The following is a 56,899-nucleotide window of genomic DNA, read 5'->3' as shown; positions in this document are numbered from 1 at the left end:
GCTCGGCGGCGGGCTGCCGCGGGTGCGCCGGGCCGAGGCGTACGAGGCGCTGCGCGACCGCTCGGACGCCGTCCTCGCGGCGACGGGCGAACGGCCCAAGCTGTTCCTCGCCTCGATCGGCACCGCCGCCGCGCACACCGCGCGCACCACCTTCGCGGCCAACCTGTTCCAGGCCGGCGGCATCGCGACCGTCGCCGCCGAGGGCACCGACCCGGCCGCGTTCGCCGCGGCGTTCCGGGAGTCCGGCGCGACCGTCGCCTGCCTGTGCTCCAGCGACGCCCTGTACGGCGAGCACGCCGCGTCGATCGCCGAGGCGCTGAAGGCGGCCGGCGCGCGGCGCGTCCTGCTGGCCGGCCGGCTCGGCGAAGTCCCCGCAGGGGTGGACGAGTTCATCTTCGCGGGCGGCGACGCCGTCGCCGTCCTCGGCTCCCTGCTCGACCAGATCACCGGCGCGGACGGCGCCGACGAGAACGCCGACGACACCGAGGTGGCGCGATGATCCCCGACTTCACCGGAATCGGGCTGACCGGCGACGCCCCCTCGGACGTCACCGAGGCCCAGTGGCGGGCCGCCTGGCGCGAGTCCACCGGCAAGGACGCCGACGAGCAGGTCTGGGAGACCCCCGAGGGCATCGGTGTCAAGCCGCTGTACACGCCCGCCGACCTGGCCGGCCTGGACTTCCTGGAGACCTACCCCGGCGTCGCCCCGTACCTGCGCGGGCCGTACCCGACCATGTACGTCAACCAGCCGTGGACCGTCCGCCAGTACGCGGGCTTCTCCACCGCCGAGGAGTCCAACGCCTTCTACCGCCGCAACCTCGCGGCCGGCCAGAAGGGCCTGTCGGTCGCCTTCGACCTGCCGACCCACCGCGGCTACGACAGCGACCACCCGCGCGTCACCGGCGACGTCGGCATGGCGGGCGTCGCCATCGACTCGATCTACGACATGCGCCAGCTGTTCGACGGCATCCCGCTGGACCGGATGTCGGTGTCGATGACCATGAACGGCGCGGTGCTGCCCGTCCTGGCGCTGTACATCGTCGCGGCCGAGGAGCAGGGGGTGCCGCCGGAGAAGCTGGCGGGGACCATCCAGAACGACATCCTCAAGGAGTTCATGGTCCGCAACACCTACATCTACCCGCCGCAGCCGTCGATGCGGATCATCTCGGACATCTTCGCGTACACCTCGCAGAAGATGCCCCGGTACAACTCGATCTCCATCTCCGGCTACCACATCCAGGAGGCCGGCGCGACGGCCGACCTGGAGCTGGCCTACACCCTGGCGGACGGGGTGGAGTACCTGCGCGCGGGCCTGGACGTGGGCCTGGACGTGGACGCCTTCGCGCCGCGGCTGTCGTTCTTCTGGGCGATCGGCATGAACTTCTTCATGGAGGTCGCCAAGCTGCGCGCGGCCCGCCTGCTGTGGGCCAAGCTGGTCAAGCAGTTCGACCCGAAGAACCCCAAGTCCCTGTCGCTGCGCACCCATTCGCAGACTTCCGGCTGGTCGCTGACCGCGCAGGACGTGTTCAACAACGTCACCCGCACCTGCGTGGAGGCGATGGCCGCGACCCAGGGCCACACCCAGTCGCTGCACACCAACGCGCTCGACGAGGCGCTGGCGCTGCCCACCGACTTCTCCGCCCGCATCGCCCGCAACACCCAGCTGCTGCTGCAGCAGGAGTCGGGCACCTGCCGGGTCATCGACCCGTGGGGCGGCTCGGCGTACGTCGAGAAGCTGACCAACGACCTCGCGGCCCGCGCCTGGCAGCACATCCAGGAGGTCGAGGCGGCCGGCGGCATGGCCAAGGCCATCGACGCGGGCATCCCGAAGATGCGCGTCGAGGAGGCGGCCGCCCGCACCCAGGCGCGGATCGACTCCGGCCGCCAGCCGGTGATCGGCGTCAACAAGTACCGGGTGGAGAGCGACGAGCAGATCGACGTGCTCAAGGTCGACAACTCCTCGGTGCGCGCCCGGCAGATCGAGAAGCTGCGCCGGCTGCGCGCGGAGCGCGACGAGGCCGCGTGCCAGGACGCCCTGCACGCGCTGACCCGCGCCGCCGAGGCCGGCCCGCAGCGCGGCGGCTCGCTGGACGGCAACCTGCTGCACCTGGCCGTCAACGCGGCCCGGGCGAAGGCCACCGTCGGCGAGATCTCGGACGCCCTCGAAAAGGTGTACGGCCGCCACTCCGGCCAGATCCGTACCATTTCCGGTGTGTACCGAGACGAAGCGGGACCCTCCGTCCCCCTCCAGCGCACCCGCGACCTGGTCGAGCGGTTCGAGCAGGCCGAGGGCCGCCGCCCGCGCATCCTGGTCGCCAAGATGGGCCAGGACGGCCACGACCGCGGCCAGAAGGTGATCGCCACCGCCTTCGCCGACCTCGGCTTCACCGTCGACGTCGGCCCGCTGTTCCAGACCCCGGCCGAGGTCGCCCGGCAGGCCGTCGAGGCGGACGTGCACATCGTCGGCGTCTCCTCGCTGGCCGCCGGACACCTCACCCTGGTGCCCGCGCTGCGCGCCGAGCTCGCCGAGGCGGGCCGCGAGGACATCACCATCGTGGTCGGCGGCGTCATCCCGCCGCAGGACTTCGACGCCCTGTACGAGGCGGGCGCGGCCGCGGTCTTCCCGCCCGGCACGGTGATCCCGGAGGCGGCCTACGACCTGCTGAAGTCGCTGGCGGCCGGCCTCGGCCACGAGCTGTGAGCCGGAGTCTCTAGGGCATGCCACCGCGGACGATAGACCTCGACAGCTACGTGACGGGTGTCCTCGACGGCTCGCGCGCCTGGATCGCGCGGGCCGTCACCCTCGTCGAGTCCACCCGGCCCGACCACCGCGCGCTCGCGCAGCAGCTGCTCGTCCGGCTGCTGCCGCACGCGGGCGGGGCGGTCCGGGTGGGCATCACCGGGGTGCCCGGTGTCGGCAAGTCGACCTTCATCGACTCCTTCGGCACCATGCTGACGGGCCTCGGGCACCGGGTCGCGGTGCTCGCCGTCGACCCGACGTCCAGCCGGACGGGCGGGTCGATCCTCGGCGACAAGACCCGGATGGAGCGGCTGGCCGTCGACCCGGCCGCGTTCGTCCGGCCGTCCCCGACCTCGGGGACGCTGGGCGGGGTCGCCAAGGCCACCCGGGAGTCGATGGTGGTGATGGAGGCCGCCGGGTACGACGTGGTGCTCATCGAGACGGTCGGCGTCGGGCAGTCCGAGACGACCGTCGCCGGGATGGTCGACACCTTCCTGCTGCTCAGCCTGGCGCGCACCGGCGACCAGCTGCAGGGCATCAAGAAGGGCGTGCTGGAGCTCGCCGACGTCATCGCCGTCAACAAGGCGGACGGCCCGCACGAGCGCGACGCCAAGGCGGCCGCCCGTGAACTCGCGGGCGCGCTGCGGCTGTTGCAGGCGCCGGACGCGGCCTGGACGCCGCCGGTGCTGACCTGCAGCGGGCGCGACGGCGCCGGGCTGGACGTGCTGTGGGAGCGGCTGCAGCAGCACCGCAAGGTGCTGGACGCCACCGGCGCGCTGGCGGCGAAGCGGCGCGACCAGCAGGTGGAGTGGACCTGGTCGATGGTCCACGACCAGCTGTACGCGCGGCTGCACGAGCACCCCGAAGTGCGGCGGCTGGCACCCGAGTTGGAGGCCCAGGTGCGGGCCGGCACGCTGCCGGCCGGGCTGGCGGCGCAGCAGCTGCTGGACGGGTTCTTCGGGGCGGGCTGAGCGCGCGCCCCGGCGGGCGGTTCGGGTGCGGCTGCGCGCCCGAACCGCCCTTTTCGGCTACCACCACGCGGAGGACACCATCGCCACCATCGTGCAGGACGTCGTGATCGAGGCCGACGCGGACGAGGTGTGGGCGGCCGTACGGGACGTCGGGGCGGTGCACGAGCGGCTGATCCCCGGATACGTGCTGGACACCCGGATGGACGGCGACGTCCGTTACCTGACCGTCCCCGGCGGGGCCGTCATCCGGGAGCTGATCGTCGGCGTCGACGGCGGGCTGCGGCGGCTCGCGTACTCGGCCGTCGAGGGGTTCAGGCTCCCGCTCACCCACCACCACGCCGCGTTCCAGGTCGTGCCCGAGGGCCCGGGCCGCTGCCGGCTGGTGTGGACCACCGACGTGCTGCCGCACGCGATGGCGGAGCAGGTGCGGTTGCGGGTCGAGCGGGGTGCGCAGGTGATGAAGGAGACGCTGGAGCGGGCGGCGCGCCGGGACTCTACGGCGTGAGACCGTCGAGGATCGCGAGGGCGTCCTCGACCGAGCCCGCCGGGTCGGTGACCGGGTAGAGGACGCCCCGGACGGTGCGGCCGGCGTCGAGGACGAGGGTGAGCCGCTTGAGGCGCTCGGCGCCCGCCGCCCGGAAGGTGGGCAGCCGCAGGGCCGCCGCCAGCTGCAACTCGGCGTCCGACAGCAGCGGGAACGGGATCCGCGCGTGCTCGCCGAACGCCGCGAGCTGGTCCGGGCGTTGGGTGCTGACGCCGTACACGGCCGCGTCCCGGGCGGTGAACTCCCCCATCCGGTCGCGGTAGGTGCAGGACTCCAGCGTGCAGCCGACCGCGCCGGGGATCTCGCCCCAGCCGGGCGGGTGGCCCATGGCGCCCGGGGCGTAGGCGCCGGGGTAGCAGTAGAGCACCGTCCAGGCGCGGCCCGCCGCGACCGGATCAGCCCGGCCGCCGGAGGCGGCGGCGAGGTCGAGCTCCGGCAGCCGGTGGCCGACCAGGGCCGACACCCGGCGGGTCTCGGCGGAGTCGGCGGTGCTGGTGGCCGAGAGCGTGCCGTCGCCGAGCACGTACCGGCCGCCCCAGTCCTGCAGGGCGACCAGGACGGGCAGCAGCGCGCGCCCGCGCTCGGTGAGGTGGTACTCGTAGCGCGGCGGGTGCGGGTGGTAGAGCCGCTTCTCCAGCACCTCGTCGGCGACCAGGGCCTTCAGGCGTTCGGTGAGCACCTTGCGGCTGATGCCGAGCGCGTTCTGCAGCTCGTCGAAGCGGTGCATGCCGCCGGCGACGTCCCTGATCAGGAGCAGGGTCCAGGCGTCCCCGACGACGGCCAGGGCCTGGGAGATGGCGCAGTCCGGGTCCGCCGCTTGATTGTGCCGCATGGGTATCGATTATAGTGAGTTCCCTAAAGGAACTCACTCGGGAGTTCGCTGACATGGGGGTGGACGTGGCAGACGTGGCGACCAGACCAAGGGCGGAAGCGGTACGGCCGGACGGCGCCGGGCTGTTCTGGCGCTACTGGACGGCCTCGACGATCAGCCGGCTCGGCAGCCAGGTGACGACCGTCGCCCTGCCGCTGATCGCCGTGGTCGTCCTGCACGCCTCGGCGTTCGAGGTCGGCCTGCTCACCGGCGCCTCCTTCGTCGCCTGGCTGCTGATCGGCCTGCCGGCCGGCGTCCTGGTCCAGCGGCTGCCGCTGCGCGGCCTCCAGGTCGCGATGGACCTGCTCCGCGCCGCCGCCGTCGCCTCGGTGCCGCTCGCGGCCGCGTTCGGCGCGCTGCGCATGCCGCAGCTCGTGGCGGTGGCGCTGGTCGTCGGCCTCGCCAACGTCGTCTTCGACGTCGGCAACTCCGCCTTCCTGCCCGCCGTCGTCCCCAAGGAACAGCTCACCTCCCGCAACAGCCTGGACTCCGCCAGCCACGCGGCGACCGACCTCGCCGGGCCGTCCCTGGGCGGCGTGCTCGTCCAACTCCTCGGCGGCGCCGCCGCGATGCTGCTGGACGTGGTCAGCTACCTGGCCTCGGCCGCCCTGCTGCGCAGCCTGCCGCGCGGCGAACGCACCCCCGGCCCGCGCGCGGGCGGCGCCGGCATGCGCGAACAGATCCGCGAGGGCTGGCGGTTCGTCGCCCGACACCCGCTGATCCGGCCGTGCGTCGCCTCCGCCACCGCCGTCAACTTCGTCTGCGGCGCGCAGATGGCCCTCACCCCGGTGTTCCTGGTCCGCACCCTCGACGCGCCCGCCGCCGCGGTCGGCGCCCTGATGGCCACCAGCGGCCTCGGCAGCCTGCTCGGCGCCGCCCTCACCCCGCGCGTCGTCTCCCGGCTCGGCGGCGCCGGCGCGGTCCGCTGGGGCGCCGCGGCCGCCGCCGCCTTCGCCGTCCTGCTCCCGCTGGCCGGATCCGGCTGGGCGACGCTGGTCTTCGCGGTCGGCAACGCCGGGTTCTCCGGCGGCGTCGTGATCTTCAGCATCGTCACCCGCACCCACCGCCAGACCCACACCCCGCCGGAGCTGCTGCCCCGGGTGATGGCCACCGTCCGCTTCGTCTCCTGGGGCGCCATCCCGGTCGGCGCCCTCGCCGCCGGCGCCGCCGCCTCGGCCTGGGGCACGCGCACCGCCCTGCTGGCCTTCGCGCTCGCCTGCGTGGCAGCTCCCGCGATCCTGCTCGCGAGCCCGGTCCGCCGGGTGCGCGAGCTCGCCTGACGGCTGCCGGACCGGCCCGCACGGGGGGCGGGCCGGCCCGGCAGCCAAAGGCTCGCGCGGGGTGGTGGGCCGTCACCCACCACCCCGCGCGTGGGCTTGCCCCGTCGCCAATTCGCCACCTTGACCGTCCAGTTGTTCGAGCCCGGTGGAGTGCCGCTGTTAGCCTGCGTGACATGATCAGGATGCGATCCAGCCAACGGGCGCGCGGTGGGCCGGACTTCGGGCCGCAACGGGCGCTGATCGCCGCCAGTTTCGTCAGCCGGGTCGGGAACGGGCTGTTCAACACCGCGGCCGCCCTCTACTTCACGCTCGTGGTGCACCTGCCCGCCACCCAGGTGGGGGTGGGGCTGACGATCGCCGGCCTGTGCGGGCTGGCGGCCGGCATCCCGGCGGGGAACCTGGCCGACCGGTACGGGCCGCGGCCGGTCTGGCTGACGGCGCTCGCCGTCCAGACCGTCGCCATGGCGACGTTCGTCCTCATCGACAGCTGGCTCGCGTTCACGCTCGTCGCCACCCTGGACCGGCTGGCCGGCACGGCGGCCGGCGCGGCGGGCGGGGCGATCGTCTCGCGGATCGGCGGTGAACGGCCGGCCGCGTTCCGGGCCAGGCTGCGGACCTACGTCAACCTCGGCGTCGTCCTGGGCACCCTGGGCGCGGCCTTCGCCGTCCAGATCGACACCCGGCCCGCCTACACCGCGCTGATCCTCGCCAACGCCGCCAGCTTCGCCTTCGCCGCACTGATCGGGCTCCTCCGCATCCCCGCCTACCGGCCGCTGCCCCGGCCCCCGGGCCACGGCCGGCTGGCCGTCCTGGCCGACCGGCCGTACGTCGCCTTCGTCGCGCTCTACAGCGCCATGGGCCTGCAGTACCAGACGGTTTCGCTGCTGCTGCCGATCTGGCTCAGCGCCCACACCGACGCGCCGCGCTGGACGGTGGCCGCCGTCTACGCGATCAACAGCGGCGTCTGCGCGCTGCTGCAGAGCCGGCTCGGTTCACGGGTGGAGACCCCGCGCCAGGGCGGCCGCGCGTTCCGGATCGCCGGGCTGCTGTTCCTGCTCAGCTGCCCGCTGATGGCCCTGACCGCCGACGTTCCGGCGTGGGTCGCTCCGGCGATCGCCGCCGCCGCGGTGTGCGTCCACAGCGTCGGCGAGGTGTGGGAGTCCTCGGGCGGCTACGCGCTCGCGTTCGGCCTCGCGCCCGACCACGCCCAGGGGCAGTACCAGGGCCTCTTCGGCATCGGCTTCGACGCGGGCCAGGCGCTGGCGCCGGTCGTCCTGACGGGCCTGGTCCTCGGGCTCGGGCACGCGGGCTGGCTGCTCCTCGGCGTCTTCTTCGCGACCGTGGGCGCGGCGGGGCCTCCGGTCGCCGCCTGGGCCGAGCGGACCAGGCCGGCGCGAACTCCCGCGCAGGAGCGGCCGGATGAGTCCCCGCCGCTGGAGACGACTACGGACGGCGTACCGGAACACCGGTAGCGCCGTACGCCTCGGCCATCGCGCGGAAGGACCGCTTGGGGGCGAGCTCGCCGTCCGGCATCACCTTGCACACCCCGTAGGAGGCCAGGTCGAGGTCGAAGCGCGGGTCGGCGTGGTGCGGGTACTCGTAGCCGGCGAAGGTGAACCAGAAGGCGGTGTCCACGCCTTCCTCGTCGAAGACCGCGAGCATCTCGCGCAGATAGCGGGCCTGTTCCTCCTCATCGCGGACGTAGTCGCCGTTGATGCGGGGCGGATCGGCGTCGTGATCGACGACGTCCACCCATCCCATGCCGCCGCGCTCGGCCGCGCCCCGGTAGGTGCAGCAACCGAACTCGGTCGCCGCGAGCGGCTTGCCGTACCGGAAGTACTCGCGCAGGCCCTGCCGGAAGGCGTCGCTGGAATCGCCGTACGCGTCCGCACTCACGATGTCGAAGGGCGCCCAGTCGACCTGCTCCCACGTTCCGGAGGCGTAGGTGATCCGTCCGCGGAACCGTGCGCGCACCGTCGCCGCGATGTCGGCCAGCAGGGGGTTCAGCCGGGCGGGCACCTCGGCGAGCCCGGCCAGCGCCTCGGGGTCGCCGCCGGCCAGGGCGTCGATCCTGGCGAGGCTGTCGGCTCCGGGGAGGATGCCGGCGGCGAACAGGCTCAGTTCGCAGCCGGTGACGAAGACCTCCGCGCCCACCTCCTGGGCGTGGTCGGCACAGGTGGCGAAGTAGGGCAGCAGCTCCTCGGCGGACAGCTCGCACGGGAACGGGGAGAACCACACCTCCAGCCCGGCATCGGCGGCGTGCCGGGCCGCGAGGGCCAGTCGCCCGGGGTCGCCGCCGGTGATCCGCACGGCGTCGCAGTGCAGCTCGTCCGCGATGACGCGGATCTCGCGTCGCACCGCGTCGGCGTCGAAGACGGGCCGCGAACTCCTCCCGCCGGGAGTGAAGCCCGTGTCGTAGGTGATGCCTCTGGCTCGCATGGGATGCTCCCGACAGTCGTGTTCGGCGATAGTCGTGTTCGGCGACAGTCGTGTTCGGCGACAGTCGTGTTCGCCGATCGGAGCCGAACGTTAGGCACGAGTCGAAATGCCGGTCAACGGCCAGCTCCTCGGAACCGCACTCTTTGCCCTGGTCAGCCACGCAACCGTCGAGTGCAATGACAGTGATGGTCAACGCACGCCGGAGGAACGGGTGTTGCAACGATCGGCGACCAGTGCGCACACTGGGTGCCGAGACGACCGAGTCAGAGGACCGACCCGATGCCAGGACGCAGGCTGACCAGAGCCGACCGGCAACAGATCGCCGCGGGGCTGGCGCAGCGCCTGAGCTACGCCGACATCGCCAGACGCCTGAAGCGCCCCGCCTCGACGGTGAGCCGCGAGGTCACGCGCAACGGCGGACCCGCCCGGTACCGCGCGGAACTGGCACAGCTCGCGACCACCCGCCGAGCCCGGCGCCGGCCACAGCCCCCCGCCCCGGTGCGGCGGACCGTCGAGCAACTCGGCCCCGACCCCGCCGCAACGGCCGCGTTCGTCACCGACCTCACCACAGCGCTCGTCGAAACCGGCCTCCCGCGCACCGCCGCCCGCGTGATGGCCTGCCTCTTCACCTCCGAGACCGGCAGTCGCACCGCCACCGAGATGGCGCAGCACCTGCGAGTCAGCGCGGCGACCGTCTCGCACGCGGTTCGCCTGCTGGAGGGGCAGGAACTGATCCGCCGCGGTCGCGACGACGGCGGCCGCCGCCACCGGTACGTCCTCGACGACAAGGCGGGCCTGCGGACGGTCGCGGCCAGCGTCGCCGCCAACCAGCGGTTCGCCGCCACCGCGCTGCGCGGCGCCGAACTCTTCGGAGCCGAGACCGCCGCCGGATCCCGGCTCGCCCTGGCAGGCCGATTCCTCGAACGCCTCGGCGACGACCTCATCCGGTCCGCCGAGAAGCACTGGCGTGACGTGGTCGGTGACACCTCCGCGCACCCACCGGGCGGCGGCCGTCCTCCGGCCAGCGCGGGCCTGGACCGCGATTCTGACACCCCGTAGGGTTCCGGTACCGACGACCCGGGGAGAGGCGCGCATGAGCACGTACAGGGAGAAGGTCGAAAGCCGACTCGCGGGAGAACTCCTGCCCGGCGAGGTCGTGCGCGAGGCCGTGCCCGCCTTCCGCATCGGCGGGGTGCGCAAGGTGATGACCGTCGGCGCGGCCGGGATCGGCGGGCTCGCCGCGGCGGCGGGGTTCGCGCTCGCCACACGGCAGGGCCGGCCCGAGGCGCCGTCCGTCCCGATCGGCACGCCGAGCCGCTTCTTCCTCGCGTCGAGCTCCCGGCGGGTCGCCGTGTTCACCCTCGGCGGGATCGTGAAGGCCGCACCGGGGAAGCTGGTGCACTCGTGGCCGCTGGACCGGATCGCCTGGATCAGCGAGCCCGAGCTCGTCCCCGGCATGGCGCAGGCGCTCCGGGTCCGGATCGGCATAGCCGACGAGGGCGTCCTCGGCGTCGAGTTCCCCAGGCTCAACGTCGAGGCCGGGCGCTACCTGGTCAAGCGGCTGCTGCGCGACCTGGAGGAACTCGACCAAGACGGCGGGGACGCCACCTGACGTTCCCTCACGGCCGCCGGGCCGCCGCGACCGCATCGGTGTACAGCTCGGCGGTCAATTCCTCCTCACCGATGCCGAGTTCACGCAGAACGGCCCGGACCGAGGCGAGCGCCGGCGCGACCTCGACCTCGGTGTCGGCCACCGTCTCCACCTCGATGAACGTCTCGTCCCCCAGCTCCGGAACACGGACGAGCGTGGCCAGCATGCGCCGCCCGTCGCGCTCGAAGGAGTAGTTGCGGCACCGCTTCTCGAACGCGAGGCGCGGGACGAAACCCAGGCCCCGGACGATCTCGTGCATCGCCTCGGCGTCCTCCACCCGGGTCTCGGCCTCCGGCTTCGAGCCGGAGGCCGCATCCACCCGGGCGCCCTTGTAGGTGAGCATGGTGCGCGTGTCGTCGTCCGGCCCGTGCACGGTACGGATGCGGAGCTCGCGGTCGGCCTCCATCAGGCTGCCGTCCGGCGCGTCGTAGTACGTGTCGCGGTACACCTCGGCCCGACCGGCACCGCGCCGCTCCTCCAACTGGGCCAGCACACCCTCCGGGTCGCGCACCGCTGCCTTGAGCTCCGCTTCGATCGCCATGTCGCTTCCCTCCGTCAGATCACAGGCTCGGCGCCGTCCGCCAGGAGGCGGACGGTCAGAACGAGCCGTCGCCCCGGATGCCGTGGACGAGCCGTTGGGCTGCCGCATAGTCGGGCGCGATCGTCTCGGGCACCCACTGCACGCCATCCCAGCACAGAATCAGCCTCGGTTCCTTGGGTTCGGCGTGGGCAGCTGCCTCGCGCCCGCTCCTCACCTCGGAAAGACAGAGGGTGTCCCCCGCCGAAGGAGCCAACCGTTCGCCGGGTCATCGAGACGAGTTGCGGTTGTGCGCCGTGCCCCACCCGGTGAGGCACCTCGCCTCGGTGGTCTCCGGCCAGGAAGATTACAAGACCCACGTACCCTTGACCGGCGACAACAACGTCCATGACGACTCCGATCCGGGTGAGGAGCAGCGCCGTGCCCCTGGTCTCTGTGGTGATGCCGGTCCACAACTCGGCTGCCACGCTCGGCGCGTCGGTGCGCTCCGTGCTCGCGCAGACCCACGCGGACGTGGAGCTGCTGATCACCGACGACGCGTCCACCGACGGCTCCATGGACCTGCTGCAGGAGCTGGCCCGCACGGACGAGCGTGTTCGCCCGCAGGCGGCGCCCGAGCAGGGCGGTGCGGCCAGGGCCCGCAACCTCGCCATGGCGCGGGCCCGGGGGGAGTACGTGGCGCTGCTGGACAGCGACGACATGTGGCTGCCGGAGAAGCTGGAGCGGCAGCTCGCGTTCGCCGCCGGCGGTGATGCGCCACTGACGTTCACCTCCTACTTCAAGGTCGACGGCGACCACGTCGGCGAGGCCGCCGACTTCGTGCCGAACGGGCGGGTGGTCGAGGCGCGGGAGCGGGTGACGTACCGCGACATGCTGGTGCAGGACCACATCGGGGCCCTGACCGCCATGTACGACCGGAAGGTGCTGGGGACGCGGCTGATGCCGGACATGCCGAAGCGGCAGGACTACGCGCTGTGGCTGTCGATCATGAGGGACGGGCACCCCGCCCGGGGGCTGCGGGAACCGCTGGCGGTCTACCGGTCCGGCCGGGCCGGGTCCCTGTCGTCGAACAAGCTGTCGCTGGTGGAACACAACTGGGCGCTGTACCGCCGGCACGAGCGGCTGTCGCTCGTCCGGTCGACGATGGCGCTGGCCGGGGCGACCCTGCACTCGGTGCGCAAGGCGCGCATCTAGCGCCCGGTCCACCGAGCCGGAGATCCTGGTGCGCGATCGGGCCGGTCCGCCCCGTGGCTGTGCCGGGTGCTCAGCGGCTGGACCCACGGGGCGGGGATTCGGCGAGCCGGGACGGCATCACGCTACCTCGGGGAGGGAGTTGAGGGTGTGGGCCGTGCCCCAACCGTGGGTGGGGCACGGCGCTTCGGGGGTCTCCTGGTAGTCGAACCAGACCACCTTGCCCGCGCCGGTGGGGTGCCAGCCCCAGGCGTGCGCCAGGGCGTCGACGAGCAGGAGGCCGCGGCCGCCGGGCGATTCGTCGTCGCGCTCGGGTCGCGGAAGATCCGGGCACCGGTCGGCCACCTCCACCCGCACGCGGTCGGCACGGCGCCGGACGGTGATCGCGCAGCGGGCCCTGGTGTGCAGCAGCGCGTTGGCGATCACCTCGCTCGCGCAGAGCTCCAGTTCCTGGAGGGCATCTTCCGAGAACGGCACACCCCACTCCCGCACGATCGCCACCACGAGCCGCCGCGCCGCCGGCACCTCGTCGGCCCCCGGCGGCACACCCCACTCCAGCGGAACCGGGAAGCGCGCGGTGTCGAGCGGGCTGACGATCAAGGGGGCTTCCACTCCGGTCAAGCCACACGGCCGCTGTTGAGGTCGATTGTCGACGGCGGTCACCGCAGTCTCCGTTCCTGGTCGCGGCGCTCCACAGAGGGGCGCCGATCGGCTGGACGAGCCGCCCGGAGCACGAATCCGATGACGTCCAGGCGGTTGACTCTCAGTCAACCGCTGTGCACGCAGAGAGATAAGGTGCCAGAGTGTGGACCAGATGTCGGCCAGTTGTCGGCCACTGTGGGCCAGCTCTCGGCCCGAGGGAGGGCGCCGTGCCAGGGGGACCCGCGACAGTCGCACAGCTGATCAGGGCTGCGCGGGAAAGGAAGGGCTGGTCGCAGGCGCGACTCGGCCGCGAGCTGGGGGAGGCCGAGGGCAAGGGCGGCTCGGGACCTGATCGGGGCCAGGTCTCCCGCTGGGAGCGCGGCGGCCGCGTCCCGAAGTACTGGATGCCGTACCTGATCTCGGTTCTGGGCATTGACCTAGCAGAAACGGTTAGCAGCCCGCCAGCTCGTCAGGACGAGACCGGAACTGGCGATACCGTGGATTCCGTCATCGAGCTGAGCCGGAGGGACGTGGTGGATCGCCGGGGATTCGTGGCCGCCTCTGGCGCGTACGCGCTCGCGGCGCTGGGGCTGCCTGACCCGGATGCCGTGTTGCGGCGGGTGCGGCTGAAGGCCGGGGGCAAGGTGCAGGTCGGGCGGGGGGAGGTTGCGGCCGTCCGGCAGATGACGAAGTCGCTCGGCGATGCGGCGGCGGAGCTGGGTGGCGGGCACGCTCGGCATCTCGCAGTCCGCTACCTCCATCACGACGTGGCGCCCTGGCTGGACGGGACGTGGAGTCAGGCGATCGGCCGGGAGTTGCTCGCCGCCACCGCTCAACTCGTGCACCTGGCAGGGTGGATGGCCCAGGACGAGGGCAACCAGGACGCCGCCCAGCAGTACTACGCCCACTCCTTCCGGCTCGCCTCCGAGGCCGGCGACGCCGAGCTGGCCGCCACCGCTCTCCGGGGCCTCGCCGTACAGGCCATCGACCTCGGGTTCCGACCCACCGCCGTCCGGATAGCGGAGGAGTGCGTCGACCAGGCCAAGTCCCTCGATGCCCCGCGCGCTCTGGCCTACTACCAGGCCACCCTCGCCAACGCCGCCGCGCTCGACGGCGACCGTCGCACCGCCACTGCCGCGCTCTCGGCCTCGCAGACGGCGATCGAACGCGCCACCGACGCGCCGGGCGGGTCCTGGGCCTCGCACTACAGCATCGGCCGATGGGCCCATGAGTCCGGCATGATCCTTGCCCGGCTCGGCGACTACGCCGGTGCGCAGGACCATCTCCGGCACGCGCTCGACATCCACGGCCTCGACCGGCGCCGCACCCGCGCGATCGTCCTCGCGGACCTGGGCACCGTCCGGCTCCGTCAGGACGACGTCGACGGCGCTCTCGCCGCGTGGCACGACTTCCTCGACTGCGCGGACGGCATCCGCTCGATCAAGGTCCAGGACGCTGTCGACGATCTGCGGGCACGCCTCTACCGCCTCCGTGACGTGCCGGGAGTCGACGAACTGGACGAGCGGGCGGCGAGCCTGCTGCCGTCGCCGGGGCAGGGCGACGCGGGGTAGTGACGGCGAAATCGGTTGCGGGCGCGGGTTCGTGGCTGGGAGCGTGCAGGGGATGACGATCTACTTCTACGGGGCCGACGAAGTGCCGTACGGGTGCTTCTCGAACTTCTCGGCGCATGAGGTGGAGCTCGACGGTCTTCTCTGGCCGACGTCGGAGCACTACTACCAGGCCCAGAAGTTCCTCGGGACGCGGCAGGCCGAACTCATCCGCCGGGCCGGTACACCACTGCGGGCAGCGGAGTTGGGGCGGGATTCGTCGAAGCCACTCCGCAGGGACTGGGAGCGGGTCAAGGATGATGTGATGCGGCGCGCGGTCGGGGCCAAGTTCCGGGCCCATGACGACATCCGGGAAATCCTCCTCGCCACCGGGGACGAGGAGATCGTGGAGGACACCTCGACCGACCACTACTGGGGGCGCGGACGCACCGGGACCGGCAGGAACATGCTCGGCCGGATCCTGATGCGCACCCGCAGCCAACTGCGCGGCTGAACGGCCCCGGGCCTGCCCGACCAGGCCCGGGGCCGTTCGCGTCTCAGCTCGCGCTCAGACGGTCTTGGTGGCGGCCGCGAAGCGGGCCGAGACGTCCTGCCAGTTGACGACGTCCCACAGGCGGGTGACGTAGTCCGGGCGGACGTTGCGGTACTGCAGGTAGTAGGCGTGCTCCCAGGCGTCGAAGGCCAGCAGCGGCGTGGTGTTCTGCCCGACGTTGCCGTGGTGGTCGTAGACCTGCTCGACGATCAGCCGGCCGCCCAGCGGCTCCCAGGAGAGGATGCCCCAGCCCGAGCCCTGGACGCCGGTCGTCGCGTTCGTCAGCTGCTTCTTGAAGGCGTCGAAGCTGCCGAAGTGCTCGGTGATCGCATCCGCCAGCTCGCCCTCGGGGCGGTCGCCGCCCTCGGGCGAGAGGTTCTGCCAGAACAGCGAGTGCAGGACGTGGCCGGACAGGTGGAAGGCGAAGGTCTTCTGCAGGCCCACCAGGCCGCCGAACTGCTCCTTGTCGCGGGCCTCGGCGAGCTGCTCCAGGGTGTCGTTGGCGCCCTTGACGTACGCGGCGTGGTGCTTGGAGTGGTGCAGCTCCAGGATCTCGGCGGACATGGCGCGCTCGAGGGCGGAGTAGTCGTACGGCAGGTCGGGAAGCGTGTAGGTGCCCATCAGGACACGGCCCCTTTCGGCGGGTTGGTCAGTGCTGATCGTGCCGGGACAACACTATTGCGTATGAGTTGCAACAGCGATCACTGGGCTCCTGCTTATTCCTGACGCTCCAACCAATTCAGTCTCAAGGGCTTCCCGCCGCTACGTAAAGTGTGGCATTTTACATGTCACACATCAGGACCCGCGTGCCCCCAACCACGCGGCGACCCTCAACGGCCCCGGAGGCCCCCACAGATGCGTCCCTCCCGGATATCGATGGCCCGTGCGCGGAAACTGCCCGCGCTCGGTGCTGCCTGCTTCCTCGCGCTCGGCCTGTACGCACCCCAGGCCGCCCACGCGGCCCCCACCACCCCCGCGCCCACAGCCGCCAGAACCGCCCCGCACGCGATCCCCGTCCCCAAGTCCCCCGAGACCCCGCGCGACCCCCGTCCGCTCGCCTCGGACCCGCAGGCGAAGGCCACCTCCCCGGCGGCGGGCAGCGCCACCGGTCAGGCCAAGGCGCCGCGCCAACTCGCCGCCACCGCCTGCGACGTGAGCGCCTTCACCAGCAACTCCGGTGCCGCGCTGGTGCAGCAGGTCAAGGCCGCGAGCCTGGACTGCGTCAACACCCTGTTCACCCTCACCGGCGACAACGCCAAGGCCGCGTTCAACGAGGCCCAGATGGCCACCGTCGCGAACGCCCTGCGCGACACCGCGACCAGCTACCCTGGCGACGACTCCACCTCCGCGGGGCAGTTGGTGCTGTTCCTGCGCGCCGGCTACTACGTGCAGTGGAACCACTCGGACGTCGTCGGCCCGTACGGCACCACCCTGCAGACCGCGATCCGCGGCGCGCTGGACGGCTTCTTCGCCGCCCCGCACAGCAAGGACGTCACCGAGGCGAACGGCGCGACCCTCGCCGAGGCCGTCACGCTGATCGACAGCGCGCAGGAGAACGCCCGTTACACCGGTGTCGTGAAGCGCCTGTTGGGCGACTACACCTCCGCCTGGACCGGTTCGATGGCCGCCGCCGTCGCCAACACCAAGACCGTGATCGACCGCGGCTTCGACCTGCCGGCCTTCGTCTCCGCGCTGCAGGCCGACCCGGCCTTCGCCACCACGCTCGCCTCCTTCGTCACCCGCAACGCCGGCCAGATGACCGGCGGCGACGCGGTCACCTCGATCGGCATCGAGCTCGGCAACTGGGTCGCCAACGACGCCCTCCGGGCCCAGGGGCGGCCGCTGGTCAAGGACCTGATCAACCGCTACCCGCTGGTCGGCGCCACCGGCCCGCTCACCATGAACCTGCTCTGGTTCGCGGAGAAGAAGGACGCGAACAACTGCTCGTACTACGGCACCTGTGACGTGCCGGCCAAGCTCGTGCCGCTGGTGCTCACCAGCAACCACACCTGCAACGCCAACCTGAGCATCCGGTCGCAGAGCATGACGGCGCAGCAGTTCGCCGACACCTGCACCAGCCTGACCAACCAGGACGCGTTCTTCCACAAGCTGGTCAAGGACAACGGCCCGGTGGCGAACGACAACAACACCAGCCTGGAGGTCGTCGTCTTCGACGACTACTACAACTACAGCCTCTACGCCTGGGAGATGTACAACATCGCCGTCGACAACGGCGGCATGTACGAGGAGGGCAAGCCGAACGTCCCCGGCAACCAGGCCCGCTTCATCGCCCACCAGGCCGACTGGCTGCGCCCCTCCTTCCAGATCTGGAACCTCAACCACGAGTACACCCACTACCTCGACGGCCGCTACGACATGTACGGCGACTTCGACACCGGCATGACCACCCCGACCGTCTGGTGGGTCGAGGGCCTGGCCGAGTACGTCTCGTACAGCTACCGGGGCGTGCACTACGACGACGCCGTCAAGCAGGCCGGCCTGGGCACGTACGCGCTGAGCACGCTCTTCGACAGCACCTACGACAACGCCGACTCGACCCGGGTCTACAACTGGGGCTACCTGGCGGTGCGTTACATGCTGCAGTCGCACCCGCAGGACGTCGACGCGCTGCTCGCCAAGTACCGCGCCGGTGACTGGGCGGGCGCCCGCACGCTGCTCAAGACCACCATCGGCACCCGCTACGACGCCGACTTCGCGACCTGGCTGAAGGCCTGCGGCGCCGACAACTGCGGCTCCCTGCCCACCAACCAGGCCCCGCTGTGCACCGCCGCCGACGTCCGGAAGTTCGACAAGAACTGCCGCCGCGACGGCCTCGCCGCCACCACCGGCAACTACCGCTACAACTTCGTCCTGCTGCCGGCCGGCGTGAAGCAGCTGACCATCACCAGCAGCGGCGGTACCGGCAACGCCGACCTGTACTACAACGGCGGCTCCTGGGCCACCACCGGCTCGTACCAGGCCAAGTCGACCAACGGCGGCAACGGCGAGACGCTGACAATCGCCAACCCGCCCGCCGGGTACGTCTACTTCAGCCTCTTCGCCCAGCAGGGCTTCGACGGGGCGAGCGTCACCGTCAGCTACAACTAGCAGGTCCCCGCAGCGAGGAGGGGCCCAGCGCGGCGGCGCGGGGCCCCTCCGGCGTCTCCTGCGCCGCTCGCCTCCCGCCGGCAGGTCGGGCAGGATGCGATCATGCGACCCGACACCGAACCGAACCCCGCCACCACCGAACAACCCGCCGTCGAACGGCCGGACTTCCGCGCCGCCCTCGCACGCGGGCCGGAGGCGGCCGTGGAGGCCGCCTGGCAACTGAAGATGCTGAACTGGGGCGAGCGGCACCGCGAGCGCGGGGGCGACCCCGCGTCCCCGATCGCCGGACTGCTGCGCCTGCTGCGCGCGGCCCACGCCGAGCCGCGGCTGCGGCGGCTGATGCCGGGCACCAGCCACTTCTCGCTCTGGTTCAGCCTCTCGACCACCTATCCCTCGGTCGCCGCCGGGCCGACGATCACCGAGCCGCTGCGCGGCGGCGGTTACCTCGTCCGGTTCCGCACCAACGAGGATCCCGTCCCGGCCGCGACGGCCGAGGAGGCGGTGGCGCTGATCGTGGCGAGCCTGCCCGCGGACCTCGGCGAGGTCTTCAACCACCCTGTGGAACAGGGACGTTAGCCCAGCATCGGCGGCTGGAGGGCGAGCACCGAGGGCGTCGACCCGGGCGCGGCCAGGCGCAGCAGGCCGTGGCCGATGCCCGCGACGCCGACCAGCAGGGAGGGGCTGCGGACTCCGTGCGGCAGGCCGCAGGCCCAGCCGCGGGTGTCGAGGGCGGCGAGGGCGGCGTGCGCCTGCCGGTCGGCGGCCTCCCGCCAGGCGGGGCCGGCCAGGCGGAGGGTGTCGAGGTTGCCGAGATCGCCGTGGCAGAGCGAGGAGTTGTAGCCGAAGCCCTCCCGCAGGACGGTGGCCAGTGCGGTGTCGCGCTCCGCGAGCAGCGCGTCGGCGGCCTCCGGCAGGAGGGCGGCGAGCTCGGTGCGGGCGAGCGCGACACCGGCCGCGCCGTGGCACCAGAGCGCGGGGTGGGACGGGCCGTCCTCCCGGACGTCGCGCCAGTTGCCGGCCCCGGCGTCGTACAGGGTGCGCTCGTACGCGACGGCGGCGAGGGCGAGTTCGGCGCCGCGCGGGTCGCCGAGGCGGTGGCCGGCCCGGGCCAGGGCCCAGGCGATGCCGGAGCCGCCGTGGGCGAAGCCGGCGAGCGGGCGGGTGACGGTGCCGGCGAGCGCGGCGGGCAGCCAGCCGACGCCTCCCTCGGGGTGCGGGGCCGCGAGGTCGGCCAGCCGGTCGACGCAGCGGGCGAGTGCGTCGGTGACGGCGGGCCCGGGGCGGACGGCATCCCAGGCGAGCAGGCCGCCGATGGTGCCGGCGTTCCCGGCGACGACGTCGTGCTGCTCGTCCTCGGCGGCGGTGGCGGCGATCCGGGCCAGCACCTGGGCGGCGAGCCCGTCGAGTTCGGGATCCGGGTGGTGGGCGGCGAGTTGGGCGAGTGCGTACAGCACGCCGCCGGTGCCGGAGAGGCCGCCGCCGAGCCGGTCGGCCCGCCGCCGGACCTGGTGGCGCAGGGTGGCCTCGGCCGCGCCGGCGGCCGCGCGGTGCTCGGGATCGCCGGTGGCGAGGGCGAGTTGGTGCAGGAAGAGGGTGACGCCGGCGGTGCCGCTGTACAGGTCGGGGCCGAGTTCGGCGGGGGCCCAGCGGCCGGGCGGGGTCCAGTTGGGGCCGGCCCAGGCGAGGTCGGCGCTGCCCCGGTAGGCCTCGCGGAGCAGTTGCTCGCCCGCCTCGACGGCCTTGGCGAGGGCGCGAGCGGTCAGTGAGCCGACCGGATCGGCGGCGACCGGATCGGCGGCAGCCGGGGCGACGGCTTCGCCCCGGCGGGGTTCGCGGGCGCCGTCCGCCGTGGTCACCGAGAGCCGCAGCAGCTGGAGTTGGCGGGCGAGGTCGTCCTCGCCGAGGGCGTCGACCTTCTCCAGGGCGAGTTCGAGGGTGGGCCGGTCGGTGGCGCCGGGGATGACGGCGCCGGTGGCGGAGCGGCCGTCGACGCTGTCGGGGCGGACGGTGAAGACGGGGACGTCCCCGCGCCAGAGGTCGGCGCGTTCGTGGTCGAGGTAGACGAGGGCGTGTTCCTCCCAGGCGGCGAGGGCCCAGAGCCGGTCGAGGTGGCGGTCCTGGTCGAGGGCGTCGCGGAGCAGGTCGGGGTGGCAGGCGGTGGCGAGCAGGCTGCGGTATTCGAGGGTGTCGCGGCGCAGCATCCGGGTCTCGTCGGCGCCGAACGCCCGGATCAGCTCCCGGACCTGGTCGCGCCGCGCGCCGAGCAGCCGGTAGGCCTCGGTGAATCCGGCCTCCAACTCGTCGACGTGGTCGGCGAGTCGCAGCGGCTGACCGGGCGGGACGGGTCGGCTGCCGGGGGCCGCGACGGGCATCCGCCGGTACTCCAGCCGGAGCCGGTCGGTGCCTTCGTCGACGAGGACGGGAGCGGGGCGTGGCGGCAGGTTCTCCGGGTCCCAGCCGAGGGCGGAGAGGTCGGCGCCGCCGTTGCCCTCGTCCCACATCCGTTCGGGCAGCAGGCCGGAGCGCAGGACGGAGTGCCGGGCCTGGTGGCGGGCGAGGCGCTCGGACTCGGAGAGGACCTTGGCGGGCTCGGGCAGGTCGGAGTGGAGGACGGCCTCCAGGTCGATCAGGACGGGCTGGTCGCGGACGGCGAGCAGGTTCTGGGTGTGGCAGTCGACGGCGTCGAGCACGTACAGCAGCGCGGCGAGCGAGCCCGCCCGGTGGTAGAAGGCGCTCAACTCGGCGGCGTCGCGCGCCGGTTCGGCGGTGACGAAGGCGACCCAGCCGTAGCCGTCGCGGGCCAGGTGGGTGAGCTCGCGCAGCGGCAGCCGCAGTTGCGGGTTGAGCCAGTGCAGCAGGTGCTGGAAGTGCGTCTCGGCGCCGAGCGGGCGCGGCTTGTAGACGATGCGGGTGCCGTCCTCGAAGCGCAGCAGGCTGACGGTGGCGCCGCCGCGGTGCGGGTCGCCGAGCCCGGTGGCGAGTTCGGTGAGCCGGCCGAGCCGGCCGCGCGGACCGAGCGGACCGAGCGGACCGAGCGGGCGACCGGAGGCGAACACGTCCGCGAGCTCGGGCAGATCGGCTGCGAGCCGCCGGTAGAGCGTGAGGCACGTGTCGGCCCACTGCTCGGCTTCGGTGCTCAACCTCCGGGCCAGAACGGGGTATTCGGCGAGCAGCCGGACGGCCCGGGCGGGCTCGGTGAGCCGGTCGAGGAAGTCGCGGTAGCGCTGCTCGGGGGTGTCGCCGGTCAACTCGCCGCTCAGCCGGGCGACGTGGAGTTCGGTGATGACGGTGCGGACGGCGCTCGCGTGCGCGGCCCCGGTGAGCGCGGGCAGCACGAGCGCGGTCAGGTCCTCCGCAGTGCCGAGCTCCGCGAGCGGCAGTTCGGCGAGGCCGGCGAGCAGGCGGTCGCGGGCGGCGGCGAGGGCCGGGGCGGCGAGCCGGGCGAAGGCGTGCCGCTCGGGGACGTCCAGGGTGAGCCCGGACTCGAAGGCGGCGGCGAGGCGTTCGGCCCAGTCGGGGGTGCCGAGGCGGTCGGCGAGGGCGTCCGGGTCCTCGGCGAGCAGGGCGTGCAGCGCGTCCGGGTCGAGGCCGTCCGCGGCGAGGCGGCGCTCGAACCAGCCGGGGCGGTCGAAGGGCGCCTGGGCGCGCCAGCGGTCGAGGATCCGTCCGGCGCGTGCCCGCGCCTCCGCGCCGGGGTCGTGGCGGGGGTCGGCCCGGCCGCGGTCGGCGAGCGGGACGGCCCGGGCGGCGGCCCGGCGGAGTTCGGACGCGTCTAACACGGGCGGTACGGCCTCTCGTGCTCGGTTCCCTCGGGGATGGTCCCGGCGGCGCGCGACGCGCACCGCCGGGGGTGGCGCGGGTTCGTCAGTAGCTGCACATTCGCCAGCAACTGGACATGTACTCACAGGTGTTGAGCTGCTTGCTCGCGCTCGTGTACACCTCGTCCGCCGGGTCCCCGGCCGGGTGGGGCTGGTGGTCCTGAACGAGGCCGAGCCGGAAGTCCTCGTCCTTGAGCGCGCGGAGCTGTTCGGTGGTGGACGGCATGCTGGTTCCTCCCCTGGTGTCCGGTGCTAGCTGGTTCCGGTGATCCCTGTGGTTCGGTCGGCACGGGGTCGTGCCGTTGTCCGGATACTGTCAACAGCCCGCCCGGCACACCAGGGTTCCGACCGCCGCCGGGCGCAATTTCGGCCACGGTCGAACGAACGCGGGCCGGGCCCGTACGGCTGCGGGTCACGGGCGCTTCGTCCGCGCGGCCGCCGGCCGGGTTGGCCGGAATCGGGCCCCTGCGGCCGGCCCGGACTCCTGTGGCCGGGCCGACCGCCGGGGGCCAGGATGGAAGCCACCCGCCGGGCCCCGGCCCCGGACCCGATCGGAGCGCGATGAGCGAGCAGCACAACGTCGTCCTGCTGACCTTCCCGGACGCCACCGGCTGGCGCCCGGCCTTCGAGGAGGCGCAGCACCTGCCGGGCCTGCGCTACGCGGCGGCCATGGAGCGCACCGCCGAGGGCCTGCTGGAGATCAGGGACACCTTCACCAAGGGCGCGGGCGTGGCCACCGTCGGCTCCGGCGTGCTGGGCGGCCTGGTCGGGCTGCTCGGCGGGCCGATCGGCGTGCTGCTGGGCTTCGCGGCGGGCGCGGCGCTGGGCAACGCGGCCGAGGAACACCAAGCGGCGGAGGGCGGCGCCGCGCTGATCGTGCTGTCGCCCCGGGTCCCGGACGGCGGCGCGCTGCTCGCCCTGGAGGCCCGCGAGTCCTCCCCCGGCCCGGCGGACGAGCTGGCCGCCCGGCACGGGGCCGCGGTGGAGCGGATCGCCACGGAGGCCTTCACCGAGCAGGTCCGGGCGGCCGAGCGGAAGGCCTCGAAGGGCCGCCCGTGACGCCTCAGGTCCGCGTGACGCGTCAGGTCCGCCGGTACAGGACGGGCATCGCGCCGACCCGGTTGGCCAGCAGGTTCGCCTGCACGTAGCTGCGGAAGCTCGGCTTGCTCACCTGCCGCAGCAACAGCCGCAGCGGCGTGCTGTCCCAGCGGGCGTGGTTGACGAAGACGTAGTCCGACTCCGCGCCGTCGAGCGGTTCGAGCAGGGTGGACTCGCGCAGGCCGGTCTCCCGCACGTACCAGCCGGCCAGGTGCTCCCACAGCTCCAGGGCGACGTCCTTGTCCTCGGCGACGAAGTGGTTGAACAGGAACAGCGCGGGCCGGCTCTTGTCGACGTCCGCGAGCGCGCGGGTGCAGCGGGCGCGCAGCACGTGGGTGTCGGAGGCGGCGGTGGTCAGCGCCGAGGCCAGGGCCTGGTACCGCTCGCCCTCGGTGACCGGGCCGAGGTCCTCGGGGGTGTCGGTCTCCACCAGGACGGCGACGTCGAAGCTGGCCCGGTGGAAGCGCCCCTGCCGGGCGTATCCGCCGGGCGGCGGGGCGAGGAGCGCGCGGTAGACCGTGGCCCGCCGGACGGCCGGCTCCGACTGGAGCGCCACGGCCAGCGGCTTGAGCCGGTCGAGCAGGGCGCTGCGCACGGCGTCGGTGCGCACGAACGGCGGCCCGCCGGGCGGCGCCACGGCGGCGGCCAGGTGCAGGTAGCCGTACGGGGGCGGGTCGGCCAGGCGGGCCCGGGGGTACTTCGGGTTGGGGTGGAGGAGTTCGAACTTCATGATCGCTCCACGGCGGGGAGACGGGGAGGCGGGGAGACGGCGTAGGCCCCGGTAGGCGGGTAGGCGGCCCCCCAGGTCCGCCTACCCGCCCCCGCCGCCGCCATGCGCAGCAGCGGGCAGCCGCCGTCACTCCGCCCGCAGCGCCTCCACCGTCCGCGCCCGCGCCGCCCGTACGGCCGGGAGCAGCGCGCCGAGCAGGGCGATCAGCAGCCCGCCGAGGGCGAGCAGGAGCAGCAGCGGGGTGCCGAAGACGTCGAGGGCGGAGTCCGGGAAGTTCAGCCCGGCGCTGTGGCCCATCGCGGGCACCGTCCGGCCGTGCAGCAGCAGCCCGAGCGGCAGGCCGATCGCGCCGCCGACCGCCCCGACCAGCAGCACCGAGGCGAGCACCACGCCCACGGTCTGCGCCGGGGTCATGCCGAGGGCCTTGGTGACGCCCATGTCGCGGGTGCGCTCGCGGATCTCCAGCACCACGGTGTTGAACACGCCGAGCCCGGCGACCACGACCAGCAGCAGGGTCAGCGTGGCGGTGAGCGAGTTCAGCGCGGCGATGGAGCCGCTGGAGCTGTGCCGGGCGTCGGCCTCGGCGGTCATGTGCAGCGGAGCGAGCGCGGCGCCGAGGGCGGTGGCGTAGGCGGCGTGGTCGGTGCCGGGATCGAGCTTGACGAACCAGAGGTCCGGCGAGGGGGCCGTCCCGGCGGGGAAGGTGGCGGCGTCGGTGAAGAGCTCGTTGGTCTGCATGTGCGGGTCGAAGACCTCGCCGACGATCCGGACGGTGACCGGCCGGCCGTGGTCGGTGAAGGTCACCCGGTCGCCGAGCCCGACCCGGGCCTCGGTGAGGAAGGTGGCGGGCGCGACGGCCTCGCCGGGGCCCTGGTACCAGCGCCCGGAGACCATCCGGTAGCCGGCCCAGCCGCTGTTCCCGACGAAGGCGGTCACCGTGGTGTTCCCGGCGACGCCGGGGACGGTGACGTCGACGGCGCCGAGGCCGTAGTAGGCGGCGGTGCCCGGCTGGGCGGTGAGGGCGGCGGTGACGGCGGCCGGGTCGGCGGCGACCGGCCGGGCCGGCGGGGCCGCCGCCCCGGCCGCCCCGGGCGCGCCGTGCGGCAGGTCCGGGCGCTGCGGGTGCACGAGGACGTCCGAGGCGTCGTGGTTCTTCGCCCCCTGCACCCAGCTCATCGTCCCGCCCATGCCGACCGCGAAGGTCGCCGCCGCCGTGCCGAACACGACCGCCGCGAGCATCCCGGCCGCGCGGGCCGGGCGGGCGAACGGCTGGGCGAGACCGAGGCCGATCGGCCGGGGCAGCGGCAGCCGGGCGGCCAGCGCGGCGATCCGGGCGGCGACGACCTGCCGGGTGCCGCCCGACGTGCGGCCCACGGCCAGGGCCTCGACGGTGCGCAGCCGTCCGGCGCGGACGGCGGCCGCCCAGGCGACCAGCGCGACGGTGAGCAGGGTGCCGCCCGCGACCGCGACGTCCACCCAGGGGGCGATGCCGGAGGCGGTGGTGCCGTAGGCGTGGCCGGTGGTGGCGAGCACCGGGACGGTGAGCAGGTTGCCGACGACGACCCCGAGCAGGATGCCGGCGGCCGCCGGGATCAGCGCCTGGGCGACGTACGCGCGCACCACCTGGGCGGGGGTGCAGCCGAGCGCCTTGAGCACGCCGATCCGCCGCGTCGCGGTGCCGACCGCGCCGGCCACCACGTTGCCCGCCACCAGCACCGACATCGCCAGGCCGAGCAGGCCGAAGGCGACCATGAACGGCAGGAACATCGCGGTGTTGCGGTCCGAGCCCTCCTTGGCGGCGAGCCAGGACTGGGCGCCGGTGAGCGCCCCGGCGGGGGCGGCGGCCGCGACGGCGGCCCGGTCGGCGTCCATCGCGGCGGTGCTGCCGGCGTCGGCGAAGCGGTACAGCATCTCGTAGCCGGGGGTGCTGCCGGGCGCGGTGAGGGAGCCGATCGCGTCGGGCGTCACCCAGGCGTCGGCGGTGCGGCTGACGGACCGGGCGAAGCCGACGATCTTCAGCACGGGCGCCCCGGGCAGGCCCGGCAGGCGCAGGGTGTCGCCCGTCGCGGCCGAGGTCTCGTACCCGGAGGCGACCACCACCTCACCCGGCCGCTTCGGCCAACTCCCCTCCGTCAGCTGGACGTTGTCGACACCTCCGGCAGGTTCGGCGCGCCCGGCGACAGCCATCGGCGGCAGCTGCGCCCCGGCCGGGGTGTGCTCGCCGGGGGTCGGCTCGGGGTCGAGGGTGAGGGTGCGGAACGGGCCGACGGCGGCCGTCACCCCGGCGGCGTGCGCGGTGGCGGCGAGCTGGTCGGCACCGGTCCGGGCGCCGTCGAAGCGTGCGGTGAGGTGGGCGCCGCGCTGGCCGTCGAAGGCCTGGTCGAAGGGGGCCCGGGAGGCGACCAGCAGCGAACCTCCCAGCACCGAGCAGGTGGTGGCGACCAGGGCGGCCAGGCCGACCGCGACCGACTGCGTCCGGCGGCGGCGCACCCCGGCCCGTACGACTCGCCCCAGCGCGCTCATGCCGCCACCGCCGTGTCCGACTCGATCCGGCCGTCCCGCATCCGCACGGTGCGGGTGGCGCAGTCCCGGGCGAGGGTCAGGTCGTGGGTGACCAGCAGGACGGTCTGGCCGTCCTCGTGCAACTCGCGGAACAGCTCCTTGACGTCCTCGCCGGAGGCGGAGTCCAGCGCCCCGGTCGGCTCGTCGGCCAGCAGCAGGGCCGGCCGGTTCATCAACGCCCGGGCCACCGCGACGCGTTGGCGCTCACCGCCGGAGAGCCTGCCCGGGTGGGCGCGGGCGTGCCGGTCGATGCCGAGCGACTCCAGCAGCTCGGCGGCCCGCCGCCGGGCCTCGCCGCGCGGGACGCCGGCCAGTTCGCCGGCCAGCACCACGTTGTCGGCGACGGTCAGATCGTCCAGCAGGTTGAAGAACTGGAACACCATGCCGATCGTGCCGCGCCGGTAGCGCGCCGAGCCGGTCTCGTTCAGCCGGTCGACCCGCACCCCGGCCACCGTCACCGTGCCCGAACTCGGCCGGTCCAGCCCGGCGACCAGGTTGAGCAGGGTGGACTTCCCGCTGCCGGACGGGCCCAGCACGGCCACCGACTCCCCCGCCCGCACGCTCAGGTCCACCCCGTCCAGGGCCGCCCTCGCGCCCTCGTAGCGGCGGCCGACGCCGCTCAGTTCGATCACCGGATCGCTCATGTCCCGTGCTCCTCGCAGTTCCTGACGTTCGACGAGGACGAAGGTACGGACGGGCGGCGCGGGCCCGCGTCCGCCGCCCGCGGCAAAGTCCGTACCGCGCCCGGCGTACGGCGCACGGCGTCATCCCTGCGAGGTAGTCGCCCGGCGTACGGGCCGCCGCCGCCCGCCGGGCTGTGCCGGACGGCCGGGGACCGCCAGAATGTCCCGGTGATCAACCATCCGACAGTGCGACGGCTGTGCGCGGCGGCCCGGGCGGGCGGGGGCGGCGCGCCCGCCCCGCCCCGGCCGACCCGGCGCGGCCAGGCGTTCGACCTGGCCCTGGCCGTCTTCCTCGCCTCCGTCAGCGGCCGGTACGCGAGCATCGCGCCCGCCCTGCACGGGCACGCCTGGCACTGGCTGCTGGTCCTGGTGCCGTTCGTCCCGCTGCCGCTGGCGCTGCGCCGCCGCTTTCCGCTGGCGGTGCTGTGGGCGGTGCTGCCGGGCGCGCTCCTGGTACGGCACCAGTCGGAGGACATCGCGTACTCGGTCGGCGTGGCGGTGATCGTCGCCGCGTACGGCGCGGCCGCGTACGGGCGCCGCCCGGTTCCGGTGCTGGCGAGTCTGCTGGCCGCGACGGCCGGGCTGGTGGTGCTGTTCGGGGACGCCAAGCTGCCGCACTTCCCGAACGGCGTGATTGCCGTCCTGGTACTGCTGCCGGTCCTCGCGGTCGCGTACGAGCTGCGGATGTGGCGCCGCCGGGTGGAGGAGGAGCGCGGCCGCCGCTCCGCCCTGGAGCGCGAACAGCTGGCCGCGCTGGAGCGCGCGGTGGAGCACGAACGGGCGCGCATCGCCCGGGAGTTGCACGACGTGGTGACGCACAACGTGAGCATGATGACGATCCAGGCCGGCGCCGCCCGCAAGATCCTCGACTCCGCGCCGGACAGGGCCCGCGAGGCGATGGCCGCGGTGGAGGCCGGCGGTCGCGCGGCGATGACCGAACTGCGGCACGTGATGGGCCTGTTGACCATCGACTCGACCGCCGGCGACGGCGATCCGGCCGCGACCGCCGACCTCAGCCCGCAGCCCGGCCTCGACCGGCTGGACGCCCTGGTCGAGGGCGTCCGGCAGGCCGGACTGCCGGTGGAGCTGACCGTCGTCGGTGCCCGCCGGGCCGTCCCGCCCGGGGTCGAGCTCGCCGCCTACCGGGTCGTCCAGGAGGCGCTGACCAACACGGTCAAGCACGCGGGCGGCGCCGAGGCGGCGGTGACCGTCGAGTACGCCGCCGACCGGCTGCGGGTGGAGGTCACCGACACCGGCGGCCGCCCCACCGGCGCCGCCGCCACCGGCAACGGGCGCGGCCTGCTCGGCCTGCGCGAACGCCTCGCCGTCTACGGCGGCACCCTGCACACCGGCCCCCGGCTGCGCGGCGGCTACCGCGTCAAGGCCCTGATCCCTTGGGAGAGTTGATGGACGACGAGCTCGCGCTGCGCGTGGTGGTGGCCGACGACCAGGCCCTGGTCCGCACCGGTTTCCGGCTGATCCTGGAGTCCGAGGGCATCGAGGTGGTCGCCGAGGCCGAGGACGGTGAGCAGGCCGTCGCCGCCGTCCGCCGCACCCGGCCGGACGTCGTGCTGATGGACATCCGGATGCCCGGCCTGGACGGGCTGGAGGCGACCCGGCGGATCCTCGACGGCAGCGCCCAGGAGCCGCCCCGGGTCATCATGCTGACCACCTTCGACCTGGACCACTACGTCTACGCCGCGCTGGCCGCCGGCGCGAGCGGCTTCCTGCTCAAGGACGTCACCCCCGAGCACCTGGCCGCCGCCGTCCGGCTGGTCCGCACCGGGGACGCGCTGCTCGCCCCCGCGATCACCCGGCGGCTGGTCGAGCGCTTCGCCCGTACCGGCGGCGACACCCCCGGCGCCGCGGCGCCGCACCGGGAGCTGGCGACGCTCACCCCGCGCGAACTGGAGGTGACGGCCCTGCTCGCGCGCGGCCTCAGCAACGCGGAGCTGGCCGCCCGGCTGGGGCTGTCCGAGGCGACGGTGAAGACCCATGTGGCCCGCATCCTCGGCAAGTTGGGGCTGCGGGACCGCGCCCAGGTGGTGGTCGCGGCGTACGAGACCGGCCTGGTCAGCGTCGGCTCGGCACACAGCTGAAACGGGAGCCCGGGGCCGCACGCCCCGGGCTCCCGCCGTCACGCCGTCACGCCGTCACGCCGTCACGCCGTCACGCCGTCACGCCGTCACGCCGTCACGCCGGACGGGATCACACCGCCCGGCTCGCGTCCAGGTCGAAGCGGTCCGCGTTCATGACCTTGACCCAGGCCGCGACGAAGTCCGTCACGAACTTCTCCTTGGCGTCGTCCGCCGCGTACACCTCGGCGATCGCCCGCAGTTCGGCGTTGGAGCCGAACACCAGGTCGGCCCGGCTGCCCGTCCAGCGCACGGCGCCGGACTCGTCCCGACCCTCGAAGGTGTCGGCGGCCTCCGAGGTGGCGCGCCAACTGGTGCCCAGGTCCAGCAGGTTGACGAAGAAGTCGTTCGTCAGCACACCGGGGGTGTCGGTCAGCACGCCGAGCGAGGACTGCTGGTGGTTGGCGCCCAGCACCCGCAGACCGCCGACCAGCACGGTCATCTCGGGGGCGCTGAGGCCCAGCAGGTTCGCCTTGTCCAGCAGCAGGTACTCGGCCGCCAGCCGGTTGCCCTTGCCGACCCAGTTGCGGAAGCCGTCCGCCTTGGGCTCCAGCGCGGCGAAGGACTCGACGTCGGTCAGCTCCTGCGGCGCGTCCACGCGGCCGGGCGCGAACGGCACCTCGACGGCGAGGCCGGCCGCCCGGGCCGCCTGCTCGATGCCGACGCCGCCGGCCAGCACCACCAGGTCGGCGAGCGAGACCTGCTTGGCGCCGCCCTGCGCGTTGAAGTCCCGCTGGACGCCTTCGAGGGCGCGCAGCACTCCGGCCAGCCGGTCCGGCTCGTTGACCTCCCAGCCGGCCTGCGGCTGCAGGCGGATGCGGCCGCCGTTGGCGCCGCCGCGCTTGTCGCTGCTGCGGAAGGAGGAGGCCGCCGCCCAGGCGGTGGAGACCAGCTCGGAGACGGACAGGCCGGTGGCGGCGATCCGCCGCTTGAGGTCGGCGACGTCCGCCTCCTCCGGGTTCACGTACGAGACGGCCGGCAGCGGGTCCTGCCAGAGCAGGTGCTCGGCCGGGACCTCCGGGCCGAGGTAGCGCACGACGGGGCCCATGTCGCGGTGGGTGAGCTTGAACCAGGCGCGGGCGAAGGCGTCCGCGAACTGGTCCGGGTTCTCCAGGAAGCGCCGGGAGATCGGCCCGTAGACCGGGTCGAAGCGCAGCGACAGGTCGGTGGTGAGCATGATCGGCACGTGCCGCTTGCTCGGGTCGTGCGCGTCCGGCACGGTGCCCTCGCCGGCGCCGTCCTTGGGCTTGTACTGGAAGGCGCCGGCCGGGCTCTTGGTCAGCTCCCACTCGTAGCCGAACAGCGTCTCGAAGAAGCTGTTGTCCCAGGTGATCGGGGTGGCCGTCCAGGTGCCCTCCAGGCCGGAGGTGATCGCGTCGGCGCCCACGCCGGTGCGGAAGCGGTTCTTCCAGCCGAGGCCCTGCTGCTCCATCGGCGCGTCCTCCGGGTCCGGGCCGACGTTGTCCGCCGGGCCGGCGCCGTGGGTCTTGCCGAAGGTGTGGCCGCCGGCGATCAGCGCGACGGTCTCCTCGTCGTTCATCGCCATCCGGTAGAAGGTCTCGCGGATGTCGCGGGCGGCGGCGATCGGGTCCGGGTTGCCGTTGGGGCCCTCCGGGTTGACGTAGATCAGGCCCATCTGGACGGCGGCGAGCGGGTTCTCCAGCTCGCGGTCGCCGGTGTAGCGCTGGTCGCCCAGCCAGGTGGTCTCGGGGCCCCAGTAGACGTCCTCGTCGGGCTCCCACTCGTCGACCCGGCCGCCGCCGAAGCCGAAGGTCCGGAAGCCCATGCCCTCGAGGGCGACGTTGCCGGTGAGGACGATCAGGTCCGCCCAGGAGAGGCTGCGGCCGTACTTCTTCTTCACCGGCCACAGCAGCCGGCGGGCCTTGTCGAGGCTGGCGTTGTCGGGCCAGCTGTTCAGCGGCGCGAAGCGCTGCTGGCCGCCGCCGGCGCCGCCGCGGCCGTCGCTGATCCGGTAGGTGCCGGCGCTGTGCCAGGCCATCCGGATCATGAACGGGCCGTAGTGGCCGAAGTCGGCCGGCCACCAGTCCTTGGAGGTGGTGAGGACTTCCTGGATGTCCCGCTTGACGGCCGGGAGGTCGAGGGCGGCGAAGGCCGCCGCGTAGTCGAAGTCCGCGCCGAGCGGGTTCGCCACGGCCGGGTTCTTCGCGAGGATCTTCAGGTTCAGTCGCTCCGGCCACCACTGGCGGTTCCCCCCGCCCTGCGCGGGGTACGGCGCCCGCCCGTGGTTCACCGGGCAGCCCGCCGCGGCCTCGCCGGTTGCTTCGTGGTTGTCAGACATGGGAATCCTTCCTCACAAGGCGGATCACGCGGTGTCTTCTCTACTACCTAGGCTATCGCCGGAGCCGATCCTACGATGGACACAGTCCACGTCAAGAAAGACACCAAACCCATATTCGATCGGGATTCGGAAGACCTCGGACACCGATTGGTACCATCCGTTCTTCCCCTTGACCTGAATAGGTGAACCGATATGAGTGACCTGCTGGAGCGACTGCGCGGGCGCGGCTGGCGCCTCACCTCCCAGCGGCGTGTCGTGGCGGAGGTCCTGGACGGGGACCACGTGCACCTCACGGCCGACGAGGTGCACGCCAGAGCCGCCGCACGCCTGCCGGAGATCTCCCGGGCGACGGTCTACAACACCCTCGGCGAGCTGGTCACCCTCGGCGAGGTCATCGAGGTCTCCACGGACGGGCGCGCCAAGCGCTACGACCCCAACGCGCACCACGCGCACCAGCACCTGGTCTGCACCGGCTGCGGCACCATCCGCGACGTCCACCCCACCGGCGACCCGCTCGCCGACCTGCCGGCCGAGCAGCGCTTCGGCTTCGCCGTGGCGGGCGCCGAGGTCACCTACCGGGGGCTCTGCCCCACCTGCGCGGGCGCCGCGGTCTGACGGCCGCGGGTCGGACGGTCAGCGGCGGCGCCGGAGCCAGCGGCCGGCGGCGGCCAGGAGCACGACCGCGGCGGCTGCGGCCGCGCCGAACGTCGCCCGGCTGACACCGCCGTCGGCGGCCTCGTGGGACGCGTCCCCCACCGGGGTGGCAGCGACCGTGGGGCCGGCCACCGGAGCGGCCACCGGGGAACCGGCGGCGCCCGTCGCGGTCGCGAAGGCGGTCGGCGGGTCGTCGACCGCGGCGGGGGCGACGTCGAATTCGCGCTCGCCGTGGCCGAGGGAGGGGAAGGCGCACTCGACGGTGACCTTCCAGTGGCCGGCCGGCAGGATCTCGCGGGTGGTGTACGTCCCCGGGCTGCCCGGGACGGCGACCAGTCGCCAGGGGCCGGCGGTGCGGCCGTCCGCGGCGGTCGCGGACAGCGTGCCGGCGAAGTCCTCGGTGACCGGGTCGTGGTCGTTCTCCCAGGTGGCGACGGTGCTGACGTGACCGTTCCGCTGCCCGGAGACGTCCAGGTGGACGCTGTCGCCGTGGGCGGCGGCGGGTGCGGTGGCGGACAGCACGGCCGCGGCGGCGAGGGCGAGGGCGGCGAAGAGCGGTCGGGTGCGCATGGCGGGAAGTCCTCGGGGTGGCGGGGGTGGGGCTGCGGTGCCGGGATGCCAGGGCGCGGCCGCCGTCCGGTGACGGCGGCCGCGCCCGCTGGTGGAGCGTGGAGCTACGAGGTCCGCACCTACGAGGTCTTCACCAGCGACCAGTTCTGGTACGGCTGGCCGCTCGGCTGCTGCAGTTCCAGCAGCCAGCCGCCGTAGTACCAGCGGTCGCTGAGCCCGAGGACCAGCGAACCCCCGTCCGCCGTGACGGTGAACCCGCCGCCGGCGGCGTTGAGCTGCCACTTCTGCGCGGCGGTGTCGGCGCACGGCTGCTGCGCGACGTACTGGCCGGCGACGGCGGCGCCACCGAGCTGCAGGCACTTGCCGGAGCGCACGGACTTGATCCGGACGGCGCCGTTGCCGGCGTCCTCGAAGGACCACTTCTGGTTGGCGTAGCCGGTGCGCTGGTAGGCGATGGCCACGGTGCCGTCGTTCAGCGAGCTGCCCCACAGGTCGGCCGCCTGGCCGGTGAGACCGTTGACCATGGTGTACCGGGTGCCGGGCTGCGGGTGGCCCGCGTCCGCGAGGGTGTGGAAGGTGACGGCGCGGCCGGGCCTGCCGACCGAACCGGCGGCGTCGCGGGCGGCGACGGCCACGGTGTAGGAGGTGCCGGGGGCGAGCCGGACCAGGCCGACCACGGTCGAACGCACGGTGCCGACGGTCTGGCCGTTCAGCTGGACGTCGTAGCCGGCCGCCGCCGGAGCGGCCTTCCAGCTCAGGACCGCGGAGTTCTGGGTGACCTGACTGACCGTCAGGTCCGGCCCGGTGTCGCCGCCCCGGGTCGGGGACGCGGTCGGCGACGGGGAGCCGGTCGGCGTGGCGGTCGGACTGCCGGTGGGCGTCGGGGTCGGCGAGGGCGTGCGGGTGGGCGAGCCAGTCGGCGTGGGCGTCGGCGTGGGGTTGGGGTTGGGGCCGGTGCCGCCGCCCGCGACGAGGAAGCGGTTGTTCGCGACGTTCCAGTGGGTGGCCAGGTAACTACCGGGCTTGGGGTCGGTGTTGTAGTAGTCGTCGTGGTTGCAGTCGAGCCGGTCGTCATGGGCGCGGTCCGGGCAGACGGTCCGCATCTGCGGGTAGTAGGGGGCGTCCGAGTAGCACATGATGTCCCACTCGTCGACGCAGTGCCCGGCCTTGCTGGAGTTGGGGGCGCTGTTGTTCACCGCGCCCAGGTTGTGGCCGAGTTCGTGCGCGGCGGTGGTGCCGCCCCAGCACCCGGCGTCGGTGCGGCCGTAGGAGGGGCCGAAGTTGCTGAGGTTGTCCTGGCCGGGGCGCTCGTCACCGGCGAAGGTGCCGATCCCGCAGTACACCTTGGCGTCGGTGAACATCATGTACTTGCGGTCCTTGCGGTCGAACCCCTGCGCGGCGAGGGCGCGGTTGCTCGCGTTGAAGTCCGCCGCCTCGGCGTCGGAGATCTGCACGTTCAGCACCGAGGCGCTGCAGTCGGGTTCGGTGACGAAGCGGACGTGCCGCTCGCCGCCGGTCTCCGCCGCGCTGGCGTTGTAGATGACGTCGACGTCGACGGCCCACTTCTTGAACGAGGCCAGGTACTGGGCGTAGCGGTCGTTGCCCGGGGTGTGCACGTACACCACCTGGACGCGGTTGCCGCTGCGGCCGTCGCCCTCGCAGATCAGGCCGGACCCGGCGGGGGCAGCGCCACCGCCGGAACCGCCGGAGCCGTCGAGGAGCGCCTTCTGCTGGACGTCGAGGACGGGCTCGCCGCCCTTGAGGAGGTCGGCGGCGGCGGGTGCGCGGACGTCGGCCGGCGGGGTGAGCGCGGGCGGCTGGGCGGCCGGGGCGGCGACCGGCGGGACGTCCTTGCGGATGTCCACGTCCTTGGGGGGCACGTCCGGGCCGTGGCTGCACTGGGTGCTGCCGCTGACCTCCAGCATGCTGCCGCAGCGGTCACTGGCCGGCAGGTTCAACCCCGCGTAGACCAGGCCGCGTTCGGGCTGGTCCTTGGGTATCGACTTCGGCGGGGCGGCCTTCTCGTCCCGCTTCGGGGCGGGCGGCTTGCTGCCGCCCTCGGCGGTGCCGGTCTCCCCCGACCCGTCGCCGTCCGGCACGACGCCGGCCTGGTCACCGACGACGTCCGCGGCCGTGACCGTGCTGTGCGCGGACGTCGGCTCCAGCGCGGTGCGGATGCCGAGCGTGCCCACGACCAGTCCGGCCGCCACCACGGCGGCGACCAGTGCGCTCCGGCGGGTGAGCCTGCGGCGCCTGCGCCGCCGGAGCTCGCTGCTTCGGTGTCCCATCGCGTTCCTTTCCTCGTGCCATGGCCCGCGCACCCCGCTGAACCGGGGGCTCGGGCCCGCTGACACTCCGGAGAGCGACTGGGGCGGCCGGGAATAACGGAAACTTCTTGCGAAAATCTCCGAGGTGTTCGACGGGCGCTCGTTCGACGACGGAGGGCCCGGCGGGGAGGGGCCATGACGGCCGGCGGGCCGTCAGCCGGTCGTCCGCCAGCGGACCGGCAGGGACTTGAGGCCGTTCTGGAAGTTGGTGACCAGCCGCCGCGGCGGCCCCGCCGCCGGGTCCGGCTCCAGCCCGGGCAGCCGGTCCAGCAGTTCGCGCACCATCAACCGCAGCTGGACGCGGGCGAGTTGGGCGCCGACGCAGAAGTGCGGGCCGTAGCCGAAGCTCACGTGGTCGTTCGGGGTGCGGGTGAGGTCGAGGCGGTCCGGCTCCGGGAAGACGGTCTCGTCCCGGTTGGCGGAGGCGTGGTAGACCACCACCTTGTCCCCGCGCCGGATCGGCCGGCCGCCGAGCTCGGTGTCCGCGGCCGCGGTGCGCCGGATGTTCATCACCGGCGGCCAGAACCGCAGCAGCTCCTCGACGGCCGGGCCGGTCAGCTCGGGCCGCTCGCGCAGCTGCCGGTACTGCGCGGGGTGGCCGAAGAGGGTGAGCAGGGCGCCGGGCAGGCCGTTGCGGACGGTCTCGTTCCCGGCGACGGCGAAGAGGAAGAACATCGTCTCGAACTCCTCGGCGGTCAGGCCCGCCTGCAGGGCCCGGGTCAGGATGCCGCGCGACTCCCCGGGGGCCTGGGCCAGCCCGTGGGCGTAGGCGTACATGTCGGCCAGCGCGGGCCGGGAGCGCGGGTTGACCGGACGGCCGTCCGGCGCGGTGAGGGCGGTGGGGCGGTGAGCGAGCGCCGCCCGGCCGAGGTCGGTCAGGGTGGCCGGGTCGGCGGTGCTGGACTGCGCGTAGTCGGCGTCCTGGTAGCCGATCACCCGGTTCGCCCAGTCGACCAGCAGCTGCCGGTCCTGCTCGGGCACCCCCATCACCCGCACCAGCGTCCACACCGGCAGGTCGGCCACCAGCCGCACCAGGTCCGCGGCGCCCTCCGGCCGCACCCCGGCCACCAGCTCGCGCACCCGGCCGGCCACCGCGTCCGTCAGCTCGACCAGGGCGCGCGGGGTGAACGCCCCCGCCACGATCCGGCGCAGCCGGGAGTGGTCGGGCGGGTCCTGGTTGAGCATCATCGCCCGGACGAAGTCCAGGTCGGCCGGGGTGTCCGGGTCGCGGACCTGGGTCGCGCCCAGGTGCGAGGAGAAGACGTCCGGGCTGCGCAGCACGTGCTTCACGTCCGCGTGGCGCAGCACCGCCCAGTAGCCGGTGCCGCCGGGCCAGCCCGCCACGGGCGGCTCCTCCACCCACCACACCGGGGCGGCCCGCCGCAGCTCGCGGAACAGGCCGTACGGCACGCCGTCCGCGTAGGTGGCCGGGAGGAAGATCCGGTTGACGTCCGCCTGCGAGAGGGTCACAGGGGGACGGTACGACAGGCCGGGCCGGGGCGCCAGGACGTCGCGGGCGATGACGAGTTGAGGCGGGGCCGCAGGCTCTAGAGTGCCCCGCATGGAGCTGACGATGGTTGACGTCGTCCCGGGGCAGGCCGCGATGGCGGCCGATGTCGGGCCGCTGATCAGACAGTTGAGGCCGGCACTGACGGCCGGGGAGTTCGCGGACTTCGCCGCCGAGGCGCACCGGCAGGGGCTGGTCTTCACCGCCGCCTACGACGGGGGCGGGCGGTGCGTCGGGGTGGCGGCGCACCGGGTGCTGGCCACCAGCCGTGGGCGGCTGCTGTTCGTGGAGGACCTGGTGGCCGACCGCGCGGTGCGTTCGGCGGGGGTCGGGCGGCGGCTGATGGCGGAGCTGGAGGGGCGGGCCCGGCGGGCGGGGTGCGTGCGGATCGAGCTCGACTCCGGGGTGTCCAACCACGGCGCCCACCGCTTCTACCACGCGGGCCGGATGGCGATCGTGGCCCTGCACTTCGCCCGCGAGGTGCCCGCCGGTCCGTGACGGCAGCCGGGGGCGGCCGGGGCGGCCGGGCCGCTAGAGCCCAGGTCAGGGCACGGTCCGGCCGCCCCGTCCGCCCCTTTTCCCAGCAGGGAGTTGACACGGAATCATGGAGTTGACGGACCCGCCGGCCCGGCCTTGACCCCCGCCGGGGCCCGGCTGGGACGATTCCCGGCATGGGCGAAACCAGCAACGACAAGCAGCAGCCGATCTTCTCCGCCGACGCCGACATCCGCGTCGCCGCGGCCCCGCTGGACGTGTACGCGGTGCTCAGCGACCTGCCGCGCAGCGGCGAGTGGAGCCCGGAGTGCCAGGGCGGTGAGTGGGTGGTGGGCGCCCCGGCCGAGGTCGGTTCGGTGTTCCGCGGCGAGAACCTCCGCAGCGAGGACGTGGTCGCCTGGGCGCCGGTGGTGCGCGGCCGGTGGACGACGCACGCCCAGGTGGTGGCCGCCGAGCCCGGCCGCACCTTCCGGTGGGCGATGCACGACTCGGCGGGCGAGCCGCAGCAGAGCGTGTGGGGCTTCGACATCGAGCCGGCCGAGGGCGGCGGCAGCCTGCTGACCCACCACTTCCGGATGAACGCGGCCACCGAGGGCATCAAGGGCATCACCGCGGAGATGGACGCCGGCGCAAAGGAACGTTTCTTCGCCGAATGGGGCGACAAGATCTCCGCCGACCTGGCCGTCACGCTGCGGCGCATCAAGGCCGTCGTCGAGCAGGCGTGAGCGTCGCTCGGACGTGACACCGGGCCCGGTCGCCGACCGGCCCCCTTCGCCCCGCACGGCCCCCATCACATTCCACGTCGAGCGCCGTCGGCGGCATGCCGCGGTCCGGGAGGCGGACAGGTGCTTCTGCAACGTATCGGAAACCGGGGGATCCACCTCGGAATGCTGTTCGAACGCGCCGCGGCGAGACACGGCGCCAACGTCCTCATCCTCGACCACGACCTGGACGTCGCACCGGAGTTGGGCCGCCGGGCGACCGTCGCCGAGGTCGCGGACCTGGTGGACGACCTGGCCTCCCGGCTCTGGGCGGCGGGCGTCCGACCGGCCCGGCGGGTGGTGGTGTACAAGGCCGACGGCTTCGACATCACCCTGCTCGCCTGCGCGGCGGCGAGGATCGGGGCCGTACCCGTCCTGCTGTCCCCGCAGCTGGACGGCGCCACCGTCGCCGAGCTGGTCCGCCGGACCGACCGGCCGTACCTGGTGACCGACCAGGAGAAGCTGGAGAACGTCCTGCCCGGGACGGTCTTCGAGCTCGCCGGCCGGGTCGTGCTGACCTCCGGCTCCTACCGCGACGCGGTCGAACTGCGCTCGCTGGCCGGGGTGGAGCGGGTCGCCCCGGTCGTCATGCCGGCCGACCACCCGACGCTGATCACCCACACCTCGGGCACCACCGGCACGCCCAAGCTGGCCGTGCACACCGGGTTCAGCCTGCAGTCCCGCTACCGCCCGCAGGCCTCGGTGATCGCCCCGCTGGTCCGGCGCCGGGAGACCATCGCGATCCACGTCTCCTTCGTCCACTCCCGGCTGATCACCGCCCTGGCGATCTCGCTGTACCGCGGCTTCCCGCTGGTGCTGCTGCGCGGCTCGGACCCGAAGGCGATCGGCGACCTGTTCGCCCGGCTGAAGCCCGGCATCCTGGAGGCCCACCCCAACTCCTTCATGGAGTGGGAGGAGTTGGCCGAGGACCCGCGCGGGCCGCTGTCCAACGTCAAGCTGTTCAGCAGCACCTTCGACGCGATCCACCCGCGCACCGTGCACCGGCTGCTGCGCGCCACCAAGCGGCGGGCGCCCGTGTTCGGCCAGCTGTACGGGCAGAGCGAGGTCGGCCCGGCGATCGTCCGGGGCTTCAGCCGCCGCCGCACGCTGGACGACGACGGCCGCTGCGTCGGCATGCCGTTCCCCGGGATGACCGACGTGCGGGTGGTCAGCCGCAACGGCCGGCCGCCGTCCCCGCAGAACCCCGGCTTCATCGAGGTGCGCAGCGACGGGCGCATCGTCACCTACCTCGGCGAGCAGGAGCGCTACGACGCCCAGGTGTCGGCGGACGGCTGGTGGCGGATGGGCGACGTCGGCTACCGCACCCGGTGGGGCTGCGTGCACCTGCTGGACCGCGAGGTCGACCTGATCGAGGGCTTCGGCAGCACCCTGGCCGTCGAGGACACCCTGTTCGGCCGGCTGCCCGGCCTCGCCGAGGTCATCATCATCCCCGGCACGGACGGCCGGGTGGTGCCGGTGGTGTGCACCAAGGACGACGCGCCGCTGGACCTCGCCGCCTGGCGGCGCGCCACCGCCTCGCTGCCGCCGATGGCCGAGCCGGTCCACCGGCGGCTGGCCGACCTGCCGAGGACCGCCACCACCAAGATCAAGCGCCTGGAGCTCGCCCGGCTGCTGCTCGCCGCGGAGCCGGTGGACGACACCCAGCAGGACACCCAGCACGACACACAGCACGACGCACGGCACGACACCCAGCACGACGCACGGCACGACACCCAGCACGACGCACGGCAGGACGCACAGCACGACGCACAGGACGACGGATCGGACCACGCATCGGACGCGGAGGGCGGACAGCCATGACCGGAAGGAAGCAGGCGGGCCTGGAGGTCTGCATCGTCGGAGCGGGCCCGCGCGGCCTGTCCGTGCTGGAGCGGCTGTGCGCCAACGAGCGCGCCCGGCCCTCGCACGACGCCGTCACCGTGCACGTGATCGACCCGGCGGCGCCCGGCGCCGGCGCCGTCTGGCGCCAGGACCAGTCGCAGCACCTGCTGATGAACACCGTCGCCTCGCAGATCACCGTGTACACCGACGACAGCTCGCGGATCGACGGCCCGATCGAGCCCGGCCCGAGCCTGTACGGGTGGGCCGCCGAGATCGCCGCCGCCGGCGCCGCCTCCGGGCAGGACGAGGCCTGCCTCGCCGAGGCCCGCGCCCTGGGGCCCAACACCTACCCCAGCCGGGCCTTCTACGGGCGCTACCTGAACGCCTGCTTCCGCCAGGTGATCGACGGCGCCCCCGCGCACGTCACCGTCGTGGTGCACCGCTCGCGGGCGGTCGCCATGGCGGACACCCACGGCATCCCCGGCGGCCCGCAGGGCATCCGGCTGGAGGACGGCAGCCGGCTCAACGAGCTGGACGCCATCGTGCTCGCCCAGGGCCACGTCGCCGCCCGGCCGACCCCGCACGAGGAGCGGACGGCGAGCCTCGCCCGGATCCACCACCTCACCTACCTCACCCCGGCCAACCCCGCCGACCTCGACCTGAGCGGCATCGAGCCGGGCCAGAACGTGCTGCTGCGCGGCCTCGGGCTCAACTTCTTCGACCACATGGCGCTCTTCACCATCGGCCGCGGCGGCTCGTTCGAGCGCGTCGACGAGCGGCTGGTCTACCGGCCCTCCGGCCGGGAGCCGAAGTTGTTCGCCTGGTCGCGGCGCGGCATCCCGTACCACGCCCGCGGCGAGAACGAGAAGGGCGCGTACGGCCGTTACTACCCGCGGCTGCTCACCGCCGAGTACATCGCCGGGCTGCGCCGGCGCGCCGCGGCCGGCGAACCGGTGCACTTCCGCACCGACCTGTGGCCGCTGATCTCCCGCGAGGTGGAGAGCGTCTACTACGGCACGCTGCTGGACGCCCGGGGCCGCGGCGCCGAGCGGGAGGACTTCGTCCAGCGCTACCTGACGGTCGCGCGCGGCGACGGCTTCGCGTTCCTGTGCGAGGAGTACGGCATCACCGAGGCCGAGCGCTGGGACTGGGACCGGCTCTTCCGCCCGTACGGGGACCGGGAGTTCACCGGCCCGGAGGACTTCCGCGACTGGCTCCTCGACTACCTCGCCCTGGACGTCGAGGCGGCCCGGGCCGGGAACCTCAGCGGCCCGCTCAAGGCCGCCCTGGACGTGCTGCGCGACCTGCGCAACGAGATCCGGCAGGCCGTCGACCACGGCGGGCTGGAGGGCACCTCGCACCGGGACGACCTGGAGGGCTGGTACACCCCGCTCAACGCCTTCCTGTCGATCGGCCCGCCGGTCTCCCGGATCGAGGAGCTGATCGCCCTGATCGAGGCCGGCGTCGTCGAACTCTCCGGCCCGGGCACCGAGATCCGGATCGACACCGGCACGCCCTGCTACGTGCTCAGCTCGACCAAGGTGCCGCGCACGCCCGTGCGGGCCACCGTCCTGATCGAGGCGCGGCTGCCCGAACCCGACCTGCGGCGCACCACCGACCCGCTGCTCCAGCACCTGCTGAGCACCGAGCAGGCCACCGCGTACCGGATCCCGGCCCAGGACGGGAGCAGCTACGAGACCGGCGGGCTGGCCGTCACCGAGCGGCCGTACCGGCTGCTGGACACCCGCGGCCGCGCGCACCCGCGGCGCTACGCCTACGGGGTGCCCACCGAGTCGGTGCACTGGGTGACGGCCGCCGGGATCCGGCCCGGCGTGGACTCGGTGACCCTCGGCGACTCGGACGCGATCGCCCGCGCGGTGCTCGCCCTGTCGCCCGCCGCCGAAGTGCCGGCCGCCGTCCGGCCGGGCGCGGACGTGACCGACCTGACCGGAGTACTGGTATGACCGACCCGCACGGCGCCGCCGACGCGCTGACCGACGGCGGCCTGCTCTCCCCGGTCCGGGCCGGGACCCCGGTCGAGGCCGCCGTCAGCGACCTGGCCTGGCTGCAGGCCATGCTGGACGCCGAGGCGGCCCTCGCCCGGGCCCAGGCCGCCCTGGGCACCGTGCCCCGAGCCGCCGCCGACACCATCACCCGGCTGGCCCGGGCGGACCGGCTGGACCTGCGCGCCCTCGCGCTCGAAGCCCGGGAGACCGCCAACCCGGTGGTCGGGCTGGTCCGGGCGTTCACCCGGGTGGTGGCGGCCGAGGACCGGGCCGCCGCCGAGTACGTCCACCGCGGCTCCACCAGCCAGGACGTGCTGGACACCGGCGCGATGCTGGTGGCCGCCCGCGCGCTGCGCACCGTCCGCGCCGACCTCGCCCGCACCGCCCGGGCGCTGGCCGTCCTCGCCGGGCGCCACCGGGACACCGCCCTCGCGGGCCGCACCCTCGCCCTGCAGGCCGTGCCGACCACCTTCGGCCTCAAGGCGGCCGGCTGGCGGCAGCTGGTGCTGGACGCCGAACGGCGGCTCGGCGCCGTCGCCGACCAGCTCCCGGTCTCGCTCGGCGGCGCCGCCGGCACCCTCGCCGGCTACCTGGAGTACGCCCGGATCGACGGCGGCGACGCCGGGGACCCGGACGGGTACCCGGACCGACTGGTCGCCGCCTTCGCCGCCGAGACCGGACTGGCCCGCCCGGTGCTGCCCTGGCACGCGCTGCGCACCCCGATCGCCGACCTCGCCGGCGCGCTCGCCTTCACGGCCGGCGCCCTCGGCAAGCTCGCGGTCGACGTGCAGTCGCTGACCAGGACGGAGGTCGGCGAGGTCGCCGAGCCCACCGCGGCCGGGCGGGGCAGCTCCTCCGCGATGCCGCACAAGCGCAACCCGGTGCTCGCCACCCTGATCCGCAGCGCCGCGCTGCAGGTGCCGGTGATCGCCACCGGGCTCACCCAGTGCCTGCTGGCCGAGGACGAGCGCTCGGCCGGCGCCTGGCACGCCGAGTGGCAGCTGCTGCGCGAGGCGCTGCGGCTCACCGGCGGCGCCGCGCACACCGCGGTGGAGCTCGCCGAGGGCCTGGAGGTCCGGCCCGAACGGATGCGGGCCAACCTGGACCTGACGGGCAGTCAGGTCGTCTCGGAGCGGATCGCGGCCGTCCTGGCGCCGCGGCTCGGCAAGGCGGAGGCGAAGCAGCTGCTCACCGAGGCCTCCGCCGAGGCCGACCGCGGCCACCGGCCGCTGGCCCTGGTGCTCGCCGAACTCCCCGCGCTGAAGGGCGTGTTCAGCGAGGACGAGCTCACCCGGCTGTGCGACCCGACCGCCTACACCGGGGCCGCCGGCCCCCTCGTCGACCGGGCCCTGCGCGAGCACTAGGGCTCGTCTGACAATTCGCGTCGGATCAGCGCGCGGCGTTGGGCGCCCGGCTGGGCGTGCCGGCGGATCGTCCTCGTACTGGGTGTACTTGGGCGATTCGCCGGTGCGTCCAGGCGGGATGCCCGGCGTCGCGTGCCCGGCGGGAATTGTCAGACGAGCCCTGGGGCTGGTCCGGCACCAAGGCCCCGCCGGGTGCGCAGTGCGACCAATCGAAGGGAAAGAGGAGCATGTTCCTGCAACGCGTCGGCAACCGGGGCATCCGGCTGGGCACGGTCTTCGACCGCGCGGCCGCCCGCCACCCGGCGAACCCGGTCTACCTCGACCACGACCTCGACATCGCCCCCGAGTTGGGCCGGCGGATCACCCTGACCGAGGTCGCCGACCTGGTCGACGACTTCGCCGCCCGGCTGTGGGCGGCCGACGTCCGGCCGGGCGCACGGGTGGTGATCCACAAGGCGGACGGCTTCGACATCTCGCTGCTCGCCTACAGCGTCGCCCGGGTCGGCGCGGTGCCGGTGCTGCTCTCCCCGAAGCTGGACGGCACCACCGTCGCCCGGCTGCTGGGGCGGCTGTCGCGGCCGACGCTGCTCACCGACGCGGCGAAGCTGGAGAAGGAGCTGCCGTCCGAGGTCTTCGAGCTGTCCGAGCGGGTGCTGGTCGCCACCGGGGAGTTCCCGGGCGCCACCTCGCTGCCCGCGCTGGCCGGGGCCGAGCGGATCAGGCCGGTGACCATGCCGCAGGACCAGCCCGCGCTGATCACCCACACCTCGGGCACCACCGGGCTGCCCAAGCTCACCGTCCAGACCGGCATCACCATCCAGGCCCGCTGCCGCCCGCAGTCGGTGCTGCTCGCCCCGGTCGGGCGGCGCGAGCCGATCGCCGTGCACGTCTCCTTCGTCCACTCCCGGATGATCAGCGGCGCCGCGCTGTTCGCGCTGCGCGGCCACCCGATGATCATCATGCGCGACGACGAGCCGGAGCACGCCGCCGCGCTGTTCGCCCGGATCCCGCCCGGCGTGATCGAGTCCCACCCCAACACGCTGCTCGGCTGGGAGGTGCTGGCCGACCACCCGGCACAACCGCTGGCCAAGGTGCGCTGCTTCAGCAACACCTTCGACGCCATCCACCCCCGCACCGTCGACACCCTGCTGGGCGCCTCCCGGCGCAGCCTGCCGTTCTTCGCCCAGACGTACGGGCAGAGCGAGACCGGCGCCGTCGCCGCCCGCACCTACACCCGGTACCGCAACGCCAACGCCGAGGGCCGCTGCGTCGGCCGCAACTTCCCCGGGATGACCGAGGTCCGGGTGGTCAGCCGGGACGGCCGGCCGGTGACCAAGGACTCCCCCGGCCGGATCGAGGTGCGCACCGGCGGGCAGATCATCGGCTACCACGGCGAACAGGAGCGCTTCGACGGCCAGTTCTCGCCGGACGGCTGGTGGCGGATGGGCGACCTCGGCTACCGCACCCGGTGGGGCTGCCTGCACCTGCTGGACCGCGAGGTCGACGAGATCCCGGGCATCAACAGCACCCTCGACCTGGAGGACAAGCTGTTCACCCGGCTGCCCGAGCTGCTGGAGGTGATCATCGTCCCGGGCGGGGACCGGGCGCCGATACCGGTGGTCTGCACCCGGGACGACCGGCCGCTCGACGTCGACCGGTGGAACCGCGCGGTGGCCGGCCTGCCCGCGCTGGCACCGCCGGTGCAGCGCCGGCTGGACGAGCTGCCGCACACCGCCACCACCAAGGTGAAGCGGCTGGAGCTGGCCCGGGAGCTGGCGGCCGAAGAGGCGTAAGCACCGCACAGCACGGAAGGCGTGGGCCCGGGCGGGGTCCACGCCTTCCGCGTCGCCGGACGGGGAACTACCGGGCCAGCGGGAGGGCGGCGGCCCGCAGGACGCCGGCGATCAGGCCGCCGGTGATCCGGGGCCCGTCCTGGGTGAGCACCGACTCGGCGTGGAACTGCATGGACGCGAAGTGCGGGCCGCGCAGGGCGTGCACCTCGCCGGTCCGCCGGTCGCGGCTGGCCTCGACGGTGCCGACGCCGGGCACCTCGACGGTGTCCCGCGGGCTGGTCGCGGCGAAGGTGTTGTAGAAGCCGACCCGCTCCCGGGCGCCGAACAGGTCGATCTCGCGCTGCACGCCCTGGTTGGGGACGTCGCGGCGGCGCAGCGGCAGGCCGAGCCGGGCGGCCAGCACCTGGTGGCTGAGGCAGACCGCGACGAACGGCAGCCGCCGGTCGAGCAACTCGGCCACCGCGGCGCGCAGATGGGCGATCTTGGGGTGGTCGACCCGCTGCGGGTCGCCGGGCCCCGGGCCCATCACGACCAGGTCGTAACCCTCGAAGGCGTACGGCCGGTCGAACCGACTGATCGTCACCTCAAGTCCGAGGGACCGGAGTTGGTGGCCGATCATGGCGGTGAAGGTGTCCTCGGCGTCGACCACCAGGACCCGGCGCCCGGCGAGTTCGGCCAGTTCCCGGCCGCGGTCCGGGCCGTCTGCCAGCCAGAAGTCCGCGATGCCGGTGTTGCGGCCCGCCAGGGCGGCCCGGACCTGCGGGTGGTCGGCGAAGCCGGTCCGGCCGCCGCCCTCCAGCGCGGCGAGCAGGCCGGCCGCCTTGGCCCTGGTCTCGGCGACCTCGGAGGCCGGGTCGGAGTGGCGCACCAGGGTGGCGCCGACGCCGATCCGGATCCGGCCGGCGGCGTCGATGTCGGCGGTGCGGATCAGGATCGCGGAGTCCATCGTGCGCCCGCCGCGCCCGTCCCGCCCGATCAGCGCCGCCACGCCGCTGTAGTAGCCGCGCCCGGCGGGTTCGTAGCGGCGGATGACCCGGGCGGCGCTCTCCAGCGGGCTGCCGGTGACCGTGGGGGCGAACAGCGTCTCGCGCAGGATCTCGCGCGGGTCGCGGTCGGTGCGGCCCTCGATCAGGTACTCGGTGTGCGCGAGCCGGGCCATCTCCTTGAGGTACGGGCCGACGACCCGGCCGCCGCCCGGGCAGATCCGGGCCATCATCTTGAGCTCCTCGTCGACCACCATGTAGAGCTCGTCGGTCTCCTTGCGGTCGGCGAGGAAGTCCATCACGCCGCTCAGGGTCGGGCCGGAGGCCGGGTAGCGGTAGGTGCCGCTGATCGGGTTCATCACGGCGACGCCGTCGACGAGGCTCAGGTGCCGCTCCGGGCTGGCGCCGACGAAGGTCCGCTCCCCGGTGTGCACCACGAAGGTCCAGTAGGCGCCCGCCTCGCGCTCGGCGAGCCGGCGGAAGAAGGCCAGCGCGGCGGGCACGGTGTAGTCGGTGATCTCGGCCAGGAAGGAGCGGCGGAGGACGAAGTTGGCGCCCTCGCCCCGGCCGATCTCCTCGGCGACGACCCGCTGGACGATGTCGGCGTACTCCTCGTCGGCCAGGTCGAAGCGGGCGCCGGTCAGCGCGGTGGGCCGGTCCGGGATCAGCGCCAGCGCCTCGGCCAGGGGGACGACGGCGTGCTCGGCGACCGTCATGGCGAGCAGCGGGGCGCCGTCGTCCGGGGCCTCGAAGCCGCGCTCGGCGAGCTGCCGGTACGGGACCAGCAGCAGCACGTCCGGGCCGGCGGCGCCAGCGGGCCCGGCCAGCGGGACCTCGGCCAGGGTGCGCGCGGCGGCGACCTCGCCGAACAGGACGTCCAGGCTGCCGGGGCCGGTGGTCTCGGGCCGGTGCAGCAGGGCGAAGGCGGGCGGCTGCTCGACGAGCACCCGGCGCAGCAGCGCCTCGGTCGTCCGGTCGGTGATCCGGGGCCGGTCGGTGGTCCGGGGCCGGTCCGTCGTCCGCTCCGTCGTCCGGTCGGTCATACGAAGGTCTCCTCGGCGGTGGTCAGCTTGGCGCAGCGCGCGGCGGCGTACTCCAGGGCGAGCCGGTGGTCGGCGGCGGAGAAGTCCGCGACGGCGTCGGCGACCAGGAACGGCTGGATGTCGTTGGTGAACGCGTCGACGGCCGTCATCAGCACGCCGACGTGCGCGTACACGCCGCACAGCACCAGCTGGTCGCGGCCGTGTTCGCGCATCCGCTGGAGCAGGTCGGAGCGGAAGAAGGCGCTGTAGCGCCACTTGGTGAGCAGCCAGTCGCCCGGCTGCGGGGTGAGCGGCTCGACCACCTCGCGGTCGGCCGGGTCGACCCGCATGCCCGGGCCCCAGAAGTCCCGCAGCAGGCCGCGCTGTTCGGGGGTCATGCCGCCGGGCTGGGCGGTGTACGCGACGGGCACGCCGAGTTCGGCGGCGCGGCGGCGCAGCAGCGCGGCGTTGCGCAGCAGTTCCCCGCCGGGGGAGGCGTCCGCCGGGAAGGGGCGCAGGAAGTAGCGCTGCATGTCGTGCACGAGCAGCACCGCGCGGTCCGGGTGGACGGTCCACGACACGGTGTTGTCGGGCAGTTCGCCGGCGGTCGGCATCGGGTACGGCGCGATGGGCGGAATGCCTGCCATGGGGATGGACTCTCCTGGGAAAGGGGCGAGTTGGGCCGCTGCGGCCGGTGGGGGTCGGCCACAGCGGCCCGGCCGTTGGGCGGACGGACGGAGGGGCTCAGGCGCCGAGGCTCGCGCCGCCGTCGACGGTGAGGTCGTGCAGGGTGATGTGGCCGGCCGCGTCGGAGAGCAGGAAGAGCACGGCGGCGGCGATGTCGGCGGGGCGGGCCAGCTTGTTGAGCGGGATGCCGACCCGGAACGCGTCCGGGCGGCCCCGCAGGGTGTTCCGGGGGCCGGTCTCGTCGTGCCACATCGAGCTGAGCATCGGGGTGTCGGTGGAGCCGGGGGCGACCAGGTTGCAGCGGATGCCGTACTTGGCGACCTCCAGGCCGAGGCTCTTGGTGAACATCGTCGCGGCGGCCTTGGAGGCGGCGTAGGCGGCCATCTCGGTGCGCGGGGTGCTGGCGGCGTTCGAGGCGACGGTGACGACGGCGCCGCGCCGGCGCGGGATCATCCGGTCGATCACCGCCCGGGAGACGTGGAAGACGCCGTTGACGTTGACGGCGAAGGTGGCCGTCCAGTCCTCGACGCTGAAGTCGCGGACCTCGCCGAGCCGAAGGATCCCGGCGGCGTTGACCAGCTGGTCCACCGGGCCGAGTTCGCGCTCCACCCGGTCGACGGTCTGCTCGACGGCCCGGTGGTCGCTGACGTCCACCGGGTACGGCTCGGCCCGCAGGCCGTCCGCGGCGAGGGCGTCCGCCATCGCGCGCAGGCCCTCCTCGTCGCGGTCCAGCGCGGCCACGGTGGTGCCCTGTTCGGCGAGGGCGCGGACCACGGCCGCGCCGATGCCGCCTGCTGCCCCGGTGACCAGGGCGATCGTGTTCGTCACTGCCGGACCTCCCTCGGGGCCGGCGCGAGGCCGGCCCGTTGCTCTGGGTGTGGTGGTGTGCCGCTGCGACGGCCCGAGCGCTATCCCTCCCAGGCGGAGACCACGGTGATGGCCTGGCCGGGGTTGAGCCGGGGGTCGCAGAAGCTGGTGTACTTGTCGCCCACCTGCGCCGCCCCCGAGGCGTCGTGGGCGCACTCGGTGACGTCGTCGGGCGTGGTCTCCAGGTGCAGGCCGCCGGCCACGCCGCCCTCGGAGCGGACGGCGTACCGGAAGCGCTGGACCTCCCGGACGACGGTCTCGACGAACCGGGTCTTCAGCCCGCCGGGCGCGGTCACGGTGTTGCCGTGCATCGGGTCGGTGAGCCAGATGACGGGGTGGCCGGCCAGCCGGGCGGCCCGGACCAGCGGGGGCAGCCGGTCGGCGACCGCCTCGGCGCCCATCCGGGCGATCAGGGTGAGCCGGCCGGGCTCGCGGCGCGGGTCGAGCCGCTCGCACAGGGCCAGCAGTTCCTCGGGCGTCATGCCGGGGCCGACCTTGCACGCGACCGGGTTGGCGACCGAGGCGAGCATCGCGACGTGGGCGCCGGTCACGTCGCGGGTGCGCTCGCCGATCCACGGCCAGTGCGTGGAGGTCAGCATGCTCTCGGTGTAGCCGACCTGCCGGATCAGCGGCAGTTCGTAGTCGAGCAGCAGCGCCTCGTGGCTGGTCCAGACCGGCGCGCTGAGCGGCGAGCGGCGGTCCGGGTCCGGCCAGCCGAGGTGGGTCATCGCCTCGGCCGCCGCCCAGTAGCAGTGCAGCAGCCGCTGCGGGTCGGGGCGGCGCAGCTCCGGGTCGGGTTCGGGGCTGTTGACCAGGTGGCCGCGGAACACCGGGATGTCGACGCCGCCGACCCGCTCGGTGTCGCTGGAGCGGGGCTTGGCGAACTGGCCGGCCATCCGGCCGACCCGGACGACCGGGCGGTGGGTGGCCATCGTGACGATGCCGGCCAGCACGTCCAGCAGTCCGGCCTTGCGGGCGACGTCCTCCGCGGTGCACTCCGCCGGGTCCTCGGCGCAGTCGCCGATCTGCACCACCTGGGCCCGCCCGGCCGCGACCTCGGCCAGCACCGCGCGCAGCCGCCGCACGTCGGCCGGGCCGACCAGTGGCGGCAGGCCGGCCAACCGGTCCTTGATCTCGGGCAGTTGCTCGTGGTCGCCCCAGTCCGGCTGGTGGAGTGCCGGCCGGGACAGCAGCGTGGACAGGGCGGTGGCCATGGGTGTCTCCCGGGGCGAAGGTGCGTCGGCTCGGCGGCGCGCACGGGGGGCGTCGTGGAGAGGCTGCGGATGGCACTGGTCGGTCCCGATCCTGGGCCGCGCCCTCCCGCCCCGCCAACGCCGGCCGCCGCACTCCGTCAGGTGGGCGGATACTCCATCAGGTGACGGCAGACTCCGTCAGATGCCGCCGTTCCCCGGTGGTCCCGGCACACCCCGGGGGTGGGCGGACCACCGTCCGCGCCCGGGCCGGCCCCATCGGCGGGGGTGGCGGGAAGGTGGCCCGGCACCACATCGGAGGGCGCCCCGGGAGGTGGGCTCCACCGTCCGAACTGTGAAATCGCCTGCCATCCACACAAAGTGACGTGATAAACACATCATCATTCGACTGCGACATGCCAAACAGACATGCCAAACCGACATGCCGAACCGACGACCTCGGCGCACAGGCAGGGATGGGACATGACCGAACAGGAGGCCCGCAAGCGGCCCGACGCACTGTCCGTACTGAGCCTGCTCGTGGCCGAGGCCCCGGCGGCCCGCATCGAGTCGCTGCCCGCCGAGGCCGCCCGCGAGGGCGCCGGGCAGGCCGAGGCGGCGGCCCTGGAGCAGGCCGTCCGGCTCGGACTCGGCATCTGCGCCCAGCGCCGGGGCCGCCAGCAGCGCGAGGCCGGGCTGTCCGCGCTGCTCGACACCGCCCGGGACCTCCTCGTCCCGAACACCCTGGACGAGGTGCTCAAGGTCGTCACCCGCCGCGCCCGGCTGCTCCTCGGCGCCGACATGGCCTGCGTCAGCTTCCCCGGGGAGCAGGACGGCCAGTCCTACGTCCGGGCCTCGGACGGCCACACCTCCGCCCTCAACGTGGGCCTGCGGCTGACCGACGGCGCCGGCCTCGGCCACGCCGCCGTCGCCGGCCTGACCCCGATGTGGACCCCGGACTACCTCGTCGACCAGCGGATCCGCCACACCCACGCGATCGACGACGTGGTCCGCGCCGAGGCGCTGCGCGCCCTGATGGCCGTCCCGCTGAGCCACGGCCCGGACTCCTACGGCGCGCTCTACGTCGCCGACCGCAACGTGCGGCACTTCACGCCGGAGGAGATCTCCACCATGAACCTGCTCGGCGAACTCGCCGGGCTGGCCGTCCTGCGCACCCAGCAGCTGGAGGAGACCGCGGCCGCCGCCCGCCAGCTGAGCGAGGAGCACGACCGCACCGTCACCGCCCTCCGCGACCTGCGCGAACAGCGCCTGCTGCAGCGCGAGTTGACCGAACGGGCGCTGACCGACAGCGACCTGTACGGGGTCGCCGAGGCCGCGAGCCGGCAACTGGGCGACGGGCTGCGGATCCACGCCGCCGACGGCACCGTCCTGACCAGCGTCGGCAGGCTGCCCGAAACGGCCCCCGCCGCCGCGGGCGCGCAGGCCGCCGGGCGCCCGGTGGACACCGCCGACGGCCTGCGGGCCGTCCCGGTCACCGCCGGCGGCGAGGTGCTCGGCACCCTGGTGTGCCGGCCCGGGCCCGACGCCGCCTCCGACACCGACGAACTGCTGCAACTCACCGCCCAGGCCGTGGCGGTGCAGCTGCTGCGCACCGGCGACGCCACCGTCACCCAGGGCCGCGCCCACGACGAGCTGCTGGAGGACCTGCTCTCCGGCACCAAGCGCCCGCCGCAGCAACTGGAGGAACGCGCCCGCCGGTTGGGCCTCGACCTGAGCGCACCGCACGTCGTGGTGGTCGCCCGCCCCGACACCCGCGCGGTCGGCCGGGCCTGTGCCCTGCTCATGGCGCTGGCCCCGCGGCTGAAGGGCCTGCGGGTCGCCCACGACGGCAACGTCGTCCTGCTGCTGCCCGGCACCGACGCCGGCGCCGCCGCCCGGACCGTCCTGAACGAACTCGCCCCGCTGCTCAGCGAACCCGTCACGGTGGCCGGGGCCGGGCCGGTCACCGACGCCGCCTCGGTGTTCCACTGCCACCAGGAGGCCCTGCGCTGCCTCGACGCGATGATCGCCCTCGGCAGCACCGGCTGCTCGGCCTCCCCCGGGGAGCTGGGCTTCCTCGGCGTCCTGCTCGCCGGGAAGCGGGACGTCCGCCCCTTCGTCGACTCGGTGATCGGCCCGGTGCTCGACTACGACCGGCAGCGGTTCACCGACCTCGGCCGCACCCTGGACGCCTACTTCGAGACCGGCGGCAGCCCGACCCGGGCCGCCCAGAAGCTGCACGTCCACCCGAACACCGTCGCCCGCCGGCTGGAGCGGATCGGCGAACTGATCGGCCCGAACTGGCAGGACCCGGCCCAGGCGCTCGAAGTCCAGCTCGCCCTGCGGCTCTCCCGCGTCCGCGACCTGCTCACCCAGGACGGCCCGCCGCCGGAGTGAGCAGGTCGCGCGCCCGAGACCTCAGCCGACCCGGCGCGGGGAGCGGCCGCCGCCGTGGGCGAGGGCCGCGACCGCGTGGGCGGCCGAGGCCAGCGTGACGTGGCGGTGCCAGCCGTTGAAGGAGCGGCCGGTGTAGTCGCGCACGCCGGTGCGGTCGGCGATCTCGTGGAAGTCCCGCTCGACCCGCCCGGTCAGCAGGCTCAGCCGGAACAGCTGGGCGGGCGAGGCGTGCGGCACGTCGGCCAGCCACAGCTCCTGCGGCCAGCGCCGGCCGGGGGTGCCCGCGCCGAGCAGCAGCAGGTCGTCGCCCGCGACGCCGCCCGGACGCCCGGGCGAGCGCAGGGTGCGGGCCGCGCCGGCCGCCGTCCGGACCCGGACGGCGCCGACCAGGGCGGCGTGCGGCGCGCCCTCCGGCCCGTGGTCCGTCCAGGTCACCACCCGCCGGCGGTCCCGGCACGCCCCGATGATCCGGTGGGCCGGCAGCGCCTCCGCGCCGTGCCCGGTCGGCCCGCCCTCGGCCGGGCTCAGCGGCAGCGTGCTGTTGATCCGGACGACGAACGGCACCCCCGCCGCCCGCAGCCGCCGCACCGCCTTCATGCCGTCCAGCTCCCGCACGTCCATCACCACCGGCAGGGTGGGCAGGCCCCAGGAGCGGGTCAGCTCCAGCACCGCCTCGACCGCGCAGTCGCCCAGGGTCCGGGTGTTCACGCTCGCCGGGATGGACGCCTGGCTGCGCCGGGGGACGTCGTCGAGCCACGCCCGGGACAGGTGCAGCCGCCAGTTGACCGGCATGCTCGCCTCCTCGGACGCCGACCAGACGCCCACCGCCTGCTGGGCGTTGAGCACCTGGCCGAGCGAGGAGATGAACCGGCGGTCCACGCCCACCGAGTGCTCCCCCGCCTTCGGGATGACGGTCTGCTGCACCACCCACGCCTGCGGCGGCGCGACGGCCGTCACGTAGTGGGCCAGCGCCGCGCGGACCGGGTCCCAGTCCCAGGTGGAGCTGCTGATGAAGTGGTGCAGGTTCTGCTCCGTGGCCTGGCCGCCGATCAGCCGCGCGATGTTGCGGACCGACTTGCGGCCCTGCGCGCCCAGCAGCCCGCGCAGGTACTCCACGCCCTTGCGGCGCTGGTCGGACCGGGGCAGCGAGGCGAACAGCACCGCACAGAGCTCGGAGAGGACGATGTCGTGGGAACTGCCGAGCACCGGCGCGCGCCCTGGCGTTCCCGTATCGATCATGTGCAGGTCAAAGTCGCGCACGTGGACCAACCTCCGCATGGCAGCCGTCTCCTCCGAATGGTTCGACGGTAAACGGAGGATCCGCACCCGGCCCAGGTGCACCGACCACACGACTGCGGTAGAGACCTATGGCGGGACCACCGGACAGGCCGCCTGAGCAGGCAAAACCGCCCTCCGGCCAACCCGCAACCGGAGCGGACGCGGCCGCCCGCGGCCCGCCGACCCGTCCCGCCGGCGGCCCGGACGTGAAGCGGTTCCGGCGAGTTGACGAACAATCACCGTGTCGGCACCTCCGCGCGCGGCCCGGTGAAAGACTCTTCGATCATGCGAGCAGCCTTCATCGAGACCCTCGGCGGCCCCGAGAACATCCGGTACGGCGAACTGCCCACCCCCCGGCCGGGGCCGACCGACGTCCTGGTCGACGTCACCTCCACCACCGTCAACCCGGTGGACACCTTCGTCCGTTCGGGGCTCTTCCGCACCCCCCTCCCGTTCCCGTTCGTGATCGGCCGCGACCTCGTCGGCACCGTCGCGGCGACCGGTCCCGGCACCGCCGGCTTCGCCGTGGGCGACCGGGTCTGGACCAACAGCCTGGGCCACGGCGGGCGCCAGGGCGCCGCCGCCGAACAGGCCGTCGTCCCCGCCGACCGCCTCTACCACCTCCCTCCTGGCGTGCGCCCCGAGGACGCCGTCGCCGTCGTCCACCCGGGCGCGACCGCCTACCTCGGGCTGTTCACGCACGGCCGCCTGCGGGCCGGCGAGACCGTCCTGGTGGCCGGCGCCGCCGGGAACGTCGGCTCCGCGCTGGTCACCCTCGCCGTCGAAGCCGGGGCCCGGGTGGTCGCCACCGCCTCCGCCCGCGACCTCGACCACTGCCGCGCGCTGGGTGCCGCCGAGGCCCTGGACTACCGCGACCCCGAGCTCGCCGAGCGCCTCACCCGCGCCTGCCCGGGCGGCGTCGACCTCCACCTCGACACCTCCGGCGAGAACGACCTGGCCGCCGCCGTCGACCTGCTCGCCCCGCGCGGACGCATCGTCCTGCTGGCCGGCGCCCGTTCGCGGCCGGTCCTCCCGGTCGGGCCGCTGTACATGAAGGACTGCTCGATCGCCGGCTTCGTCATCTCGCACGCGACCGGCACCGAACTGGCCGAGGCCGCCGCCACCCTCAACCGCCTGCTCGCGGCCGGACGGCTGCGGCCCCGGGCCGTCGAGACCCTCCCGCTGAGCGCCGCCGCCGAGGTCCACGGACGGATGGAACGCGGCGAACTGCACGGCACCCGGGTCGTCCTCCGGCCCTAGCGCTTGTTGTACCTGACGGTCCGACAGGTCCGCAATGGCCTGTCCTGACCGCAACTTGACATACTTTCGGCCGATCGGGCGCCCGACCTGCGCGGGCGGAACCTGGATGTGTATCGTCCTGGTTATGCGGATGGGCGAAGGGGTCGAATGGGGCCTCCACTGCTGCCTCACACTGGCCTGGCTCGACAGCGAGCAACCGGTGCCGACAGCCCGGCTGGCAGCCTGGTTCGACCTGCCGCCGGCCTACCTGACCAAGCGCCTCCAGGCCCTGGTCCGGGCCGGCATCCTGAGCTCCACCCCCGGCATCAAGGGCGGCTTCCGGCTGGCCCGGCCGCCGGAGCGGATCTCGCTGATGGACGTCGTCACCGCCATCGAGGGCCCCGAGGACGCCTTCCGCTGCACCGAGATCCGCCAGCGCGCCGAGGGCGGCGGAGCCCCCGAACGGGAGTTCCGCAGCCCCTGCGGGATCGCCACCGCGATGCGCCGGGCCGAACTGGCCTGGCGCCGCGAGCTCGCCGGGCAGACGGTGGCCGACCTGATGGCCTCCGCCCCCGGCGGCGCCGCCGCCCGTACCCGACGCCACTACGCCCGCATGACGGGCTGACCCCGACCACCCGACCACCCGACCGGGCCGCCGGAACGTGCCCGGACCGAACCCCGACCGAACTGCAAGGAGAATCCGGATGTCCAGTGTCTCGGTTCCGACCGACCGGAAGGCCGCGGCCGAGCCCGGCACACCACCCCAGGGCGGACTCTCGTCCACCCTCGTCCTCGCCCTGGGCACCTTCGCGGTCGGCACGGACGCCTTCGTGGTGGCCGGCTTCCTCCCCTCCATGGCCAAGGACCTCCACGTCTCCTCCGCCACCGCCGGCCAGTCGATCACAGTCTTCGCCGCCGCCTACGCGATCCTCTCCCCCGTCCTGGCCACCCTGCTCGCCCGGCTTCCCCGCCGCACCCTGCTGATCGGCGCCCTCTTCACCCTCGGCATCGCCAACCTCGGCTCCGCACTGGCCCCCAACATGGCCGTGCTGATCATCAGCCGGATCCTCGCCGCCGCCGGCGCCGCCTCGTACACCCCCAACGCCGGCGCCGTCAGCGCCTCCCTCGTCCGGCCCGAACTGCGGGCCCGCGCCCTCGCCGTGGTCATCGGCGGCCTCACCATCGCCACCGCCCTCGGCGTGCCGCTCGGCAACGCCGCCAGCCACTGGTTCGGCTGGCGCACCGCCCTGGGGATCGTCGCCGGGCTCTGCCTGTTCGTCGCGGTCATACTCCGGCTGATCATGCCGTGGCTCCCCGGCGCCGCCCGGGTGCCGCTGCGCACCCGCATGGCCGTGCTGCGCCGCCCGGCCGTGCTCGCCGTGCTGCCGCTCACCGTGCTCGGCATGTGCGCCACCTACGTGCCGTACGCCTACGCCGTGCCGATGCTGGACGCCGTCCAGATCCCCGAGAGCGGCGTGCTCTGGATGCTCTTCCTGTACGGCATCGGCGCGGTGATCGGCAACCTCGCCGCCGGCCACGCCACCGACCGCTGGGGCTCCACCAACGTCCTGATCGTCGGCTGCGCCGTGATGGCGGTCGCGCTCGGCGCGCTCGCCTGGCTGGCCTCCACCGACGCCGACGTCAAGCCGCTGGTCGGCCTGCTGTGCATGCTCTGGGGCGGCAGCAGCTGGTCCCAGACGCCCCCGCAGCAGCACCGGCTGATCGAGGTCGCCCCGCAGGAGGCGCCGCTGGTGATCTCGCTCAACTCCTCCGGCATCTACCTCGGCATCGGCCTCGGCAGCATCATCGGCGGTGCCGCCCTCGGCGCCGGCGCCACGACCGTGTACGGCCTGGCCTCGGGCATCGGCGCCCTGGCCCTGCTCTTCCTGCTGTTCACCCGGCGCGCGTCCGCGCGGAAGGGCTGACACGCGGGACGATTCCCCCGCGGGGCCGGACAACGCCCTTCCGGCCACCGCTTCCTGACGGTGCGGCGTCGCACCCAGCGCTGAGTCACCCCTCAGACCGCGACGACCGACGACCGGCGCGGAGAGAGACCCTGCTGCCCCGGTTTCCCGACACGACGTCCACGGCCGACCCGGCCGCCGCCCACCGCGGCGGCCCCGGCCGTGGACACCACCCGGTCCCACGGGACCAACTCGTCGACGAAACCGAGAGGTTGTCAGCATGTCCCAGCTCAGCACGTTCGCCGCGCCCGCCCCGGAGGCCGCTCCCCCGGAGGACGCCGCCCTGGAGTCCCCCGCCCTGGAGGCCGTCAGCCCGGAGGGCGCCGCCCCGGCGGCCGGGGTGACCGGGGCCGAGGCGTTGATCCGCTCCCTCGAAGAGGTCGGGGTGGACACCGTCTTCGGCATCCCGGGCGGGGCCATCCTCCCCGCGTACGACCCGCTGATGGACTCCACCGAGGTCCGCCACATCCTGGTCCGGCACGAGCAGGGCGCCGGCCACGCCGCCACCGGCTACGCCCAGGCCACCGGCCGGGTCGGGGTCTGCATGGCCACCT

General features: G+C 74.0%; 48 protein-coding genes (1 of these 48 cut by a window edge). 28 read left to right on the top strand and 20 right to left on the bottom strand.

Annotated elements, in window-relative coordinates:
* The 4 genes in view from VM95_RS10655 to VM95_RS10640 are tightly spaced (at most 25 nt apart) and all read left to right on the top strand, a layout consistent with a single transcriptional unit that may run on beyond the window.
* Positions 1–499: the 3' portion of a methylmalonyl-CoA mutase family protein gene (locus VM95_RS10655; protein ID WP_045694588.1), read on the top strand. 1,409 nt of this gene lie to the left of the window's left edge; only the last 499 of its 1,908 coding nucleotides appear in the window; the start codon falls outside the window, past its left edge; its stop codon occupies positions 497–499.
* Positions 496–2,700, top strand: coding sequence for a methylmalonyl-CoA mutase (scpA, locus tag VM95_RS10650; protein ID WP_045694586.1), 2,205 nt, complete (start codon positions 496–498; stop codon positions 2,698–2,700). Before VM95_RS10655 ends, scpA begins: the two co-directional genes overlap by 4 nt.
* A 17-nt stretch (positions 2,701–2,717) precedes the next feature.
* Positions 2,718–3,710, top strand: coding sequence for a methylmalonyl Co-A mutase-associated GTPase MeaB (meaB, locus tag VM95_RS10645; RefSeq protein ID WP_045694584.1), 993 nt, complete (start codon positions 2,718–2,720; stop codon positions 3,708–3,710).
* A 25-nt stretch (positions 3,711–3,735) separates the two neighbouring features.
* Positions 3,736–4,215 (top strand): SRPBCC family protein, encoded by a 480-nt coding sequence (locus VM95_RS10640; RefSeq protein ID WP_208615435.1) that lies wholly within the window; start codon positions 3,736–3,738, stop codon positions 4,213–4,215.
* Here the strand turns inward: VM95_RS10640 and VM95_RS10635 are convergent.
* Positions 4,205–5,086 carry a winged helix-turn-helix transcriptional regulator gene (locus VM95_RS10635; protein ID WP_045694581.1) on the bottom strand — a complete coding sequence of 294 codons (882 nt, stop codon included), beginning with the start codon at positions 5,084–5,086 and terminating at the stop codon, positions 4,205–4,207. The genes VM95_RS10640 and VM95_RS10635 overlap by 11 nt on opposite strands.
* A 65-nt stretch (positions 5,087–5,151) precedes the next feature.
* Between VM95_RS10635 and VM95_RS10630 the strand changes: the two genes are divergently transcribed.
* Together VM95_RS10630 and VM95_RS10625 are read left to right on the top strand one after the other, a co-directional pair.
* Complete coding sequence (locus tag VM95_RS10630; protein WP_244178714.1) at positions 5,152–6,405, top strand: MFS transporter; 1,254 nt, start codon at positions 5,152–5,154, stop codon at positions 6,403–6,405.
* Between the two features lie 173 nt (positions 6,406–6,578).
* The gene (locus tag VM95_RS10625) at positions 6,579–7,877 is read left to right on the top strand and encodes an MFS transporter (RefSeq protein WP_045694577.1); all 1,299 of its coding nucleotides are present in this window, start codon (positions 6,579–6,581) and stop codon (positions 7,875–7,877) included.
* On the opposite strand, the gene VM95_RS10620 is transcribed toward VM95_RS10625, so the two are convergent.
* On the bottom strand, positions 7,849–8,844 hold the full coding sequence (locus tag VM95_RS10620) for a hypothetical protein (RefSeq protein WP_045694574.1): 996 nt from the start codon (positions 8,842–8,844) through the stop codon (positions 7,849–7,851). The genes VM95_RS10625 and VM95_RS10620 overlap by 29 nt on opposite strands.
* 279 nt (positions 8,845–9,123) lie before the next feature.
* Here VM95_RS10620 and VM95_RS10615 point away from each other — a divergent pair, with 279 nt between their 5' ends.
* Positions 9,124–9,903 carry a helix-turn-helix domain-containing protein gene (locus VM95_RS10615; protein WP_045694571.1) on the top strand — a complete coding sequence of 260 codons (780 nt, stop codon included), beginning with the start codon at positions 9,124–9,126 and terminating at the stop codon, positions 9,901–9,903.
* Positions 9,904–9,937: 34 nt separating this feature from the next.
* A complete protein-coding gene (locus VM95_RS10610) occupies positions 9,938–10,456 on the top strand; it encodes a hypothetical protein (protein WP_045694569.1) in 519 nt (172 codons plus the stop codon).
* 7 nt (positions 10,457–10,463) lie between these two features.
* On the opposite strand, the gene cyaB is transcribed toward VM95_RS10610, so the two are convergent.
* On the bottom strand, positions 10,464–11,036 hold the full coding sequence (cyaB, locus tag VM95_RS10605) for a class IV adenylate cyclase (protein ID WP_045694566.1): 573 nt from the start codon (positions 11,034–11,036) through the stop codon (positions 10,464–10,466).
* A gap of 55 nt (positions 11,037–11,091) precedes the next feature.
* Positions 11,092–11,250 (bottom strand): DUF6087 family protein, encoded by a 159-nt coding sequence (locus tag VM95_RS45595; RefSeq protein WP_425265294.1) that lies wholly within the window; start codon positions 11,248–11,250, stop codon positions 11,092–11,094.
* 203 nt (positions 11,251–11,453) lie between these two features.
* Here VM95_RS45595 and VM95_RS10600 point away from each other — a divergent pair, with 203 nt between their 5' ends.
* Positions 11,454–12,227, top strand: a complete 774-nt coding sequence (locus VM95_RS10600; RefSeq protein ID WP_045694564.1) for a glycosyltransferase family 2 protein — start codon at positions 11,454–11,456, stop codon at positions 12,225–12,227.
* A gap of 117 nt (positions 12,228–12,344) precedes the next feature.
* On the opposite strand, the gene VM95_RS42375 is transcribed toward VM95_RS10600, so the two are convergent.
* A complete protein-coding gene (locus VM95_RS42375; protein WP_052707277.1) occupies positions 12,345–12,824 on the bottom strand; it encodes an ATP-binding protein in 480 nt (159 codons plus the stop codon).
* A 203-nt stretch (positions 12,825–13,027) separates the two neighbouring features.
* On the opposite strand from VM95_RS42375, the gene VM95_RS10590 reads away from it, so the two are divergent.
* A complete protein-coding gene (locus VM95_RS10590; RefSeq protein ID WP_482259123.1) occupies positions 13,028–14,437 on the top strand; it encodes a helix-turn-helix domain-containing protein in 1,410 nt (469 codons plus the stop codon).
* Positions 14,438–14,489: 52 nt separating this feature from the next.
* Entirely contained in the window at positions 14,490–14,927 is a 438-nt protein-coding gene (locus VM95_RS10585) for an NADAR family protein (protein WP_045694560.1), read from the top strand.
* A 54-nt stretch (positions 14,928–14,981) separates the two neighbouring features.
* Here the strand turns inward: VM95_RS10585 and VM95_RS10580 are convergent, their stop codons facing one another.
* Entirely contained in the window at positions 14,982–15,587 is a 606-nt protein-coding gene (locus VM95_RS10580) for a superoxide dismutase (protein WP_045694558.1), read from the bottom strand.
* Between the two features lie 255 nt (positions 15,588–15,842).
* Between VM95_RS10580 and VM95_RS10575 the strand changes: the two genes are divergently transcribed.
* Together VM95_RS10575 and VM95_RS10570 are read left to right on the top strand one after the other, a co-directional pair.
* Positions 15,843–18,074, top strand: a complete 2,232-nt coding sequence (locus VM95_RS10575; RefSeq protein WP_052707276.1) for a M9 family metallopeptidase — start codon at positions 15,843–15,845, stop codon at positions 18,072–18,074.
* A 102-nt stretch (positions 18,075–18,176) separates the two neighbouring features.
* A complete protein-coding gene (locus tag VM95_RS10570; protein ID WP_052707275.1) occupies positions 18,177–18,650 on the top strand; it encodes a DUF6193 family natural product biosynthesis protein in 474 nt (157 codons plus the stop codon).
* Here the strand turns inward: VM95_RS10570 and VM95_RS10565 are convergent.
* The gene (locus tag VM95_RS10565; RefSeq protein ID WP_045694554.1) at positions 18,647–21,853 is read right to left on the bottom strand and encodes a type 2 lanthipeptide synthetase LanM family protein; all 3,207 of its coding nucleotides are present in this window, start codon (positions 21,851–21,853) and stop codon (positions 18,647–18,649) included. The two genes, VM95_RS10570 and VM95_RS10565, sit on opposite strands and share 4 nt — an antisense overlap.
* Before the next feature lie 85 nt (positions 21,854–21,938).
* Entirely contained in the window at positions 21,939–22,118 is a 180-nt protein-coding gene (locus VM95_RS10560) for a hypothetical protein (RefSeq protein ID WP_045694552.1), read from the bottom strand.
* A gap of 335 nt (positions 22,119–22,453) precedes the next feature.
* On the opposite strand from VM95_RS10560, the gene VM95_RS10555 reads away from it, so the two are divergent.
* Positions 22,454–22,951 (top strand): hypothetical protein, encoded by a 498-nt coding sequence (locus VM95_RS10555; protein WP_052707274.1) that lies wholly within the window; start codon positions 22,454–22,456, stop codon positions 22,949–22,951.
* A gap of 22 nt (positions 22,952–22,973) precedes the next feature.
* On the opposite strand, the gene VM95_RS10550 is transcribed toward VM95_RS10555, so the two are convergent.
* The 3 genes from VM95_RS10550 to VM95_RS10540 all read right to left on the bottom strand — a co-directional run bounded on the left by VM95_RS10550 (position 22,974) and on the right by VM95_RS10540 (position 26,926).
* Positions 22,974–23,720 (bottom strand): hypothetical protein, encoded by a 747-nt coding sequence (locus tag VM95_RS10550; RefSeq protein ID WP_045694549.1) that lies wholly within the window; start codon positions 23,718–23,720, stop codon positions 22,974–22,976.
* A 126-nt stretch (positions 23,721–23,846) separates the two neighbouring features.
* Positions 23,847–26,243, bottom strand: coding sequence for an FtsX-like permease family protein (locus VM95_RS10545; RefSeq protein WP_045694547.1), 2,397 nt, complete (start codon positions 26,241–26,243; stop codon positions 23,847–23,849).
* Positions 26,240–26,926 (bottom strand): ABC transporter ATP-binding protein, encoded by a 687-nt coding sequence (locus tag VM95_RS10540; protein ID WP_045694546.1) that lies wholly within the window; start codon positions 26,924–26,926, stop codon positions 26,240–26,242. The genes VM95_RS10545 and VM95_RS10540 overlap by 4 nt, the downstream gene beginning before the upstream one ends.
* 207 nt (positions 26,927–27,133) lie before the next feature.
* Here VM95_RS10540 and VM95_RS10535 point away from each other — a divergent pair, with 207 nt between their 5' ends.
* Together VM95_RS10535 and VM95_RS10530 are read left to right on the top strand one after the other, a co-directional pair.
* Positions 27,134–28,372 carry a sensor histidine kinase gene (locus VM95_RS10535; RefSeq protein ID WP_078859774.1) on the top strand — a complete coding sequence of 413 codons (1,239 nt, stop codon included), beginning with the start codon at positions 27,134–27,136 and terminating at the stop codon, positions 28,370–28,372.
* Complete coding sequence (locus tag VM95_RS10530; RefSeq protein WP_045694544.1) at positions 28,372–29,064, top strand: response regulator transcription factor; 693 nt, start codon at positions 28,372–28,374, stop codon at positions 29,062–29,064. The genes VM95_RS10535 and VM95_RS10530 overlap by 1 nt, the downstream gene beginning before the upstream one ends.
* Positions 29,065–29,173: 109 nt before the next feature.
* On the opposite strand, the gene katG is transcribed toward VM95_RS10530, so the two are convergent.
* Positions 29,174–31,399 carry a catalase/peroxidase HPI gene (gene katG / locus VM95_RS10525; RefSeq protein WP_045694540.1) on the bottom strand — a complete coding sequence of 742 codons (2,226 nt, stop codon included), beginning with the start codon at positions 31,397–31,399 and terminating at the stop codon, positions 29,174–29,176.
* A gap of 192 nt (positions 31,400–31,591) precedes the next feature.
* Here katG and VM95_RS10520 point away from each other — a divergent pair, with 192 nt between their 5' ends.
* A complete protein-coding gene (locus VM95_RS10520) occupies positions 31,592–32,014 on the top strand; it encodes a Fur family transcriptional regulator (RefSeq protein WP_045694536.1) in 423 nt (140 codons plus the stop codon).
* Positions 32,015–32,032: 18 nt separating this feature from the next.
* On the opposite strand, the gene VM95_RS38705 is transcribed toward VM95_RS10520, so the two are convergent.
* The 3 genes from VM95_RS38705 to VM95_RS10505 form a co-directional block, all read right to left on the bottom strand.
* Positions 32,033–32,623 carry a hypothetical protein gene (locus VM95_RS38705; RefSeq protein WP_052707273.1) on the bottom strand — a complete coding sequence of 197 codons (591 nt, stop codon included), beginning with the start codon at positions 32,621–32,623 and terminating at the stop codon, positions 32,033–32,035.
* A gap of 119 nt (positions 32,624–32,742) precedes the next feature.
* On the bottom strand, positions 32,743–34,911 hold the full coding sequence (locus VM95_RS10510) for an RICIN domain-containing protein (RefSeq protein ID WP_052707272.1): 2,169 nt from the start codon (positions 34,909–34,911) through the stop codon (positions 32,743–32,745).
* 192 nt (positions 34,912–35,103) lie between these two features.
* A complete protein-coding gene (locus VM95_RS10505; RefSeq protein ID WP_244178713.1) occupies positions 35,104–36,420 on the bottom strand; it encodes a cytochrome P450 in 1,317 nt (438 codons plus the stop codon).
* Between the two features lie 91 nt (positions 36,421–36,511).
* Here VM95_RS10505 and VM95_RS10500 point away from each other — a divergent pair, with 91 nt between their 5' ends.
* The 6 genes from VM95_RS10500 (at position 36,512) to VM95_RS10475 (ending at position 44,718) form a co-directional block, all read left to right on the top strand.
* Positions 36,512–36,955, top strand: coding sequence for a GNAT family N-acetyltransferase (locus VM95_RS10500; RefSeq protein WP_052706798.1), 444 nt, complete (start codon positions 36,512–36,514; stop codon positions 36,953–36,955).
* A gap of 173 nt (positions 36,956–37,128) precedes the next feature.
* Complete coding sequence (locus VM95_RS10495; RefSeq protein WP_045694533.1) at positions 37,129–37,677, top strand: SRPBCC family protein; 549 nt, start codon at positions 37,129–37,131, stop codon at positions 37,675–37,677.
* Between the two features lie 162 nt (positions 37,678–37,839).
* A complete protein-coding gene (locus VM95_RS10490; RefSeq protein WP_244178712.1) occupies positions 37,840–39,534 on the top strand; it encodes a class I adenylate-forming enzyme family protein in 1,695 nt (564 codons plus the stop codon).
* Positions 39,531–41,519, top strand: a complete 1,989-nt coding sequence (locus VM95_RS10485) for an FAD/NAD(P)-binding protein (protein WP_045694530.1) — start codon at positions 39,531–39,533, stop codon at positions 41,517–41,519. Before VM95_RS10490 ends, VM95_RS10485 begins: the two co-directional genes overlap by 4 nt.
* The gene (locus tag VM95_RS10480) at positions 41,516–42,925 is read left to right on the top strand and encodes a nitrosuccinate lyase (protein WP_045694526.1); all 1,410 of its coding nucleotides are present in this window, start codon (positions 41,516–41,518) and stop codon (positions 42,923–42,925) included. The genes VM95_RS10485 and VM95_RS10480 overlap by 4 nt, the downstream gene beginning before the upstream one ends.
* Positions 42,926–43,152: 227 nt before the next feature.
* Complete coding sequence (locus tag VM95_RS10475) at positions 43,153–44,718, top strand: class I adenylate-forming enzyme family protein (protein WP_045694523.1); 1,566 nt, start codon at positions 43,153–43,155, stop codon at positions 44,716–44,718.
* Positions 44,719–44,785: 67 nt separating this feature from the next.
* Here VM95_RS10475 and VM95_RS10470 read toward each other — a convergent pair whose 3' ends face one another.
* From VM95_RS10470 to VM95_RS10455, 4 genes are all read right to left on the bottom strand, one after another.
* Positions 44,786–46,744 carry an anthranilate synthase family protein gene (locus VM95_RS10470; RefSeq protein ID WP_107072921.1) on the bottom strand — a complete coding sequence of 653 codons (1,959 nt, stop codon included), beginning with the start codon at positions 46,742–46,744 and terminating at the stop codon, positions 44,786–44,788.
* Positions 46,741–47,370 (bottom strand): isochorismatase family protein, encoded by a 630-nt coding sequence (locus tag VM95_RS10465; RefSeq protein ID WP_045694520.1) that lies wholly within the window; start codon positions 47,368–47,370, stop codon positions 46,741–46,743. Before VM95_RS10465 ends, VM95_RS10470 begins: the two co-directional genes overlap by 4 nt.
* Before the next feature lie 97 nt (positions 47,371–47,467).
* Positions 47,468–48,238 (bottom strand): 2,3-dihydro-2,3-dihydroxybenzoate dehydrogenase, encoded by a 771-nt coding sequence (locus tag VM95_RS10460; RefSeq protein ID WP_045694518.1) that lies wholly within the window; start codon positions 48,236–48,238, stop codon positions 47,468–47,470.
* Between the two features lie 80 nt (positions 48,239–48,318).
* Positions 48,319–49,491 (bottom strand): 3-deoxy-7-phosphoheptulonate synthase, encoded by a 1,173-nt coding sequence (locus VM95_RS10455; RefSeq protein WP_045694514.1) that lies wholly within the window; start codon positions 49,489–49,491, stop codon positions 48,319–48,321.
* A 459-nt stretch (positions 49,492–49,950) separates the two neighbouring features.
* On the opposite strand from VM95_RS10455, the gene VM95_RS10450 reads away from it, so the two are divergent.
* Positions 49,951–51,864 (top strand): helix-turn-helix domain-containing protein, encoded by a 1,914-nt coding sequence (locus VM95_RS10450; protein ID WP_045694511.1) that lies wholly within the window; start codon positions 49,951–49,953, stop codon positions 51,862–51,864.
* Between the two features lie 21 nt (positions 51,865–51,885).
* On the opposite strand, the gene VM95_RS10445 is transcribed toward VM95_RS10450, so the two are convergent.
* A complete protein-coding gene (locus VM95_RS10445) occupies positions 51,886–53,142 on the bottom strand; it encodes an IS701 family transposase (RefSeq protein ID WP_244178711.1) in 1,257 nt (418 codons plus the stop codon).
* Positions 53,143–53,427: 285 nt separating this feature from the next.
* Here VM95_RS10445 and VM95_RS10440 point away from each other — a divergent pair, with 285 nt between their 5' ends.
* From VM95_RS10440 to VM95_RS10425, 4 genes are all read left to right on the top strand, one after another.
* Positions 53,428–54,402 (top strand): NADPH:quinone reductase, encoded by a 975-nt coding sequence (locus tag VM95_RS10440; protein ID WP_045694509.1) that lies wholly within the window; start codon positions 53,428–53,430, stop codon positions 54,400–54,402.
* Between the two features lie 124 nt (positions 54,403–54,526).
* The gene (locus VM95_RS10435) at positions 54,527–55,006 is read left to right on the top strand and encodes an RrF2 family transcriptional regulator (RefSeq protein WP_045694506.1); all 480 of its coding nucleotides are present in this window, start codon (positions 54,527–54,529) and stop codon (positions 55,004–55,006) included.
* 79 nt (positions 55,007–55,085) lie between these two features.
* A complete protein-coding gene (locus VM95_RS10430; RefSeq protein WP_045694504.1) occupies positions 55,086–56,306 on the top strand; it encodes an MFS transporter in 1,221 nt (406 codons plus the stop codon).
* A 259-nt stretch (positions 56,307–56,565) separates the two neighbouring features.
* Positions 56,566–56,899: thiamine pyrophosphate-binding protein (locus VM95_RS10425; RefSeq protein ID WP_045694502.1), on the top strand; the 334-nt coding region annotated here is incomplete at its 3' end.

Source organism: Streptomyces rubellomurinus, from assembly GCF_000961885.1.
GTDB classification, from domain to species: Bacteria; Actinomycetota; Actinomycetes; order Streptomycetales; family Streptomycetaceae; genus Kitasatospora; species Kitasatospora rubellomurina.
The sequence above is the reverse complement of the archived record's forward strand: the minus strand, read 5'-3'. Positions and strand labels throughout refer to the sequence as shown.

Bases quoted from the DNA above. Each gene is read 5' to 3' on its own strand.
- VM95_RS10555 (WP_052707274.1), top strand. From the start codon at position 22,454: ATGAGCGAGCAGCACAACGTCGTCCTGCTGACCTTCCCGGACGCCACC.
- scpA (WP_045694586.1), top strand. From the start codon at position 496: ATGATCCCCGACTTCACCGGAATCGGGCTGACCGGCGACGCCCCCTCG.
- VM95_RS10465 (WP_045694520.1), bottom strand. From the start codon at position 47,370: ATGGCAGGCATTCCGCCCATCGCGCCGTACCCGATGCCGACCGCCGGC.
- meaB (WP_045694584.1), top strand. From the start codon at position 2,718: ATGCCACCGCGGACGATAGACCTCGACAGCTACGTGACGGGTGTCCTC.
- VM95_RS10545 (WP_045694547.1), bottom strand. From the start codon at position 26,243: ATGAGCGCGCTGGGGCGAGTCGTACGGGCCGGGGTGCGCCGCCGCCGG.
- VM95_RS10530 (WP_045694544.1), top strand. From the start codon at position 28,372: ATGGACGACGAGCTCGCGCTGCGCGTGGTGGTGGCCGACGACCAGGCC.
- VM95_RS10470 (WP_107072921.1), bottom strand. From the start codon at position 46,744: ATGACCGACCGGACGACGGAGCGGACGACGGACCGGCCCCGGACCACC.
- VM95_RS10635 (WP_045694581.1), bottom strand. From the start codon at position 5,086: ATGCGGCACAATCAAGCGGCGGACCCGGACTGCGCCATCTCCCAGGCC.
- VM95_RS10500 (WP_052706798.1), top strand. From the start codon at position 36,512: ATGGAGCTGACGATGGTTGACGTCGTCCCGGGGCAGGCCGCGATGGCG.
- VM95_RS10440 (WP_045694509.1), top strand. From the start codon at position 53,428: ATGCGAGCAGCCTTCATCGAGACCCTCGGCGGCCCCGAGAACATCCGG.
- VM95_RS10475 (WP_045694523.1), top strand. From the start codon at position 43,153: ATGTTCCTGCAACGCGTCGGCAACCGGGGCATCCGGCTGGGCACGGTC.
- VM95_RS10560 (WP_045694552.1), bottom strand. From the start codon at position 22,118: ATGCCGTCCACCACCGAACAGCTCCGCGCGCTCAAGGACGAGGACTTC.
- VM95_RS10445 (WP_244178711.1), bottom strand. From the start codon at position 53,142: ATGCGGAGGTTGGTCCACGTGCGCGACTTTGACCTGCACATGATCGAT.
- VM95_RS10540 (WP_045694546.1), bottom strand. From the start codon at position 26,926: ATGAGCGATCCGGTGATCGAACTGAGCGGCGTCGGCCGCCGCTACGAG.
- VM95_RS10580 (WP_045694558.1), bottom strand. From the start codon at position 15,587: ATGGGCACCTACACGCTTCCCGACCTGCCGTACGACTACTCCGCCCTC.
- VM95_RS10520 (WP_045694536.1), top strand. From the start codon at position 31,592: ATGAGTGACCTGCTGGAGCGACTGCGCGGGCGCGGCTGGCGCCTCACC.
- VM95_RS10485 (WP_045694530.1), top strand. From the start codon at position 39,531: ATGACCGGAAGGAAGCAGGCGGGCCTGGAGGTCTGCATCGTCGGAGCG.
- VM95_RS38705 (WP_052707273.1), bottom strand. From the start codon at position 32,623: ATGCGCACCCGACCGCTCTTCGCCGCCCTCGCCCTCGCCGCCGCGGCC.
- VM95_RS10455 (WP_045694514.1), bottom strand. From the start codon at position 49,491: ATGGCCACCGCCCTGTCCACGCTGCTGTCCCGGCCGGCACTCCACCAG.
- katG (WP_045694540.1), bottom strand. From the start codon at position 31,399: ATGTCTGACAACCACGAAGCAACCGGCGAGGCCGCGGCGGGCTGCCCG.
- VM95_RS10480 (WP_045694526.1), top strand. From the start codon at position 41,516: ATGACCGACCCGCACGGCGCCGCCGACGCGCTGACCGACGGCGGCCTG.
- VM95_RS10570 (WP_052707275.1), top strand. From the start codon at position 18,177: ATGCGACCCGACACCGAACCGAACCCCGCCACCACCGAACAACCCGCC.
- VM95_RS10550 (WP_045694549.1), bottom strand. From the start codon at position 23,720: ATGAAGTTCGAACTCCTCCACCCCAACCCGAAGTACCCCCGGGCCCGC.
- VM95_RS10575 (WP_052707276.1), top strand. From the start codon at position 15,843: ATGGCCCGTGCGCGGAAACTGCCCGCGCTCGGTGCTGCCTGCTTCCTC.
- VM95_RS10510 (WP_052707272.1), bottom strand. From the start codon at position 34,911: ATGGGACACCGAAGCAGCGAGCTCCGGCGGCGCAGGCGCCGCAGGCTC.
- VM95_RS10495 (WP_045694533.1), top strand. From the start codon at position 37,129: ATGGGCGAAACCAGCAACGACAAGCAGCAGCCGATCTTCTCCGCCGAC.
- VM95_RS10615 (WP_045694571.1), top strand. From the start codon at position 9,124: ATGCCAGGACGCAGGCTGACCAGAGCCGACCGGCAACAGATCGCCGCG.
- VM95_RS10620 (WP_045694574.1), bottom strand. From the start codon at position 8,844: ATGCGAGCCAGAGGCATCACCTACGACACGGGCTTCACTCCCGGCGGG.
- VM95_RS10450 (WP_045694511.1), top strand. From the start codon at position 49,951: ATGACCGAACAGGAGGCCCGCAAGCGGCCCGACGCACTGTCCGTACTG.
- VM95_RS10430 (WP_045694504.1), top strand. From the start codon at position 55,086: ATGTCCAGTGTCTCGGTTCCGACCGACCGGAAGGCCGCGGCCGAGCCC.
- VM95_RS10435 (WP_045694506.1), top strand. From the start codon at position 54,527: ATGCGGATGGGCGAAGGGGTCGAATGGGGCCTCCACTGCTGCCTCACA.
- VM95_RS10610 (WP_045694569.1), top strand. From the start codon at position 9,938: ATGAGCACGTACAGGGAGAAGGTCGAAAGCCGACTCGCGGGAGAACTC.
- cyaB (WP_045694566.1), bottom strand. From the start codon at position 11,036: ATGGCGATCGAAGCGGAGCTCAAGGCAGCGGTGCGCGACCCGGAGGGT.
- VM95_RS10490 (WP_244178712.1), top strand. From the start codon at position 37,840: ATGCTGTTCGAACGCGCCGCGGCGAGACACGGCGCCAACGTCCTCATC.
- VM95_RS10625 (WP_045694577.1), top strand. From the start codon at position 6,579: ATGATCAGGATGCGATCCAGCCAACGGGCGCGCGGTGGGCCGGACTTC.
- VM95_RS10585 (WP_045694560.1), top strand. From the start codon at position 14,490: ATGACGATCTACTTCTACGGGGCCGACGAAGTGCCGTACGGGTGCTTC.